49 protein-coding genes and 1 riboswitch (1 of these 50 running past the window's edge) are annotated in these 57,671 nt (G+C 50.5%); of the genes, 42 read left to right on the plus strand and 7 right to left on the minus strand.

Annotated elements, in window-relative coordinates; all coding sequences use genetic code 11:
* The first annotated feature begins 436 nt into the window (after positions 1 to 436).
* The 23 genes from AAIG11_RS15295 to AAIG11_RS15405 all read left to right on the plus strand — a co-directional run bounded on the left by AAIG11_RS15295 (position 437) and on the right by AAIG11_RS15405 (position 27,001).
* The gene (locus AAIG11_RS15295; protein WP_343187103.1) at positions 437 to 1,504 is read left to right on the plus strand and encodes an ABC transporter substrate-binding protein; all 1,068 of its coding nucleotides are present in this window, start codon (positions 437 to 439) and stop codon (positions 1,502 to 1,504) included.
* Between the two features lie 99 nt (positions 1,505 to 1,603).
* Positions 1,604 to 3,292, plus strand: coding sequence for an ABC transporter permease (locus AAIG11_RS15300; protein ID WP_343187152.1), 1,689 nt, complete (start codon positions 1,604 to 1,606; stop codon positions 3,290 to 3,292).
* A 39-nt stretch (positions 3,293 to 3,331) separates the two neighbouring features.
* Entirely contained in the window at positions 3,332 to 4,477 is a 1,146-nt protein-coding gene (locus AAIG11_RS15305) for an ABC transporter ATP-binding protein (protein WP_343187104.1), read from the plus strand.
* 35 nt (positions 4,478 to 4,512) lie between these two features.
* Entirely contained in the window at positions 4,513 to 5,334 is an 822-nt protein-coding gene (locus tag AAIG11_RS15310) for an HAD family hydrolase (RefSeq protein ID WP_343187105.1), read from the plus strand.
* Positions 5,335 to 5,353: 19 nt separating this feature from the next.
* Entirely contained in the window at positions 5,354 to 6,238 is an 885-nt protein-coding gene (locus AAIG11_RS15315) for a PfkB family carbohydrate kinase (protein WP_343187106.1), read from the plus strand.
* A gap of 118 nt (positions 6,239 to 6,356) precedes the next feature.
* Positions 6,357 to 7,130, plus strand: coding sequence for an MgtC/SapB family protein (locus tag AAIG11_RS15320; RefSeq protein WP_343187107.1), 774 nt, complete (start codon positions 6,357 to 6,359; stop codon positions 7,128 to 7,130).
* 89 nt (positions 7,131 to 7,219) lie between these two features.
* Positions 7,220 to 8,719, plus strand: coding sequence for a glycerol kinase GlpK (gene glpK / locus AAIG11_RS15325; RefSeq protein ID WP_343187108.1), 1,500 nt, complete (start codon positions 7,220 to 7,222; stop codon positions 8,717 to 8,719).
* 538 nt (positions 8,720 to 9,257) lie between these two features.
* Positions 9,258 to 9,995, plus strand: a complete 738-nt coding sequence (locus tag AAIG11_RS15330) for a glycerophosphodiester phosphodiesterase (protein ID WP_343187109.1) — start codon at positions 9,258 to 9,260, stop codon at positions 9,993 to 9,995.
* Positions 9,996 to 10,126: 131 nt separating this feature from the next.
* Entirely contained in the window at positions 10,127 to 11,212 is a 1,086-nt protein-coding gene (locus AAIG11_RS15335) for an ABC transporter ATP-binding protein (RefSeq protein ID WP_343187110.1), read from the plus strand.
* Entirely contained in the window at positions 11,193 to 12,056 is an 864-nt protein-coding gene (locus AAIG11_RS15340; RefSeq protein WP_283410376.1) for an ABC transporter permease, read from the plus strand. Before AAIG11_RS15335 ends, AAIG11_RS15340 begins: the two co-directional genes overlap by 20 nt.
* The gene (locus AAIG11_RS15345) at positions 12,056 to 12,979 is read left to right on the plus strand and encodes an ABC transporter permease (RefSeq protein ID WP_343187111.1); all 924 of its coding nucleotides are present in this window, start codon (positions 12,056 to 12,058) and stop codon (positions 12,977 to 12,979) included. The genes AAIG11_RS15340 and AAIG11_RS15345 overlap by 1 nt, the downstream gene beginning before the upstream one ends.
* Positions 12,980 to 13,005: 26 nt before the next feature.
* Positions 13,006 to 14,319: an extracellular solute-binding protein gene (locus AAIG11_RS15350; RefSeq protein ID WP_343187112.1), complete on the plus strand. Its 1,314-nt coding sequence runs from the start codon at positions 13,006 to 13,008 to the stop codon at positions 14,317 to 14,319.
* 258 nt (positions 14,320 to 14,577) lie between these two features.
* Positions 14,578 to 15,975: a sigma-54 interaction domain-containing protein gene (locus AAIG11_RS15355; RefSeq protein ID WP_343187113.1), complete on the plus strand. Its 1,398-nt coding sequence runs from the start codon at positions 14,578 to 14,580 to the stop codon at positions 15,973 to 15,975.
* Between the two features lie 81 nt (positions 15,976 to 16,056).
* Entirely contained in the window at positions 16,057 to 16,623 is a 567-nt protein-coding gene (locus AAIG11_RS15360; RefSeq protein WP_343187114.1) for a glycerol-3-phosphate responsive antiterminator, read from the plus strand.
* A gap of 142 nt (positions 16,624 to 16,765) precedes the next feature.
* Complete coding sequence (locus AAIG11_RS15365) at positions 16,766 to 18,226, plus strand: NAD(P)/FAD-dependent oxidoreductase (RefSeq protein WP_343187115.1); 1,461 nt, start codon at positions 16,766 to 16,768, stop codon at positions 18,224 to 18,226.
* Positions 18,223 to 19,548 carry an NAD(P)/FAD-dependent oxidoreductase gene (locus AAIG11_RS15370; protein WP_343187116.1) on the plus strand — a complete coding sequence of 442 codons (1,326 nt, stop codon included), beginning with the start codon at positions 18,223 to 18,225 and terminating at the stop codon, positions 19,546 to 19,548. The genes AAIG11_RS15365 and AAIG11_RS15370 overlap by 4 nt, the downstream gene beginning before the upstream one ends.
* A complete protein-coding gene (locus tag AAIG11_RS15375) occupies positions 19,541 to 19,915 on the plus strand; it encodes a DUF1667 domain-containing protein (protein WP_343187117.1) in 375 nt (124 codons plus the stop codon). Before AAIG11_RS15370 ends, AAIG11_RS15375 begins: the two co-directional genes overlap by 8 nt.
* Before the next feature lie 210 nt (positions 19,916 to 20,125).
* Positions 20,126 to 20,875 (plus strand): MgtC/SapB family protein, encoded by a 750-nt coding sequence (locus AAIG11_RS15380; protein ID WP_343187118.1) that lies wholly within the window; start codon positions 20,126 to 20,128, stop codon positions 20,873 to 20,875.
* Between the two features lie 557 nt (positions 20,876 to 21,432).
* A complete protein-coding gene (gene hpf, locus AAIG11_RS15385) occupies positions 21,433 to 21,969 on the plus strand; it encodes a ribosome hibernation-promoting factor, HPF/YfiA family (protein ID WP_343187119.1) in 537 nt (178 codons plus the stop codon).
* A 191-nt stretch (positions 21,970 to 22,160) separates the two neighbouring features.
* Positions 22,161 to 22,766, plus strand: coding sequence for a DUF5317 domain-containing protein (locus tag AAIG11_RS15390; RefSeq protein WP_343187120.1), 606 nt, complete (start codon positions 22,161 to 22,163; stop codon positions 22,764 to 22,766).
* A 35-nt stretch (positions 22,767 to 22,801) separates the two neighbouring features.
* On the plus strand, positions 22,802 to 25,480 hold the full coding sequence (gene secA / locus AAIG11_RS15395; RefSeq protein WP_343187121.1) for a preprotein translocase subunit SecA: 2,679 nt from the start codon (positions 22,802 to 22,804) through the stop codon (positions 25,478 to 25,480).
* A gap of 33 nt (positions 25,481 to 25,513) precedes the next feature.
* Positions 25,514 to 26,618 (plus strand): peptide chain release factor 2 gene (gene prfB / locus AAIG11_RS15400; RefSeq protein WP_343187122.1). Its coding sequence is split into 2 segments (ribosomal slippage): positions 25,514 to 25,588 and positions 25,590 to 26,618, totalling 1,104 coding nucleotides; the frame shifts between segments, so codons are not numbered across the junction.
* Between the two features lie 110 nt (positions 26,619 to 26,728).
* Complete coding sequence (locus AAIG11_RS15405) at positions 26,729 to 27,001, plus strand: hypothetical protein (protein ID WP_343187123.1); 273 nt, start codon at positions 26,729 to 26,731, stop codon at positions 26,999 to 27,001.
* A 193-nt stretch (positions 27,002 to 27,194) separates the two neighbouring features.
* Here AAIG11_RS15405 and AAIG11_RS15410 read toward each other — a convergent pair whose 3' ends face one another.
* Entirely contained in the window at positions 27,195 to 27,647 is a 453-nt protein-coding gene (locus tag AAIG11_RS15410; RefSeq protein ID WP_343187124.1) for a YaaR family protein, read from the minus strand.
* 377 nt (positions 27,648 to 28,024) lie between these two features.
* Here AAIG11_RS15410 and AAIG11_RS15415 point away from each other — a divergent pair, with 377 nt between their 5' ends.
* The 4 genes from AAIG11_RS15415 to AAIG11_RS15435 all read left to right on the plus strand — a co-directional run bounded on the left by AAIG11_RS15415 (position 28,025) and on the right by AAIG11_RS15435 (position 35,116).
* Positions 28,025 to 31,444, plus strand: a complete 3,420-nt coding sequence (locus tag AAIG11_RS15415; protein ID WP_343187125.1) for a DUF6240 domain-containing protein — start codon at positions 28,025 to 28,027, stop codon at positions 31,442 to 31,444.
* 11 nt (positions 31,445 to 31,455) lie between these two features.
* The gene (locus AAIG11_RS15420) at positions 31,456 to 31,770 is read left to right on the plus strand and encodes an EscU/YscU/HrcU family type III secretion system export apparatus switch protein (protein ID WP_343187126.1); all 315 of its coding nucleotides are present in this window, start codon (positions 31,456 to 31,458) and stop codon (positions 31,768 to 31,770) included.
* Positions 31,771 to 31,973: 203 nt separating this feature from the next.
* Complete coding sequence (locus AAIG11_RS18200) at positions 31,974 to 34,520, plus strand: flagellin N-terminal helical domain-containing protein (protein ID WP_425499429.1); 2,547 nt, start codon at positions 31,974 to 31,976, stop codon at positions 34,518 to 34,520.
* 122 nt (positions 34,521 to 34,642) lie between these two features.
* Positions 34,643 to 35,116: a flagellar export chaperone FliS gene (locus AAIG11_RS15435; protein ID WP_343187127.1), complete on the plus strand. Its 474-nt coding sequence runs from the start codon at positions 34,643 to 34,645 to the stop codon at positions 35,114 to 35,116.
* A 232-nt stretch (positions 35,117 to 35,348) separates the two neighbouring features.
* On the opposite strand, the gene AAIG11_RS15440 is transcribed toward AAIG11_RS15435, so the two are convergent.
* Positions 35,349 to 37,502 carry a methyl-accepting chemotaxis protein gene (locus AAIG11_RS15440; RefSeq protein WP_343187128.1) on the minus strand — a complete coding sequence of 718 codons (2,154 nt, stop codon included), beginning with the start codon at positions 37,500 to 37,502 and terminating at the stop codon, positions 35,349 to 35,351.
* Positions 37,503 to 37,967: 465 nt separating this feature from the next.
* Between AAIG11_RS15440 and AAIG11_RS15445 the strand changes: the two genes are divergently transcribed.
* The 9 genes from AAIG11_RS15445 (at position 37,968) to tsaD (ending at position 46,177) form a co-directional block, all read left to right on the plus strand.
* On the plus strand, positions 37,968 to 40,124 hold the full coding sequence (locus AAIG11_RS15445; RefSeq protein ID WP_343187154.1) for a Tex family protein: 2,157 nt from the start codon (positions 37,968 to 37,970) through the stop codon (positions 40,122 to 40,124).
* 58 nt (positions 40,125 to 40,182) lie between these two features.
* Positions 40,183 to 40,300, plus strand: a riboswitch (FMN riboswitch).
* 79 nt (positions 40,301 to 40,379) lie between these two features.
* The gene (locus AAIG11_RS15450) at positions 40,380 to 40,994 is read left to right on the plus strand and encodes an ECF transporter S component (protein ID WP_343187129.1); all 615 of its coding nucleotides are present in this window, start codon (positions 40,380 to 40,382) and stop codon (positions 40,992 to 40,994) included.
* 130 nt (positions 40,995 to 41,124) lie between these two features.
* Complete coding sequence (gene tsaE / locus AAIG11_RS15455; RefSeq protein ID WP_343187130.1) at positions 41,125 to 41,586, plus strand: tRNA (adenosine(37)-N6)-threonylcarbamoyltransferase complex ATPase subunit type 1 TsaE; 462 nt, start codon at positions 41,125 to 41,127, stop codon at positions 41,584 to 41,586.
* Entirely contained in the window at positions 41,583 to 42,326 is a 744-nt protein-coding gene (gene tsaB / locus AAIG11_RS15460) for a tRNA (adenosine(37)-N6)-threonylcarbamoyltransferase complex dimerization subunit type 1 TsaB (RefSeq protein ID WP_343187131.1), read from the plus strand. Before tsaE ends, tsaB begins: the two co-directional genes overlap by 4 nt.
* Before the next feature lie 2 nt (positions 42,327 to 42,328).
* A complete protein-coding gene (gene rimI / locus AAIG11_RS15465) occupies positions 42,329 to 42,808 on the plus strand; it encodes a ribosomal protein S18-alanine N-acetyltransferase (protein WP_343187132.1) in 480 nt (159 codons plus the stop codon).
* A gap of 151 nt (positions 42,809 to 42,959) precedes the next feature.
* The gene (locus AAIG11_RS15470) at positions 42,960 to 43,538 is read left to right on the plus strand and encodes an RNA polymerase sigma factor (protein WP_343187133.1); all 579 of its coding nucleotides are present in this window, start codon (positions 42,960 to 42,962) and stop codon (positions 43,536 to 43,538) included.
* Positions 43,508 to 44,092: an anti-sigma factor family protein gene (locus AAIG11_RS15475; RefSeq protein WP_343187134.1), complete on the plus strand. Its 585-nt coding sequence runs from the start codon at positions 43,508 to 43,510 to the stop codon at positions 44,090 to 44,092. Before AAIG11_RS15470 ends, AAIG11_RS15475 begins: the two co-directional genes overlap by 31 nt.
* The gene (locus tag AAIG11_RS15480; RefSeq protein WP_343187135.1) at positions 44,089 to 45,072 is read left to right on the plus strand and encodes a hypothetical protein; all 984 of its coding nucleotides are present in this window, start codon (positions 44,089 to 44,091) and stop codon (positions 45,070 to 45,072) included. The genes AAIG11_RS15475 and AAIG11_RS15480 overlap by 4 nt, the downstream gene beginning before the upstream one ends.
* Positions 45,073 to 45,103: 31 nt before the next feature.
* Positions 45,104 to 46,177 carry a tRNA (adenosine(37)-N6)-threonylcarbamoyltransferase complex transferase subunit TsaD gene (gene tsaD, locus AAIG11_RS15485; RefSeq protein ID WP_343187155.1) on the plus strand — a complete coding sequence of 358 codons (1,074 nt, stop codon included), beginning with the start codon at positions 45,104 to 45,106 and terminating at the stop codon, positions 46,175 to 46,177.
* A gap of 355 nt (positions 46,178 to 46,532) precedes the next feature.
* Here the strand turns inward: tsaD and AAIG11_RS15490 are convergent, their stop codons facing one another.
* Complete coding sequence (locus AAIG11_RS15490) at positions 46,533 to 48,476, minus strand: ABC-F family ATP-binding cassette domain-containing protein (protein ID WP_343187136.1); 1,944 nt, start codon at positions 48,474 to 48,476, stop codon at positions 46,533 to 46,535.
* A 126-nt stretch (positions 48,477 to 48,602) separates the two neighbouring features.
* Here AAIG11_RS15490 and AAIG11_RS15495 point away from each other — a divergent pair, with 126 nt between their 5' ends.
* From AAIG11_RS15495 to AAIG11_RS15505, 3 genes are all read left to right on the plus strand, one after another.
* Positions 48,603 to 49,244, plus strand: a complete 642-nt coding sequence (locus AAIG11_RS15495) for a redox-sensing transcriptional repressor Rex (protein ID WP_343187137.1) — start codon at positions 48,603 to 48,605, stop codon at positions 49,242 to 49,244.
* Between the two features lie 280 nt (positions 49,245 to 49,524).
* Positions 49,525 to 50,847, plus strand: coding sequence for a stalk domain-containing protein (locus AAIG11_RS15500; RefSeq protein ID WP_343187138.1), 1,323 nt, complete (start codon positions 49,525 to 49,527; stop codon positions 50,845 to 50,847).
* A gap of 47 nt (positions 50,848 to 50,894) precedes the next feature.
* Complete coding sequence (locus tag AAIG11_RS15505; protein ID WP_343187139.1) at positions 50,895 to 51,374, plus strand: MarR family winged helix-turn-helix transcriptional regulator; 480 nt, start codon at positions 50,895 to 50,897, stop codon at positions 51,372 to 51,374.
* 25 nt (positions 51,375 to 51,399) lie between these two features.
* On the opposite strand, the gene AAIG11_RS15510 is transcribed toward AAIG11_RS15505, so the two are convergent.
* Positions 51,400 to 51,570 (minus strand): DUF362 domain-containing protein, encoded by a 171-nt coding sequence (locus AAIG11_RS15510; protein ID WP_283410345.1) that lies wholly within the window; start codon positions 51,568 to 51,570, stop codon positions 51,400 to 51,402.
* A 160-nt stretch (positions 51,571 to 51,730) separates the two neighbouring features.
* On the opposite strand from AAIG11_RS15510, the gene AAIG11_RS15515 reads away from it, so the two are divergent.
* A complete protein-coding gene (locus AAIG11_RS15515) occupies positions 51,731 to 52,540 on the plus strand; it encodes an AAA family ATPase (protein ID WP_343187140.1) in 810 nt (269 codons plus the stop codon).
* 259 nt (positions 52,541 to 52,799) lie between these two features.
* Here AAIG11_RS15515 and AAIG11_RS15520 read toward each other — a convergent pair whose 3' ends face one another.
* On the minus strand, positions 52,800 to 53,327 hold the full coding sequence (locus AAIG11_RS15520; RefSeq protein WP_343187141.1) for a type 1 glutamine amidotransferase domain-containing protein: 528 nt from the start codon (positions 53,325 to 53,327) through the stop codon (positions 52,800 to 52,802).
* A 378-nt stretch (positions 53,328 to 53,705) separates the two neighbouring features.
* Between AAIG11_RS15520 and AAIG11_RS15525 the strand changes: the two genes are divergently transcribed.
* Both AAIG11_RS15525 and preA read left to right on the plus strand, forming a co-directional pair.
* Positions 53,706 to 54,977, plus strand: a complete 1,272-nt coding sequence (locus AAIG11_RS15525; protein WP_343187142.1) for an FAD-dependent oxidoreductase — start codon at positions 53,706 to 53,708, stop codon at positions 54,975 to 54,977.
* 30 nt (positions 54,978 to 55,007) lie between these two features.
* Entirely contained in the window at positions 55,008 to 56,267 is a 1,260-nt protein-coding gene (preA, locus tag AAIG11_RS15530) for an NAD-dependent dihydropyrimidine dehydrogenase subunit PreA (RefSeq protein ID WP_343187143.1), read from the plus strand.
* Between the two features lie 131 nt (positions 56,268 to 56,398).
* Here preA and proC read toward each other — a convergent pair whose 3' ends face one another.
* Both proC and hydA read right to left on the minus strand, forming a co-directional pair.
* Positions 56,399 to 57,274 (minus strand): pyrroline-5-carboxylate reductase, encoded by an 876-nt coding sequence (proC, locus tag AAIG11_RS15535; RefSeq protein ID WP_343187144.1) that lies wholly within the window; start codon positions 57,272 to 57,274, stop codon positions 56,399 to 56,401.
* Positions 57,275 to 57,391: 117 nt separating this feature from the next.
* Positions 57,392 to 57,671, minus strand: partial view of a dihydropyrimidinase gene (gene hydA / locus AAIG11_RS15540; RefSeq protein ID WP_343187156.1) — the 3' end only. The gene runs 1,091 nt beyond the window's last position; the window shows 280 of its 1,371 coding nt (coding positions 1,092–1,371); the start codon falls outside the window, past its right edge — the gene reads right to left on this strand; the stop codon is at positions 57,392 to 57,394.

Consider the following 57,671-nt stretch of genomic DNA (forward strand, 5'->3'; position numbering starts at 1 on the left):
AGATCAGATTATGAATGTATTCTTAAATGCAGTTCCCGATACGCTAAGATGTAGGTTATTTGCAAGTACATAACTTTCAGCCGATTTCGGACGGATTATCTGTCAAAAACTGGTGGGAAAGTTGAGTACTTTATAAATGATTTTTGCCGATATCTTCACCCTGGCTTGTACATCACAAAAGCCTCCAGCCGGAGGCTTTTGTGATGTCTATACTCAGATGAAGTTGTCAGCGAATAAAAAGTTTGCAATTAGTTTGAAAATTATGTTATAATAGCCAAAAGATATAGATGTCTATACATCATTTGCAGATATTGGAAAGAGTGCAAATGATTCCATCAAAGGAAAACATACAATTAAGAAGGGGGGGTGCGCTTTAAGTGTCAGTAATAAGCATGTGACCATGAGCTGCAGGAGACCTGATGAAGGAGGAGAAGCGATGAATGGCAAGAAACAAAGGGGAAGAGTGCTACTGGTTTTGATGATTGTTTTAGCAATGATGACAACGATTGCCTGCTCTGGTTCGGAAAGCGGTGGGGCAGCAGGTGACTCATCTTCCGGAGAGCTTACCATCTATACTGCATTGCCTGACACAGAAGTACCTGTTTACTTGAATGCCTTTGAAGCAGAAACGGGGATTAAGGTGAATTACATTCGCTTATCAGCTGGTGAAATTTTGACCAAGCTGCAAGTGGAGCGGAACAATCCTCAGGCAAGTGTCTGGCATGGTGGGCCGATAGATACATTTATAGCAGCGGCAAATGAAGATTTACTGGAGCCTTACACATCAACAGAAGTGGAAAATGTGCCGGAAGAGTATGTTGATCCTACAGGCCACTGGTCACCCTTCTATGTGGGAGCTTTGGGATTTGCTGTAAGTCGGGATTGGTTTGAAGAAAATGGTATGGAATACCCTCAAAGCTGGGATGATCTTTTGAAGCCCGAGTTTCAGGGGGAAATTTCCATGGCACATCCCGGATCTTCTGGTACGGCATACACAGTCCTTAGCACGATTCTTCAGTTAAAGGGCGAAGAAGCTGGGTGGGAATACTTACGTGCCTTCAACCAAAATATTCGACAATACACCAAGTCAGGTTCAGCTCCGGCTCAGAATGTGGCGTTGGGCGAAGCAGCCATAGGCATTGTATTTGCTCATGACGGTCTAAAACCTTCGGCCCAGGGATACCCTGTGGAAGTCACATTTCCCACGGATGGAACCGGGTACGAAGTGGGAGGCATGGCGCTGATAAAAAATGGGCCGGCTTCAGAAGTTGAAAACGCCAAACGTTTCATTGACTGGACCATGAGTAAGTCAGGTCAAGAACTATTTGAGGACTCGGAATCTTTTCGTCTGCCGGTGAATAAGCTGGCAGAGCCACCTGCTGGAGCCATTAGCATTGGTGAGTTACGGGTGATTGAATACGATTTTGACTGGGCAGGTGAAAACCGAACCAGATTACTGGAAGAATTCACAGCTCAGGTATCCGACGATTCAAATCTTCAGTAGAAGAGTGGCATAACCACTGACTACCGGAGCAATGGAGCGGCAGACTGATCCCATCAGGCTGCCATTCCATTACCCGGAAAAGGAGGGACACCTTTGAAGGTGGAAAACCCATCACCCATACGAGCGATAAATAAAACCAAACATGAAATGACGATGCTTTTGAAAGAACCATTGCTTTTGGCGGTGTTGATCCTTATTTTTGCATCTATTTTTATTTTTGTGCTCTTGCCCATATTTAAGGTGATCCAATTCAGTTTGTTGGATGCAGATCACCAGTTCAGTCTGGTGACCTTGCGGCGGATTATCTCCAACGCCGGCTATCGAAAGACCTTCTGGAACAGCATAAAACTCGGTGGTATCACAGCAGTGCTGGCAACTGTCATTGGCTATTTTTATGCTTTTGCGGTTACCCGCACCGAAATGCCTCTAAAGCGCTTCTTCAAAATAATGGCAATGCTGCCCATTGTATCGCCCCCTTTCATCCTTTCTTTATCTATAATCTTTCTTTTTGGACGACTGGGCCTCATCACCAATAACCTTCTGGGAATTCGCACCTTCAATGTCTATGGCCTTCATAGCTTGATTGTAGTGCAGACGCTGTCTTTTTTTCCCATTGCCTATCTCACCCTGACGGGGATTCTGGAGTCCATTGATCCATCAGTGGAAGATGCTGCGCTGAATATGGGAGCATCCCGGTGGTACATTTTCCGTACGGTGACGCTGCCCCTGTCCATGCCCGGTGTCGTCAGTGCCCTGCTCTTGGTCTTCATCCAGTCGCTGGAGGACTTCAGCAACCCTGCAGTGATTGCCGGTGATTACAGAACGCTGGCGGTGGAGGCGTATCGGGTCATTACGGGTATGTACGATCTTCGGAGTGGAGCAGTGCTGGCCCTATTTCTTCTGATGCCAACCATGATGGCTTTTTTGCTTCAAAAATATTGGATCAGTGGCAAATCTTTTGTGACTGTGACAGGCAAGCCCAGCCAAGAACGGCCGAGAATCAATGAACCCCATATCATGTGGCCGCTGTTTGCCATCTGCATGTTGTTGTCAGGAATCATTATCATGTTTTATGGAACAGTGTTGGTAGGCGCATTTGTTAACGTGTGGGGAATTGATTATACCTTCACCTTAAAGCATTTTTTGTATGTGTTTTCCACTGGCTTCCAACCATTGAAAAACTCAGTAACCCTGGCGTTAATAGCTACCCCCGTCACCGGTGTTTTGGGTATGATCATTGCTTTTCTGGTGGTGCGCAAACAGTTCATTGGCAAACGTGTCCTGGAGTTTTCTTCAATGCTCACATTTGCAGTGCCGGGCACGGTGGTGGGAATTGGATACATTTTGGCATTCAACCAGCGGCCACTGTTGTTGACAGGAACAGCATTCATACTGGTGGCAGCATTTGTCTTCAGAAATATGCCCGTAGGGATTGAAGCAGGCACTTCGGCGCTGCTACAAATTGATGGATCCATTGAAGAAGCTTCCACCAATTTGGGTGCTGGCAGCTTCTATACTTTTCGAAAAATCACATTACCTCTGATTAAGCAGGCTTTCTTCTCCGGACTTGTTTATTCCTTTGTCCGTTCTATGACAGCCGTCAGCACCATTATCTTCCTTATTTCAGCCAGGTGGAATCTGGTTACCGCCAGAATATTTTCCCTGTTTGAAGTGAGTCAATACAGTGCTGCTGCTGCGTACATTGTCATCATGATCATCGTAATCATGGTGGTGATCGGCATTCTGAATTTCCTGGTGAGCAAGATCGGGCGCAACAAAATGGCTTGACGAATGGCGAGACGATAAGAATGGTAAAAGGAGGATCCCATGAGCGAAACCGTAAGTTCTCTGACGAAAGAAGCAACGGGATATGAAAAAGAGTTTAGTTCAAAGAGCAGTCGTGTACTGCTCAAACAGCTGATGAAACGTTTTCCTTCCCATGAAGGTGGCGATCCCGTGGTGGCGGTGAATAACATTGACCTGGAAATAAAAACGGGGGAACTAACCACTCTCCTCGGCCCTTCCGGTTGTGGAAAAACCACCACCCTTCGAATGGTGGCAGGCTTTGAAATTCCCACTTCAGGCGAAATTTATCTGGGCGATGAAAATGTGGTGACAAAAGCACCCAATAAACGGGATATTGCCATGGTGTTTCAGAGCTATGCCCTGTTTCCTCACCTGAGTGTGTATGAAAACATCCTTTATGGACTGAAGTTAAAGAGAATGACTAAAGAGCAAATGCATGACAAGGCATCAAAAGTAGTGGAGCTGATGCAGCTGGAGCCCATGAAAAATCGTTTCCCCAACCAGATTTCGGGCGGACAGCAACAACGGGTGGCCTTGGCACGGGCCATTGTCATAGAGCCACGTGTACTGCTCTTTGATGAGCCCCTGTCTAATCTTGATGCCAAGCTTCGTGAATATATGCGCGATGAGCTGCGAAAATTGCAGCGACGACTAGGCATCACCAGTCTCTATGTCACTCATGACCAGGGGGAAGCCATGGCCATATCGGACAAAGTGGTTATTATGAACAGTGGATACATTGAACAAATGGGAACACCTCAGGAAATTTACGAATACCCAGCCTCGCGATTTGTGGCCAACTTCATTGGTAAATCAAACTTCATGACAGGCAACATTGCAGCCCGGGAAGAAGAAGCGTATGTGGTGAATGTCAAAAATGAAAGCATGAAGATTCCCAATCCTGGGAAGCAACGCTTCCAGGTGGGCGATCAGGTTTATCTGGCGGTACGGCCAGAATCAATCCATTTAACCTCTTGCGATGGTCAGATGGCGGGAGAAGTAACGAAAGCAGTATACTTTGGCGCCAGAATGGAATATGAAGTGCTGGTTAATTCAGAAACGTTGTTCGTAGAAGATTATAATCCCCAGAAAAACGGCATGTTTCATGAAGGTGATAGGGTGAATGTTCAGTTTGATTTGCCCAGTGTACGTCTGCTACAAGATTAATGACATTTTGAAACTAAATCAAATGAGGTGGTTTTGTGCACTATCGCCTGGTGGCCTCTGATGTTGACGGCACATTGATTGATGAAGATGGGACGGTGAACCGGAACACCCTGGAACTCATGAAACGGTTTCGAGAGCAGGGGGGGTACCTGACGATTGCAACAGGGCGCATGAAAGAAGCAGTTGTTCCTCTGGCTCGGACAATCGGCGTCAATGCTCCCCTTATTCTTTACAATGGAGGGGTTATCACCGAACTGGAAGGTTCTCGTCATTTGGTGGAAAGCTTTCTTGACTCAAAAGAAGCCATGGCCTCCATCATGCTGGCGGAAGCCATGGGAGTGGGGATATTGTTATATCACCAGGGAAATGCCTACACCCAACAGAAAACGACACTCATATGCCAGCATAACGAAAAAGAGAAGGTATCCTGTCAAGTTGTTGATATGATTGAACCATTGGTGAAAAAAGGATTGACTAAAATTCTCTATATCGCAGATGAACACATTATTGACAAGCTCCATGAAGCTCATTGTTCAATAAAGGCGGATTCGTGGAATCTGATACGTTCTGAAACCACATACCTGGAACTGCTGCCCCAAGGAGTATCCAAAGGGAATGCCCTTAGAATGCTGGGAGAGATGCTGCAGGTTTCCATGAAAGAAACGGTTGCCTTGGGTGATGAGAGGAATGATCTTTCTATGATTCAGGTTGCGGGAGTTGGTGTGGCCGTTCAGAATGCCAATCCGAAGTTGAAAGCATGCGCTGATGTGGTGACCAGAGAACAACGAAGCAGTGGTGTTGGAGAGATTCTACAACGGATTCTGCAGGGTGAATTATTGATCAACAATGAGGAATAGCAGTCGGAAGGAGGATTCGATGAATCATACAGTAAAATTTGACACATTTGTGATTGGACATGTGTCTTTGGACTGCAATATTTATCAGGGCCAGGAAAGGCGAAGTTTTGGCGGAGCTGTGGTTTACAGTTCTCATGCTGCTGTGGCTGGTGGATGGCGGGTGGGGGTGCTGACAAAAACGTCAGAAGAAGATCGAAAGATGTTGGAAAACATTTTCAATGTCCCCCAAGAAAATTTGTTTCACACGGCATCACCGGTGACCACCTCCATCCGAAACGAATACCTGACAGAAGACCGGGAGAGGAGAATTTGCACAGCTTTGCGGGTAGCGGCACCTTTTACAGTGGCAGATCTGCCGCCGGTGACCTCCAGCATCTACCATTTAGGGGGTCTCATTGCCGGTGACTTTGATCAGGAGCTGTTGCCGGAGCTGGCATCAAGGGGAAAACTGGCGGTGGACGTACAGGCATTCCTTCGCCGAAATGAGGGAGGCAGCATGGTGTTTCGCGACTGGGAAGAGAAACGCAAATGGCTGCCATACATTGACTATCTTAAAACAGATGCGGCAGAGGCTGAAATCATGACTGGGGAAGCGGATCGTTCAAAAGCGGCGAAAATGCTCCTGGAATGGGGCGCCAAAGAAGTGATGATCACCCATAACACAGAAGTGTTGGTGCAGAACCGTGACGAAAGGGCGGTGGTTCCATTGAAACCCCGCAACCTGACTGGAAGAACCGGTAGAGGCGACAGTTGTTTTAGTGCCTATATCACAGAAAGGCTGGAAAAGCAAATGGAAAGAGCAGCTCGTTATGCTGCAGCACTGGTGTCACTGAAAATGGAAAAACCGGAGCCTTTTAGTGGGAACAGGAACGATGTGGAAGACTACCTCGAGCACTTCTATTAATTAGTTTTATGCTTCTTCCCCCATTGGCACTCCATGATAACGGGCAGTTACCGTTAACATTGGAGTGCCGTTCTTTCATAATGAGAAAGAGGGTGATGAGTTGTATACAGGAGAATTAATGGTCAGATTGTTGCTGTCAGCATTTATGGGAGGACTCATCGGAATGGAGCGGGAAGCCAACAATCGGCCGGCGGGTCTACGTACCCATGTATTGGTAACACTGGGATCCTCTTTAATTATGATGTTATCCATGTTTGGGTTTAATGGAGCACAAGTCGTGCAGGCTCAAGGAGACCCTGCACGGCTTGCGGCTCAAGTAGTCAGTGGTATTGGATTTCTTGGAGCGGGAACGATTCTGAGAACAGAGAATAAAGTGAGCGGGCTCACCACTGCTGCCAGCCTCTGGGTGTGTGGTGGAATAGGTCTGGCCATTGGTAATGGATTTTATGCAGGTGGATTGGCAACAGCTATGATTGTTCTTTTTACCTTGAGGGGACTGGGGTTCGTTGAAAAAAAAGTTTTCAGGAAAAAATATCGGGTGTTGATCATTCAGTTCCGTGAAAGGCCCGGAATCATTGGAGATGTAGGTCAGGTACTTGGACATCATCGAATTCTCATAAAAGATATTCGGCTTTTAGGAGACGACGAGACGGACGATGAGGATTCAATAGGAGTTTGTTTGACGGAAGCATACTTCACTGTCAAGCTGCCTGCAGATTATACTGGCAAGAAATTCTTTCATGAGCTGCTGAATATTTCCCACTTGATCTGTGCCCAGTGGGAGGATGGCAAAAAAAGATATCCACCAGAAAAAAACCACCAGTCATATAAAGTGCTGGGAGATGAAGATGTTGAAATCGGTGCTCACAATTCCACTCATCAGCAACATTAACTAAAAGGAGCTACAGTAAAAAGCCAACGAGAATAGATCAGCTCGTGGGTATTGGTATATAATGAGAGGGTGAAAGGGGTGACGAATGGATGAAGCAATACATCATGGCACTGGACCAGGGAACCACCAGTTCACGAGCCCTTCTGTTTAACCGCCAGGGAGACGTGTGCGGTATGGCCCAAAAGGAGTTCCTGCAACGCTATCCCCAACCCGGGTGGGTGGAACATGATCCCATGGAAATATGGGGAACACAGAGCGGCGTGGCTCGGGAAGTGTTGGAAAAAACCGGGATTCGCCCCGAAGAAATTGCCGCCATTGGCATCACCAACCAACGGGAAACCACCGTGGTATGGCATCGGGAAACAGGCCGGCCGGTGCACCACGCCATTGTATGGCAATGCCGACGCACGGCAGAAATGTGCGACAGACTCAAAGAACAGGGACTGGAAGAAACCATCAAAAGGAAAACCGGTCTGGTGGTGGATGCCTACTTTTCAGGCACCAAGATCAAATGGATTTTGGATCATGTGCCCGGAGCCCGGGAAATGGCCGTAAAAGGAGACCTTCTCTTTGGCACCATCGACACCTGGCTTATCTGGAACCTGACCCGGGGAGAAGTGCATGCCACTGATTACTCCAATGCTTCCCGCACCATGCTCTTCAATATTCACACCGGAGAATGGGATGAAGAGCTGCTGACTTTGCTGGAAATCCCGCCGGCCATGATGCCGGAGGTGAAGGACTCCAGTGGGATCTACGGCTATACTGATCCCCGCACCTTCGGCGGCGCCCGCATCCCCATTAGCGGTGTGGCAGGGGATCAGCAGGCGGCTCTTTTTGGGCAAACCTGCTTCCGGCAGGGCATGGTGAAGAACACCTATGGCACCGGCTGTTTTCTGTTAATGAATACGGGTGAAACACCCATCCCCTCCTCCCACGGGCTGTTGACCACCATCGCCTGGGGAATCGACGGGCAGCTCACCTATGCCCTGGAGGGCAGTATTTTTGTGGCAGGTGCTGTCATTCAGTGGCTTCGTGATGAACTGCGCCTGATTCGGGATGCGGCAGAAACAGAAGCCATGGCACTGAAAGTGCCTGACAATGGCGGTGTGTACCTGGTGCCTGCTTTTGTCGGTCTGGGAGCTCCCCACTGGGACATGTACGCCCGGGGCACCATGGTGGGCCTTACCCGGGGCACCAAAGCCGAACATTTGGTGAGAGCAGCGCTGGAATCCATTGCCTACCAGACCTGCGACATACTGGAAGCCATGGCAGATGACGCAGGTATCAGCATTCCTGCCCTGAAGGTGGATGGGGGTGCGGCTCAGAATGATTTCCTGATGCAATTTCAGGCAGATATGCTGCAGGTCCCGGTGTGGCGTCCCTTAAAAGTGGAGAGCACTGCACAAGGTGCTGCTTTTCTGGCGGGGCTGGCCGTTGACTTCTGGCAAAACCAGCAGGAACTGTCTCTATTGCAGCAGGAAGATCACGTCTTTGAACCCGCGATGGAACCGGCTGAAAGGAAACGGCAACTCAGCCAGTGGCGTCGGGCGGTTCAGCGCTCTTTTCAGTGGGAACAAGGGGAATAAAAGACCCTTGCACCATGAAAATGCGGGGACGACTACTCAGATGGATGAAAATTTGATATAATAAAAGGGCAATAGAAGGTCTGTGGTTGAAAGTCCATGCCAGTCGCAGGCGAAAGGACCCACGTAACGCAGCCACATGTGCTGCTGATCATGGTGCGGCTTAGGAGTAAGCCCTGCCGGGATCAAACCCGAGAGAAGCGGCGTGACGGCAAACCCGGAGCAAGGCTTCCAGCAGGCGAGTGTGGGGTCAAAGACCAGGTCAGCTTCTATTGTTCTTTTTTTTTGCCTTTTTCCATGGAATGACAGCATACTGCTGACAGGTGCCTGTGACATCCCCCCCCCTTGTTGGGAAATTTTACCAGCCTGTCGTTGATGAAGGTGGTGGTTTTGGTAAAAAAAACCAGACGATGCAGGGAAAAAAGACTGAAAATGCTGATTAAGCAACTGATTCCAACATTGGCACAGTCTTTGCAGTAGATACATGATGACCATCTGCTGTCAGCAGGGAAAGAAGAAACAGTAATGGAGGTGCGGGGTTTTGGAGAATGAGCTGGTGATATTTGGGCATCGGGGTTACTCGGGAGTGGCTCCGGAAAATACCATGGCTGCCTTTGAAAAAGCACTAAAAGCCGGTGCAGATGGGTTTGAGCTTGATGTTCACTTAACCAAAGAGGGTGAACTGGTGGTGTGCCACGATGAACTGCTGGATCGAACCACCAATGGAACCGGACTCATCATGGACAAGACCCTGACAGAACTGAAACAGCTGGATGCAGGGGGATGGTATGGTGAGGCTTACCGAAATCAATCGATACCGACACTTCGGGAAGCACTGCAATTGATTGTGGGAAAAAAGTCGCTGGTGAACATTGAGCTGAAAAACAGCCTGATCTGGTATGAGGGCATTGAAGAGAGCGTGATTCAGCTGATTCATGAAATGAATGTGCAAAATCAAATCATCCTTTCCTCTTTCAATCACAATTCCATTCTCAGAGTGAAGCAGCTGGATAACACTCTTCAGACCGGCGTCCTGTATTCATGTGTCCTGGTGGAGCCCTGGGAGTATGTGAGTCGAATAGGTGCCTCCTCAGTTCATCCCAGTCTGCTTTCCATTAATCGGGAAATCGTTGACAAATGCCACGAGAAAGGTCTGAAAGTCTACCCCTTCTTCGACGGCGGTTACGAGGAAATGAGTCATGTCACGAAAGAAGAGCTGATGACGCTGGGAGTCGACGGTATTTTCACCAACTACATTCATCGCTATGTATCTGAGTAATAGAGCGGCATGGCCCCCTTTTCAGAGGATAAACGGCAGAGATAACAATCATCACAGGGGGTTGCCGCTGTCGGAACACAGCCAGTCTTGCAGAAAAAAACAGAACTGATCAGTTAACTGGAGGGAACGATATGGCACGATTAACCATCAACAACCTGGTGAAACGGTTTGGGGATTTCACCGCCATCGACAATTTGAGTCTGGATATCGCAGACGGTGAGTTTATAACGCTGCTGGGCCCGTCAGGGTGCGGTAAAACCACCACACTGAGAAGTATTGCCGGCTTCATTGAGCCTGATGAAGGTGACATTCTCTTTGATCAAAAGCGGGTCAACGACATTCCGCCCAACAAGCGGTCCACCGCCATGGTGTTTCAAAGTTATGCCCTTTTTCCCCATATGACGGTGAAAAAGAACATTGCTTTCGGGTTGAAAATGAAAAAAGTGAATAAGACAGAAGCTGAGAAGCGAATTTCGGAAGCCATTGAACTGGTAGGGCTCACAGGGCTTGAAGGGCGTTTTCCAAAAGAGCTCAGCGGCGGGCAGCAGCAGCGGGTGGCAGTGGCCAGAGCGCTGGTGATGCAACCCGACATTCTCTTGTTTGATGAACCACTCAGCAATCTGGATGCCAAGCTTCGGGAGAAGATGAGGGTGGAAATACGGGAGCTTCAGCGCAAGCTGAAGATCACGGCCATCTATGTCACCCATGACCAGGCAGAAGCGCTGGTGATTTCAGACAGAGTGGTCATCATGAACAAGGGCGTGATTCAGCAAATTGGCAAACCCACAGATGTCTACAACCGGCCCAATTCAGCTTTTGTGGCAGATTTCATTGGTACGGCCAACTTCATTGACGGCACGGTGAAGGAAAAGCTGGAGGCAGATGCCTGGCTTTTGGAGACAGAAATTGGAAACATCAAAACCGTGACAGAATACCAGTTGGCACTGGGTGATCAAGTGCTGCTGAGTGTTCGACCGGAAGATCTGTTAATGGAAAAAGGCAGCGAAAATACCTTTCAGGGTGTGATCACCACGCAAACTTACATGGGGAACTTTGTGGATTACCATGTGGAGGTGGCTGGAAAATCCCTGCGGATTCAGTCAAATGGCAAGCAACTTTTCGAAGAGGGAGACAGTGTTCAGGTACATTTCAGACCTGAGGACTGCACAATTGTTGAAATGAAGGATGTGAATCAGCATGAAACTGCCCATCAGTAAAAAGAACCGCGAACGGTTAAACATTTTCCTGCTGCTGCTTCCCGGTGTGGGGTTCATTGCCTTTTTTTTCATCTCTTCCCTGATGACCACCGTGATTCGCAGTTTTCAGATGGATGGCATCGATGGTTACACCATTGCCAACTATAGCAAAGTGTTACAGCCCTATTTTCTGGATTCCATCCTCTATTCCATTTGGATTGGAATCTCATCAGCTTTTGGGTCCTTGCTGTTTGCCTTGCCCCTCTGTTTTCTCATGCGCAATCATTTTCGCGGCAAGAACCTGCTCAACAGCCTCATCAAGATTCCCCTGTTTATACCGGCACTGGTGGCCACGTTTCTCATTGTCAACTTTCTGGCACCCCATGGCATGCTGAACCTGATCCTCATGCGGTTGAATCTCATCCGGGAGCCGTTGAAACTGGTGCAGGACAAATACGGGATAGGCATCATGATCATCCAGATTTGGAAAAACATTCCCTTTCAGATGCTGATTATCATGGCAGTCATGGAAAGCATCAACCCGGCACTGGTGGATGCAGCCCGCAATCTGGGAGCCAACCGCTGGCAGGTGGCCCGCCATGTGCTGATTCCCCTTTCCATGCCCGGCATTCTGGTATCGGTGATTCTGGTATTCATCAGGGCTTACGGCGGATTCGAAATACCCAAACTGGCAGGTCCGGTGTATCCCATTGCACTGCCGGTGCTGATGCATACCTCCATTACAGAAATGTTTGACTGGGACACAGGTTCGGTGGTGGGTACCGTCATCATTATTTCGGCTATGATCATGGTGGCCATTTACACCAAACTGGCCAAAAAAATTCAGGGAGGTGACATTGTCTGATGAATCCTGAAAAGAACAATCAACTTCCAGTGGAAAACCCTGATAACGAGCATCGGCCAGATGATGACAAAGCAGGCGGTCTGTTCTGGTTTTTAAAAGGAAAACCCTTCAAGTTCAGCAAAATCCTGATTGTACTGGTCTTTATTCTGGTATTGACCTCGGTGTTCATTCCGATTTTGGTGGCAGTTCTCTGGTCTTTTGTGGATCCGTCGGTGCCATGGTCTTACCCGGATATTTTTCCCAAGAGCTTTTCCCTCTACCACTGGCAGCATGTGCTGAAATATGGTGAAGTGATGCGGGCCATCACCACCAGCTTCATTGCTGCACCCATTACCACGGCGGTCTGTATTGTGCTGGCACTTCCCACATCCTATGTGCTTGGTCGCAAAAAGTTTCGGGGAAAAGGGCTGGCAAAACTCATTGTGCTGCTGCCCATCATCATGCCGGGGATTGTGGTGGCCATGAGCCTGGGACGCCTGCTGAATAACCTGCATTTGTCTCAGACATTTATTGGTCTGATCATCGCCCATACCCTCATTGGTATTCCCTACATGATTCGCACGGTGACCACCACCTTTGAGGCAATTCCCCAGGAGGTCATTGATGCAGCCTATGATCTGGGTGCCAGTCATTTTGATGTGGTGAAGGAAATTTACATCCCCCTGGTTTTGCCCGGCATCTTTGCAGGAGGGGTATTTACCTTTATTTACAGCCTGGAAGAATTTATTCTCACATTTATTGTGGCCACACCCACTTACCGAACAATCCCAACCCTGCTGTACTCCTATTTGGGGTATTTCTTTCAGCGCACAAATGCGTCAGTGGTGAGCATCATTCTGGTGGTGCCTGGAATTGTGATTCTAATGGTGGCAGAGCGTTTCCTGAAAAAAGAATACCTCTCTTCAGGATTCGGAAAAATCTAACACCATCTCACTGAAGGATGGAGGTGATGCATCAGCAGGCACAGTCTAAAGGAGTGACAGGAAGTGCAGGGAAAGCAGCTTCAGTGAATGATATGGAAAAGATGAAGGGGCTTTTGAAAATGAACATCAATCAAGAAGGGGGAACAGAAATGACAAGAAAAACCAAGGTAATGGCAATAATGCTCGTACTGATGATGGCGGCAGGTCTTTTGGCAGGCTGCGGGCAGCAGGCAGCACCGGCACCGGTACCAGAAGGTGAACTGAGTGCAGCAGTGATGCTCATGGACTACGAGGCCAAGTGGGACCTCATCGTGGAACAGGCCAAACGGGAAGGAAAAGTCACGTTCTATTCCTATTCTGAAGAACCATTCTTTAAAGAAATGGCAGATCAGTTTCAGGCAGAGTACGGCATTTCTGTCGAGGTGATCATGGGCGATCAGAACGCCATTTTTGACAAGGTGGCGGCAGAAGGCAACCGTCCCCAGGGAACCGTGGATGCCATCCTCATGGGCGGCCAGAACCTGGGCAAGATGATCGATGAAGGCATGTTCTATGGGCCTTTTGCAGAAATGGTCCCCAACCACAAGTACCTGGATACAGTGGCTGCCTATTTTACAGAAGGAATTGCCATTCGCGGCATGCTGGTTCCCTTCCGACGGAATCAAACCGGCTTTGTCTTTAACCCTGAGCATGTTTCCAATCCACCCCAAACCGTTGCAGAACTGGAAAGCTGGATTGAAGCAAATCCCGGCCGGTTTGGCTATGCCCCTCCCAACTCAGGCGGTTCTGGTCAGGCATTTGTAACTGCCCTGATTTATGAACTGACAGGTGGTGCGGCCCAGTACAGCGGCGATTACGATGAGTCAAAAACAGCAGCGTGGAGTGACGTGTGGGACTGGCTGAACAAAATTGAACCCAACATCACCTACGGGAACTCCAACGCCGATATTCTTGATAAAATCAACCAGGGCGAAATCTGGCTGGCCCCCAACTGGGAAGACATGACGTTCAAATATATGGAAGCCGGAAATCTTTTCCAGCATGCTGAAATTTACATTCCGGAAGGCATTGCCATGCTGGGTGGATCCGATGATTTTGCGGTGATTAAAAATGCTCCCAACAAGGCAGCAGCATTGGTGTGGATCAACTATCTCATCAGTGAAGGTGCTCAGGAGCAAATGAATGACATGATTGGTGCCAAACCTGCCAGACAAAACGTGGTGGCAGAGAAAAACCTCATCAGCGATGCAGAGATTTCTGCAAAAGGGTCCACCTGGTTCAATGGTGACTATAAAACCTACATGATCAACACCTGGATCGAGGAAGTGGGCCGGCAGTAACAGCTGGCAAGAAGGCATCTCTTTCAAGGAGCACCGGGCAGATCGCTGCTGAAAGAAAGCAGTTCATGAACCATTTCGAAACAAACATTTACAAAGTCTTCTGTTAATGCTATAATGACTGCAAAGCACATTACTGGCTGAGATGCGGAGAGCCATACAGACCGACCTGGGAAAACAGGTCGGCACTGTATGGCTTTTTTGTGAAACGATATGCGGCGGCATGGCATTTTTAGGCGAGAGAGGGTGACGGAGATGACCGTGGGAAAAGTGACACACATTCAACGACTTCACATGGAAACAGGTGATCACAGTACGTATCAGCGGCTGTTTCAGCTGCTGCCCGAAGGGGTTTGTGTGGTAAATGGCAGTGGGCGTGTGGACTACGTCAATGAGGCCTTCATCACCCTTTTTCAACCGGAAGTGCAGCAGGTAATAGGAAAGAGTGTTTTTCAGGTGGCAAGGGATGAGTTAATGCTGGAAGCCTTTAAAAAAAAGAAACGTATGGTGGGAACGGTGCTTGAGAAAACAAGGGGAACCCGCTTGAAGGCAACAGTGGTGCCCATGTGGGAAGCAGACAGTTTTTGCGGGATCCTGGCGTTCTATCAAAGAGAGGGACCTGCGCTGGGTTCACCAACGGGTGACGTGGTGCCACTGAAACAGGGCCAGTCATGGGAAATCGAGCTGAACCCTCATTTTTCAACTATTATCGGGAGCAATCAGCGTTTTAAAAGAGTACTGGCAAAAGCTCAAAAGGCTGCCGGCGTGTCATCTACTGTGCTGCTGCGGGGAGAGAGTGGTACCGGAAAAGAACTGGTGGCAAAAGCCATTCACCGCTCCAGTGAACGAAAAGGACAACCCTTTGTTAAAATCAACTGTGGAGCAATTCCCCCTAATCTACTGGAATCAGAGCTTTTCGGCCATGAACAGGGAGCTTTTACCGGTGCCCTGCGACGGCGTATTGGAAAATTTGAAGAAGTGGGAAAAGGGACCCTCTTTCTGGACGAGATTGGCGATTTACCCCTGGAGATGCAGGTGAAATTGTTGAGAGCCCTTCAGGAAAAAGAATTTGAACGGGTGGGAGGAAATGAAGTCCTGACCTGTGAAGCCCGCATCATTGCAGCGACGCACCGTGATCTTGAGACAATGGTGGCCCAAGGCCTGTTCCGGGAAGATCTGTTTTACCGGCTACAGGTGATTCCGGTGGAAATACCACCCCTGCGGGAGCGAAGGGAAGACATTCTTCTCCTAAGCACCTACTTCATGGAACGAATGAGCAGGCAGCTGGAGAGTGCGGTGACAAGCATGGAAAAAGAAGTGCAGGATGCTTTTGAAGCTTACCATTGGCCGGGCAATATTCGGGAACTGGAAAATCTCATGGAGCGTATGCTGGTATTGGCAGAAGGGGATCAATTAACCCTGGCAGATGTGCCTCCCCATATTTCAGACATCTATGAACTGCAGCTGCCCGTAGCCACTATACCGTCTCTCATCAATCTAACCGCGGCAGGACAAATCGCCACTTTGGAAGAATACGAAAAGCATATTATTCAGCAGGCCATGCGCACCTTTGGAAGTTTCAATGCTGCCGGCAAAGCGCTGGGAGTCACCCACAAGACCATTGCCGCCAAAGCACGGAAATATTGTCTGGTGGAGTAAATACTTTGCTATGGCAAACGACACCGGGTATAATGGACTTGTAAGATTTGGAACGAAAGAGCTATTTCAGGAGGGGAAAGATTGAAAGATACTTTTTTTCAGCGCATCCAGAACAATCCCATTATTGCGGCGGTCAATGATGTGAACTGCCTTGACGAAGCCATTGATTCTCCCGCAGATATGGTCTTTATGCTGACTGGCAATATCTTCAACCTGCCAGAGATGGTGGAACGGGTGAAGGCAGCCGACATGCAGATTTACATCCATCTGGACCTGATGGAGGGCTTTTCAAGAGACGCCATGGCCATGCGCTACATTGGTGAACGCATACAACCCCATGGCATCATTACCACCAAAAGCAACCTGATCAAAATTGCCAGGGAAATGAACATTTTTGCCATACAGCGCCTGTTCATATTAGACTCCCTGTCGCTTGAGACGGGCATTAAATCCATTCATGCCAATCGTCCTGACGCAGTGGAAGTATTGCCAGGCATTATGCCCAAGGTGATTCGCCAGGTACGGGCAGAAACCAAAGCGGCAGTAATCGCCGGCGGACTGATCAACGACAAGGAAGATGTCATTGAGAGCCTTAAGGCAGGAGCCATTGGTGTTTCATCCAGCAATCAAGCCATCTGGAGTCTTTAAAGCAGCAAAAAAGCTGGGGTGATCAGCAGTCATAATTTGATATAGATGGTTGAGAAATGGAGAACCATGCCCGATAAAGCCGCTGCAGTGCAACGGCTCTGTCGGGCATGGCTTTTTGATAAATCAGCAGGGAGGAGACCCCATGAACGATTCGTATGATATTGCCATCATTGGCGCCGGCATCATCGGGACAGCCATTGCCAGAGAACTGAGCCGTTACCAACTGAACACTGTACTGATTGAAAAAGAGAATGATGTGGCCAATGGCACCACCAAGGCAAACAGTGCCATTGTGCACGCAGGCTATGATGCTGCCCCAGGTTCCCTGAAAGCCCGGTTTAATGTGGCGGGAAATCAGATGTATGAAGCCCTCTGCCAGGATTTGCAGGTACCCTTTCAAAGGGTGGGATCCCTGGTGGTGGCCTACGACGAGACTGAAATGAAAACACTGGAGGGGCTATATCAGCGGGGAACTGCCAATGGTGTCCCCCGGCTGACGATGATTGACGGCAAAACCCTTCTCGCCTGGGAGCCCCATCTATCACCCCGGGCAGTTGGCGCACTCCATGCGCCCACTGCCGGTATCGTAGGCCCCTGGGAACTGGCCATTGCGTTAGCAGAAAATGCAGTGGAAAATGGGGTGCATGTGTGGCTGCAGCGGCCGGTAACTGATATTAAGAAACTGGAAAAAGGATATTTGCTGACCACCCCGGAGGGAACACTGAACGCCCGCATGGTGATCAACGCAGCTGGAGTTGAGGCAGATCGCGTGTGTGCCATGGTGGCGGCATCTCCCTTCACCATCACCCCCAGTCGGGGAGAATACCAGCTTTTTGACAAGGCTGCCGGTCATTACGTAAAGCGTGTGATTTTTCAGTGCCCCACCCCTCAGGGAAAAAATGTGGTGGTACTTCCCACGGTGCATGGCAACTTGCTGGTGGGCCCCACAGCAGCCTTTGTCAATGACAGAAACGGAGTGGAAACCACCCGGGAAGGTTTGGCGGAGTTGGAAGAAAGAACCAGAGATCGATTTGTAAAGCTGCCCTGGCATCAGGTCATCACCAGCTTTTCAGGGCTGCGGGCCAAAACTCCGGCCAATGACTTTATCATTGGAGAACTCAGTCAGGCTCCCGGTTTCTTCAATGTGGCAGCCATCGATTCTCCTGGCCTGACAGCAGCACCGGCCATTGGAGAATATGTGGCAACACTGGTAACAAAGTCGTGGGGAAGGGTGCCGGTTCGCGAAGGTTTTCAGCCGAAGCGGCGCTCTGGGGTTCACTTTGATCAACTCTCTGCTGAAGAGAAAGCCGACTTAGTGAAGCAGGCTCCCAGTTATGGGCGAGTCATCTGTCGCTGTGAAACCATTACAGAGGGTGAAATAGTGGACGCCATTCATCGGCCGGTGGGCGCGGTGAGCCTGGACGGTGTCAAGCGACGGGTGCGCGCCGGCGGCGGACGGTGTCAGGGAGGTTTTTGCGGCCCCCGGGTGATGGAAATCATTGCCCGGGAGAAAAAGATCCCCCTGACAGCCGTCGTGAAAGACGGTCCCGCATCATGGATCCTTTCGGGTCAAACCAAAAGCCGGAAGGAGGAAGGCCGATGAAGCACTGGGATCTGGTGGTGATTGGCGGCGGACCGGCGGGTCTGGCAGCGGCTATTGAAGCCAACGAAGCAGGCGTTTCCTCCATTCTCATATTAGAACGGGACCAGGAGCTGGGGGGCATTTTACAGCAGTGCATTCACAATGGATTTGGACTTCATGTCTTTCAAGAAGAGCTCACCGGGCCAGAATATGCGGAGCGCTTTATCGATGCCCTGAAAGGGCGCAGCATTGATGTCATGCTGGATACCATGGTGTTGTCGCTGACACCTGAAAAACAGGTTACCGCTGTCAATACCCGTGAAGGCCTTCTCCAGATCCAGGCAGGGGCTGTCATTCTGGCCATGGGATGCCGGGAAAGAACCCGGGGTGCCGTCAGAATACCCGGCACCCGGCCGGCCGGTATTCTCACTGCAGGAGCAGCCCAGCGGTTTGTCAACATGGAAGGGTACATGGTGGGCCGTGAAGTGGTGGTTCTGGGGAGTGGCGACATTGGCCTCATCATGGCCCGGCGGATGACCCTGGAAGGGGCCTCGGTAAAAGCGGTGGTGGAACTCATGCCCTACTCCGGCGGACTGACCCGCAACATTGTCCAGTGCCTGGAAGATTTCCACATTCCCCTGCTGCTGGGGCACACCATTATTCAAATTGAAGGAAAGCAGCGTCTTGAAAGTGTAACCATTGCCCGGGTGGACGAAGAAAGGCGGCCTGTTGAGGGGACGCAGCAGCGCATTTCCTGCGATACGCTGTTACTCTCTGTGGGGCTGATTCCAGAAAATGAGCTTTCTCAGCAGGCAGGCATTGAACTGGACAGCATTACCGGAGGCGCGGTGGTGAATCAAACCATGGAAACCTCGACGCCGGGTATTTTTGCCTGCGGCAATGTCCTTCATGTCCACGATCTGGTGGATTGGGTGACAGAAGAGAGTCGCAGGGCAGGCCGTTATGCAGCAGCCTACCTTAAGAATCAGGAAACACAGGGAAAAACACTTCTCCAGATGACTCCCGGCCGGGGCATTCGCTACCTGATTCCTCAGCAGGTAAGCTGTCCCCACGAAGAACAGGATTTGAAAGTTTATTTCAGAGTTGCCCAGCCTTGCGCCAAAGGTGAACTGCAAGTGTGGAGCGGCGAAGAAGTCTTGATGAGTCGGAAGAAGACATATATGACCCCGGGAGAGATGGAATGGATACAGATTCCTGCCGCCATGCTCCATCAGGCAGCGGATAACTCCCGGGAAATCACCCTTACTCTGGAATCCCACCCATCAGCAGAGTCTTCCATTATGAAGCACCATGAAAAGAACAGGAGATATGGAAATGAATAAAATTGACAACCAACACAGTACCATGACATGCATCGTATGCCCCATGGGCTGTCATCTCACTATTGAACACTCCACAAAAGAAGGGAACCACCAGGTGACGGGAAATCAGTGTTCCCGGGGAGAGCAGTACGCCATTGAAGAAATCACCCATCCCACCCGGATGCTCACCACCACCGTGAAGCTGAATCATGGAAACGTCACCCGGCTGCCGGTGAAAACCGCTCAACCTGTTCCCAAAGCATTGCTGTATCAGTGTATGCAGCAGTTGAACCAACTGGAGGTGGAGGCACCTGTGAAACGGGGGCAGGTATTGATGAAAAACCTGCTGAATACCGGTGTGGATGTGGTCGCCACCAGAAGTGCTTAAATCGCTTCCCCAATTGACCCGGCAACTGTCAACCCTTCATCACTGGTATGGCTACTCGAACTGACAGTTGCCGGGCTTTTTTTAAGGTAAAGCAAGCAAAAGGCTCAAAAGAAACTGCGAACAGAAGATGATGGCAGACGGTTTTTTTGAGCAAAGAGATTCATTTCGGCCAGATCTGTTATAGTATACTTAATGAAGGGGGGACTGACCTTGATTGCCACAACTGAACTGATACTTCGCCTGGTGCTCTCAGCCGTCATCGGAGGTTTTATTGGCATGGAAAGGGAAGCTAATAACCGGCCGGCAGGTCTTAGAACCCATGTGCTTGTCACTGTTGGCGCTGCTTTGATTATGCTGCTTTCCATGTATGGTTTCACCCACCTCACCGCCGCCGACAGGGGCGATCCCGCCCGTTTGGCAGCGCAAGTGGTCAGCGGGATCGGTTTTCTGGGTGCGGGAACCATTCTGAGAACAGAGAATAAAGTCAGTGGACTCACCACTGCTGCAAGTCTTTGGGTTTGTGGCGGCATTGGTCTGGCCATCGGCAACGGCTTTTATCTTGGTGGATTGGTGACAGCAGTGGTGGTTCTTTTTACCCTGCGCAGCCTTGGCCTTCTGGAAAAAAAGTTCTTTAAGAAGAAATACCGCGTCTTAATCATACAGTTCTACGAACGGCCCGGCCTGATAGGTGATATTGGTCAGATCATGGGTAATAACAGTATTCTCATTAAAGACATTCGCATGGTGTCGGAGGAAGAACTGGAATCTGATGATGAAGAAGAAGGTGTTGGCATTGTGACAGAAGCTTACTTTGCCGTTAAACTGCCGGCAAAATATACCGGCAAAAAATTCTTCGGTGAGCTGATGGCTGTTTCGGGAGTGATCAGTGCCCAGTGGGAAGGCGGCAAAAAACGTTTCCCGGCAAAATCCTTCGAACCCGTTGAAAAAGAAGAGCTATAGGACCTGAGGAACTTATTTGTGACCCGCGGCGGATGGTCTTTTTTTCATCATGACTTTGGGGATGATTTCACACAGCCTGCAGATATAAGAATGCACTGTTTTCAACTTATCAACAGACTTACCCACATTATCCACAGGGCGGGGTGAGCTTTATCCACAATTCTTAAGAGTTATCCACAGAAAAGGCTGTTTTTTGTTAAGAATGTGTAAAATCAATGCTTTCCATGTCAAGAGGGAACATACTTTTCTTTTTTTATCCACAGTCTTATTGCTAAGTTGTGACATGCTTCGGGAAAAAAGTTCCTGCAAGAATTTTTCGGTAGTTGACTGGGGATATAACCATGGGATTGGCAGGTTATTCGACTTAATTGTGCGGTGATCAGTTTTCCGGTTGTTTTGCCCATGAGGAATCGGGTATATAGAATCATACCATCCTCCCCATCAATTAACACCATTCCGACCTCGCAACTGGGGCGGATGCGTCAGTTACCGGCATCGCCGGACACTTGAGAAAAGACAGCCGGCATGAGAAATTAATAGGGAAAGGGGCTGGAGTGATGAAAGTAACGGTTACCGGAAAAAACATCAATGTGACAGATGCTTTGCGAGATACCATTGTGGCTAAAATGGAGAAGCTGGACAAATATTTCAGTAAGGAGGCTGAGGCGAAAGTCACCCTCTCGGTACAAAAGGAACGGCAGATCATGGAGGCAACCATTCCCATCAGCGGATCAGTGCTGCGGGCTGAGGAAGCCACCATCGACATGTACAACACCATGGATAAAGTGGTGGATAAGCTGGCTGCCCAGCTGAGAAAGCACAAGACCAAACTGGAGCGTAACCGGATCAATCATTATGAAACCATCCGGTTTGAAAATATCCCCATGGATGAAGCGGATGACAGCTTTGAGGCTCGCATTGTCAAGACCAAACGATTCCCGGTGAAGCCAATGAATCATGAGGAAGCCATTCTTCAAATGGAGTTGGTGGGTCACAGCTTCTTTGTATTTGCCAATGATGAGACCAATGAAGTGAATGTGATTTATAAACGGCGTGACGGTAACTATGGGCTGATTGAACCCAATGTGGAATAAGCACCCTCAGTTTTCGTCGCCGATGATGAATAAATAGACAATCCCCGCCCTTTTTCCGGCGGGGATTGTTTTTTTCTGTGACAATAACTGATATAATGGTACTCGCAGACAAAGATGGGTTTCATCCGTCTATCTGATTAAGGTAAATATCAGTGAAACATTGTTGGAATCACATCGAAGGAAGTGATTGAATGTTCATCGAAGCCCTCTTGCTGGGCATTGCCATCGGCCTGTTCCGCGGCGGCAATCTGAAAAGTTTGCGCAGCGCCCACATACGTATGTCGGCACTACTGGTACTGGCTTTTCTGATTCAGGCTGCCCTGTCGTTTATGATGCTGGCAGGAAGCCGGCTGTTTCTGGACTTCAGGCTGGTGTTTTATGCCGTCAGCTATGGTCTTCTATTCATTGCATTGTTTTTTAATTTGAATAACAAGGCGGTGTGGCTGCTGATTCTGGGGAGCCTGCTGAATTTTGCCGTGATCTTTCTCAATGACGGCACAGTGCCCATTGCAGTTGAGGCCCTTGAAAGAGCCGGCTTCGCCAACCGGTTAGAACTGATTCAGTCAGGACGGCTGGTGCAATATCAACTGACAGAGGGCCCCGGCGGATGGCTGGCATTTTTGGGTAAGCGCCTCACGCCGCCTGCCGCCTATCCCATTCGCCAGGTGTTTTCCATCGGTGATCTGGTGATATCGATGGGTCTTTTCGTGTGGATTCAAAGCCTGCTCATGGGAGACGGCCATTATCAAAAAGCCCGGGTCATTCGGATTGACCACAAGGGAAAAATCTGGCGATAGCAAGCGCCACCAATTCATAAACGAGGTGAAAGAATTTGAAAGCATTATTTGAAAAAGTGTTCGGATCTTACAGCGAGCGGGAGTTAAAACGCATGGATCCGCTGGTGAAAAAAATTGAAGCCCTTGACAGCACCTTTACAGCCATGAGCAACGAAACCCTCAGGGCAAAAACCATTGAGTTTAAAGCACGGCTGGCCCAGGGAGAGACCCTGGACGACCTTTTACCTGAAGCCTTTGCCACTGTTCGCGAAGCCGCCTGGCGGGTGCTGGGGCTGAAGCATTACCCGGTACAGCTGTATGGTGGTATAGTGCTTCATCAGGGACGCATCTCAGAAATGAAAACCGGTGAAGGGAAAACCCTGATGGCCACCCTGCCGGTATATCTCAATGCCCTGTCAGGCAAAGGGGTTCACGTGGTGACAGTGAATGATTATCTGGCCCGCCGTGACTGCGAATGGATGGGTAAGGTTTATGAATTTCTTGGAATGACCACGGGAGTCAACGTGCACGGTCTGTCTCCGGCAGAAAAAAAAGCCATCTACGAAGCCGATATCACCTACGGTACCAACAATGAGTTTGGGTTCGACTACCTAAGAGATAACATGGTGATCCAGAAGGACAACATGGTGCAGCGGGAGCTCAACTATGTCATTGTGGATGAGGTGGACAGCATCCTCATTGATGAAGCCCGCACCCCCCTCATCATCTCAGGGGAAGGCGAAAAGTCCACTCAGCTTTATGCCCTGGTGGACCATTTTGTGCGGGGGTTAAAAAACGAAACCCACTATAATGTGGATGAAAAAGCAAATTCGGTGGCCCTGACAGAAGAAGGGGTTGAAGTTGCTGAAAAGCATTTTTCCCTTGAAAACTTGTCAGATCCGGAAAACATGGAAATTTCCCACCACATCAACCAGGCATTGAAAGCCAATAATTTGATGAAACGTGACAAAGACTATGTGGTGAAAGACGGCGAAGTGATCATTGTGGATGACTTCACCGGACGCCTCATGTTTGGCCGCCGGTACAGTGACGGGCTGCACCAGGCCATTGAAGCCAAAGAGAGTCTGGATGTCCGCCGGGAATCCCGCACCCTGGCCACCATCACTTTCCAGAATTATTTCCGTATGTACCAGAAAATTGCCGGTATGACAGGTACTGCCAAAACGGAAGAAGAAGAATTCAAGGCCATCTACGGCATGGATGTGGTGGAGATTCCCACCAATGAACCGGTGGTGCGGGAAGACCATGCCGATGCCATTTACAAGAATGAACCGGGAAAATACGCGGCGGTGGTGGAAGAAATCATTGAACACCATGCCACGGGTCAGCCGGTGCTGGTGGGTACCATTTCCATTGAGCGGTCTGAGCTTATTTCCCGCATGCTGCAGAAGAAAGGCGTGAAGCACGAAGTGCTTAATGCCAAACAGCACGAGCGTGAAGCCGAAATTGTGGCCCAGGCAGGCCGCAAAGGTGCGGTGACCATCGCCACCAACATGGCTGGCCGCGGTACAGACATTCTGCTTGGGGGTAACCCGGAATTTCTGGCAAAGCGGGATCTGAAGGCGAAAGGCATTGACGATGAAGTATTGGCGGCTGTCACAGCCCTCACCATCCCCGACGATCCTGAAATACAGGCCGTTGCCCGGGAGTATGAGCGGCTTTATCAGCAGTATAAACAGGAAACCGATACAGAGCACCAGGCAGTCATTGCCGCCGGCGGCCTGCATATTATCGGAACCGAACGTCATGAATCCCGGCGTATTGACAACCAGCTGCGGGGCCGTGCCGGCCGGCAGGGAGACCCGGGTTCTTCCCGCTTCTTCATCTCTCTTGAAGATGATCTCATGCGTCTTTTCGGGGGTGAGCGGATGCAGGGACTGGTGGAAAAACTGGGACTGGAAGACGACATGGCCATTGAACACGGCATGTTGTCCAGATCCATTGAAAATGCACAGAAAAAAGTGGAAGGCCGCAACTTTGGCATTCGAAAGCATGTGCTCCAGTATGATGACGTGATGAACAAACAGCGTGAAGTCATCTACAACGAACGTCGCAAGGTGCTGGATGGGGAAGACATGCGGGATCAAATCCTGGCCATGGTGGAAACCATCGTCGACAACGCTCTGGATCTGTATACCGCCAACAGCGAATACCCGGAAGAGTGGCAGTTGGAGGATCTGAACCGGCATCTCCAAGCCCAGTTCGGCCTGGAAACCTTCTACAATGCTTCAGACGTGGAATCCCTGACTAAGCAGGGGCTGCGGGAAGAAATTCTGCAGCACTGCCTGGCTCATTATGAGGTGAAAGAGCAGGAAATCAGTTCCGAACGCCTTCGTGAAATTGAGCGAATCCTGATGCTCCGGGTGGTGGACACCAAGTGGATGGACCATATCGACGCCATGGATCAGCTGAAACAGGGGATTGGTCTCCGGGCCATCGGGCAGGAAGACCCGGTGCGGGCTTACCAGAAGGAAGGCTTTGACATGTTCCAGGAGATGATCCGCAACATTCAGGAAGAGACGGTGAAAGTGCTCTTTCATCTCCAAAAAGATGCGGTGGTGCAGCGAAAAGCAGTGGTCAAGGTGAATCCTGTTCCCGGTGGTGACGGCAGCGTTTCCGGCACTGGTACCGTGGTGAATAAAGAGAAAGTGGGTCGCAACGATCCCTGCCCCTGCGGCAGCGGTAAAAAATACAAAAAGTGTTGCGGTGCTTAACAATAGAAGCGTAACAATAAGGAAGGTGAAATGATGCTGAATTTGGAAAATCTCCGGGCAGAGGTGCAGGAGCTGAAAGAAAACATCACTGAAATGGGGGCTTCTCTTTGACGTCCCAGGTCTGCAGCAGCGAATGGAAGAACTGGAACTGAAAATGGCATCCCCTGGCTTTTGGGATGATCCCGACATTGCCCAGGAGGTGCTGAAAACCAGCAAGAACCTCCAGAACAAGGTGGCGGAATACCAGGGATTGGAAAAGGCCCACGATGATCTGATGACCCTGCTGTACTTTTTGGAAGAAGGGGAGTCGGAGTTTGAAAAAGATTTTGTGAAAGGGCTGGAAGGCCTTAAAAAAAAGGTGGAAACCATCCAGCTGAAAACCCTCCTTAGCGGTGAGTACGATCACTTGAACGCCATTGTCTCCATTCATGCCGGCACTGGCGGACTGGACGCCCAGGACTGGGCAGAAATGCTGTACCGCATGTACACCCGGTGGGCAGATGCCAGCGGCTACGGGCTGGATGTCTACGACCTTCAGAATGACCCGGAAGCCGGCATTAAGAGCGTTACTTTTACCGTTAAGGGAGAAAATGCTTATGGCTATATGAAGGCGGAAAAGGGGGTTCACCGGCTGGTACGGCTGTCTCCTTTTGACACTGCCGGCAAACGACACACCTCCTTTGCTTCGGTGGATGTCATGCCTGAGTTGGACGATACGGTGGAAGTGGACATTCAGGTGTCAGACCTGCGTATCGACACCTACCGTTCCAGTGGTGCCGGAGGCCAGCACGTGAATAAAACGGATTCGGCGGTGCGGATCACCCATATCCCCACGGGAATTGTGGTGCAGTGCCAGAACCAGCGTTCACAGCATTCCAATAAGGAAACAGCTCTGAAAGTGCTGAAAGGCAAGCTTATTGAGCTGAAAATAGAAGAGAACAAAGAAAAAATCGAGGAGCTTCAGGGAGACTACAGCCAGATTGCCTGGGGAAGTCAAATTCGTTCCTATGTGTTCCATCCCTACAGCATGGTGAAAGATCACCGCACCAATGTGGAAGTGGGGAATGTGTACGGTGTCATGGATGGGGATCTGGATCCCTTTATATACGGTTACTTGCGGGAACAGATGAAGGCCTGATGCTATGTGCATTATCATCAAAGGATTTCATTGCAGGATACTCTCTAAAAGCGGGGTGTTCAGCAGTTGTTCACTAAATGAATGAATAAATGAATGAGGAGGCGCAATTGATGTCAATGGAACAGTTGTTGGAAAAGTTCACTGAAGCGCAACAAGAACAGTTGGCCAAGTGTCAGACAATTGAAGAGGTTGAAAAACTGGCGGAAGACCAGGGAATCCAATTGACTGCCGAGGAAATGGCCTTGGTGGAGGAAGTATTCAACCAGATGGGAGAATTGAATGAAGAGGAGCTGGATCATGTTGCCGGCGGCTGGTTTTTTTTAAACAAAAAGATAAAAGAAACTCCCTTGCCCAGCAGTGCACGCATGTTCTCCAAAGAATAAACCGCTGCTTCAATCATTTGGTGCATCTCATTTCCAAACTAATAATAAGCGGGTGGCTGTCCAAGCTCTTGGACAGCCACCCGCTTATTGCATGGTTTCATAACCAATGAAAGAGCATGTCATAAAACCTGTGGACAAAGATATGTCACAGAAAACCCGCCAGGAGATTCGGCGGGTTTTATCGATAGGATGTTTACATCATGATATCCAGCAGGAGCCCTCGTATGTCATCCAGACGCTTTAAAACTTTGATACGGTCTGTTTCCTGATCCAGAAATTCCTTAGTGAGTTCGTCCAGCTCCCGGTCCACATTTTTCACAATACAATAAACCCGGTGCCGCCCCCGGCGGTCGAGAAAATTCTGCTTTGAAAACTGGTGAGAATTCTTGGAAGCCACATCCAGAAACTCTTTCACCAGTTTCTTGTAGTGAAGCACGTCGTTCAAATAAAGGCGCTCGCCGATTTTTTCCGCCTGGGCGGTGATTTTTCCGTAGAGGTCTTGCAAGTGCTCCCGTACATGCTCAGATTTCACATGATCCAGCTTTTCCATAAAGACCCGCTGGGCAGGTTTCAGATGTTCCTGCTCAAGGACTTCCGGCCGTGAGATTACTTCTTTGGGCATGGCTTGTTCAATGCGTGATACCATGGGAATCGCTCCATCTCTATTAACTCACCACAATGGTGACATGGTGGGGTATGCGTCATGAATCTCTTCAACATATCAATCGGCGTAATGGCCATAAATCTTAAGAGGTGGGGCAGTTCTTTTCATGGTAATGAATGAGAGGGATTGTCGCTGTCCCATCAGAGGAATCACCGGTTGCCGGTTAAGAGAAGACGAACCCGTGTCGATAACCTTATAGAAACTTAATCATGAAGATTTCTTTATGGCAACTTATTCATGAAACTTCTTCGAAATGGATGAAGAACAACAGGATATCACTGCAATCGATGGGTGCATCCATCAATGCTTCATGAACCAACCAATGAACCAACTGATAAACTGACAAAGGAGAAAAGCCCATGATCAGCTCTTTTTTTGATAAAATCAATGTGCCTGTGCGACAACCCACTTATGGTCGTCCTGACAACCGGCAAGCCCTCACCGGCGTGCTGCTGGAAAAAAACGGCCGGGAAGTCAGCGTGATGGTTTCTGAGTCCCGGGTGGTAAAAGCCTTGCTGAAAGAACCTCTTCAACAGGAGCCAGGTGAAAAAGTGGTCATCGACCGGCGCCAGATCCAGCAGATGGAAACCCAGGAAAAGAAAGCCGATGAAAAAATGCCTCAGGAAAAGACGGTTGAGGAAAAAACAGCGGCCAACCCTGCAGATAAACTACTGGAACGCCTTCAGGTGCCGGTGAATGAGGATACCCGAAAAGCACTTGAAAACCTGGAAAAGTTTGGGCTGGAAGTGAACCGCGGCAATCTCATGGCCCTGACCACCGCCAAAAGTTTACTGGAGCAAGTGACAGGTCAGCTGACCCATGAAAAAGCCCTGAAGCTTTTGGAACAGCAGATCGATCTTGAACGCACCTCCTTACAGGAGTTGGCTCAGCGCCTTCGTGAAATGCCAGAGGAAAAAGAAACATTTTCTTTTCTGAAATTTCTCGGGTTGAAAAAAGAGATGACCACCAGTGAGGCGGAAAAACAAGCCCAAAAAATCTACGGACAGAAGATGGGAAAAGACGTGGCAGATGCCATCAAAGCACTGGATAAGCAGGGAATCACCATCAGCCGTCAACAGGTGGACCGGCTCATTAACCTGCAGGAAAAAATCTTCGGGCTGAAAGACCTGAAAGATGAAACCCTGACAGAAGTACTCAAGGGAAAAATTGAACCCAGTCTTGAAAATATCTATAAACTTCATCGCGGCGTTCGTCAGGGCATGGTGGCCCCTCCGGCTGCCCCTGGTTCAGGAATGGGATATGGCGACCCAGTGAGCGTGCCCCCTGCGGCGCTTCACCCCGCTGAACTGGCCAGAATGGCGGATGAGATCGGCCGGCACTTGCAGGCAGAGGGGATGGAAGTCACTGAAGAACGCATCCATCTAGCGGGCGTCCTCCTCACCGGTGGAGTGGCTGTCACCGGAGACACCTTGGAACAGATGGAATCACTGAAAGCTGCCGTACAGCTGGTGGCAGAAAAACTGGACGGTCATTTGCTGGCGGCCCTTGAAAAAGCCGGGATACAGGTTGAGAAAGAAGACATTCGCCAGCTGGCGGAATGGATTCGAGAGCATGAAGCCTTACAGGGAACCGGCAAAGAAGCCGTCTTACAGTCATCGGATACACCTACAGGGAGCACGGCAACTAACACCGAGGCTCTGAAAGCTACCCTGGAACAGCTGGAAAAGCAACTGGAAAAACTGTCGCAACTGGATGAAAAACAGCTGGCACAGCTGATTCGTCAGGGGGGAGCCCTTCGGTTGGAGCAGCTGGGCCCTGTGGCGGAACGCATCACCCTCACCGGTTTGTCTGAAACAGACCAGCAGGCACTGCGGCTGGCGCAGACACTGGGGAGGCTCTCGGAAATGAACCTGGATACGGCTGCCCTGCATCTGCGGCGCCAGGCGCCCATGACCCTGCAGCAACTGGTTGCCACCCAGGAAATGTGGAAGACTCAACAGCTGGAAGGAACAGTTTCCGGTGATGCAGGCAAAGAAGAAGCCCTTCCCATGGCAGAACCCTCCCGGGTAGACCAGGTGGTGGCCCAGTACCTGGCACAGCAGGGGATGTCCCCGGCCGCCGGCGGTGCCCACGAAGATATGGAAGCTCTGCGGGCCCTTGGCCGGCAACACCTTCCTCTGGATGAAACCCGGGTGAGTCAGCTGTACGCTTTGCGAGGTGCGGTGGAAAACCTGCAACAAATGACCCTTGACGAAGCCCGGCAGTTGGTGACATCAGCTGACCCAACATCAACAGGAACACCGCTGGAAGAAAAGCCTCTCCTGGAACTGGTGCCCCAGGCCCTCCAACAGGCAGAAGGTGGTGGCAGCCTGGAGGCCGGATTTCAAAAAATAGAACTCTTACAGCTCTTGCAGCAACTCACTCCCGATGTGTTGGCTCTGCATATGAAGCATGAGCTGCCCCTGACACCGGAAGCCCTCAAACTGACGCTGCAGCTTCTGGGCGGACAGATGGATCTGGAAAATTACCGGCAGGAGATGACACTTCTGATGGGGCGATCCTCCAATGAAAATCTTCTGGCTGATAAAGAAAACGTGGGGCAGCCAGGAGATAAACTCCAGCAACTTGAGAACATCACCATGCCCCGGGAAATGGATGGGCGCATGGAAATGCTCCTGAACCGTCATGTCACCGAACAGTTTCCCCACGCCTCTTCAGACCCGGAGACGGGAGCACTTCTAAAGGCAGCGGCCCACGCCCTCATGGCACAGCAAATGCCCGTGAACCGGGAAAGTCTTCAGGAAATGATGCAGTTGATGCGGCTGGCAGACGATGTGGAACAGCGCCTTAATCAGCAAGGTATGCTTCCTCCTGAGAGGGGCGGCGCGCCGGTGATGCAACAATCCCTGGAAGAGCTGATGAACAGCCTGAAAGCCACAACAAAAGAAGAAACGGTGCTGCCAACAGCTCCCACCACATACCAGCTGGAGAAGATGGCGACAACCCTCAGCAGCCTTCAGGCACTGGCAGGTGAGACGGATCGGAAAGAAAGCCTGTTGTCTCTTTTGATTAAAAACGCCACCCCTCTCACCCTGCAGGAAGTGAAGCAAATGGATCTTTTTTTGCAAAACCGCCATCAAACAGGCCAGCTGCTGGGTCAAATAATGGATTTACTGAAAGAAGAGGGCAATAACGGCAACCGATATGCCCAGGAGGCAGTCCAACAGCTTTCCCGCTTGATGGAACAGGCCACTGGCCAGCTTCGCAGCGGACAGGGCGCCGATGAGCAGCTTTACCGGGATGCTGCCCGCATTCTCCGCGAACTGGAGCCGGCACTTCAGCAAATGAATCCGGAGGCCAGGGAAAGCCTGGGTCAGGCAGGGGAGCGTCTCCTCAACTCCCTTGAGCTGCAGCAGCAGCTGAACCGGGAAGATACGGTGTTTCAGTTGCCCTTCATGCTGGGGGGGCAGTTGCAGAACCTGCAGGTTTATTTCATGAATCAGCGAAAGAACAAAAAAATTGACCCTCAGGACATGACAGTGCTGTTAAACTTCGACACCCGGCACATGGGAAATCTCAATGTGTTTGTGGGTGTGAAGTACAAAAAGATCGTCATGAAAATTGGTGTGGCCAGACAGGAAGATAAAGAATGGATCGACGCCCGCCGGGAAAAACTGGAAGAGATGATGGCGGCTCTGGACCTTGAAATCAAAGACCTGAGCTACCGGGTGGAAGAAGAGCAGCATCTTATGAGCCTGGCCGAAGACCTGCAGGCATTCCGGGGCGTGCGTCATGGCCGGCTTGATCTGCGGATTTAGGGGGCGCTTCCATGAAAAAGGAATCCAAGTCATCGCCAAAATTGAAAAGTGCTGTAGCCCTGCGCTATGATTTGCAGAAAGACTTTGCCCCCCGCATCACCGCAAAGGGAAAGGGCATTGTGGCTGAGAATATTCTCCGCCAGGCAGAAGATCACCAGGTGGCAGTGGTGGAAAACGAAAGGCTGGTGAAGGAATTGCTTCAGTTTGAGCTGGGAACAGAAATTCCCCCAGAGCTGTATGATATTGTGGCTCAGATTCTGGTGTTTGTGGAGTCGGTGGATGAAGAAAAAGGGCTTGCAGCCCTAAAACAGCAGAAACATTTATAAAGAATGCTTCAACCTCTAAAGTTGGTGGAATTTCCAGTCGATATAGGTGTTGAAACCAATCATCATCACCCCATCGACTGTGAACAACTGTCACATACAAAGCACTTCAGGATCATCGGCAAAGTGCCACGGAGGGCATCACCGCCGCGTCAGTACCATGGAGGGTTCAGACATCAAATTAAATTGAGTGGAGGGAATCACCCATGAGAATCAATCACAACATACCGGCACTGAATGCTCACCGAATTTTAAACCGTAACAATACCAGCGCAGCAGGCACCATGGAACGCCTGTCTTCAGGCCGCCGCATCAACCGTGCCAAAGACGATGCCGCCGGCATGGCCATCAGTGAAAAAATGAAAACCCAGATTCGTGGACTTCGAAAAGCCAGCCAGAACACCCTTGACGGCATTTCATTGATTCAGACGGCAGAAGGTGCCATGAACGAAGTGCATGCCATGCTGCAGCGAATGCGGGAATTGGCAGTGCAATCGGCCAACGGCACCACCACCGATGATGACCGGGCTGCCATTCAGGCAGAAGTGAACCAGTTGACCTCTGAAGTAAACCGGATTGCCAATGGCACCGAGTTCAATACACGAAATCTATTGAGAGGCAATGAAGCTCCAGATTCAAATACAATAACACATAGAATGAGCACTGGTGCACCAGCTAGTGTTCAAGGTATGATGAAGCCTGATGTTGACATTCAATCAGAATCACTGAGTATTATCATTGACGGCCAGACGAGAACAGTACGATTGAATAGCGTAGATGAGGAAGCCGGTTTCGATCAAAGATTGGAAGTTATTAATAATGCACTTGGTGATTTAGGGTCAGCTGTGTGGCTAGATCAGAATAGAGGAATATTTGAGATTCGAACTACAACAGTTGGTGGAAACAGTAGTGTTTCCATTGAAGGATCCACTAAGGCTTTAGAAGCATATGGACTCCAGGCAGGAAGATTTCCTGGAACAGCAGAGATTGACGCAGGAAAAGCAACTGGATCCATTTATTTCAATGGTCTTCCTGAAGCAGGCTCTACCATAACGATTGGAGAGAATAGAATTGAGTTTTACGATAGTAACGTTGCTCCTTATACAGGTTCCAACAGACCAATTGATATTTTCAATAAGGCGGCAGGGGCATATAGAACTGAACAAGAAATCATTGATATCATCACAGACATGGATTTTGTAGGTGTTGGGGAAGTGAGACAAGACACCATTCCCGGGTTGTTCTTGAATATAGAGACTGCAAGCATAAAAAAAGGGACCGGCGGGGTTGCTAATTTCGATGAAGATGTCGAAAGACAAGCTGGAGAATACGAGGTTCGTCTCCTCACCAACCCACAACCTGGAGATACGATCACCATAGCCGGAGTTGAATTTGTGTTTGGTGGAGATGACATAATAATTGGTGCTAATCTAGGCGAAACTGCTGAAAACCTTCGTTTAGCCATCGATTCATCTTCTTTAGGAGAGAGATTCACTAGCTCACCTGGAGGAGTCGGTGTTATTGAGCTTGAAGAAGTTAGAATTGCAGGCACTGGAGCCACCCCGCTTGAGGTAATCCCAACAGGCACATTGAATGCTACAACAAGCATAACCGAAGATAGCAATCTTGGTGTTTATAGTTTTGATATAGATGACGCTTTTTCTGACTGGGACAGAATAAACATCGGAGGAAAGGTGTACTTGTACAAATCTGATGGGAGTGGCGATTTTACCGGAGGAACTATTGCGCAGCAAGCAGCTTCTCTTGCTGCTATCATTGAAGAAAGAGATGGCAGATTTTCCGTAACTTCAACTGGAGGCATAATTACAATCACTGAAAACAGTATGACACAAGTTTCTAGTCCTGATCTTGCGGCACCTATGGTGTTTCAAGCTATTGAAGTCCCAGGAGTGTACTCGTTTGAGTTGCAAGATATTCCTGAACCTGGAGATAGAGTAACAATTAGCGGTCAGGTATTTGTCTTTGGAAGTGATCCCGGACAAGTGGAGATTGGATCGACGATTGTAGAAACTGCTGCCAACTTGAGAAATGCCATAACACTAAATACGGATCTTATGGCACGATTTGAAACTGCTGGCGGGACAGGCGCAACGATCAGACTGAGAGAGCAAGTAGGAGAAGCTACTGGTGAAAAACCTGTATTCACTACAACGATGAGTACTAAAGTGAATAGAGTTATTCTCGAAGCCGAAGTCGATGGTTTTGCAGGACAAGCTGTATTCATCGAAGGAACTCCAAAGGAATTTGTGGCAAACTTGCAAATAGGTCCTAACCAGGGGCAGGGATTCCGACTGTCGGTGGGCGATATTCGTGCGGACAAGTTATTAATTAGCTCAAATTCTCCGGACGGAAATACTGGTGTTACTGGGGCTGCGTTTATTGAAATTGCAGGTGTGACTGATGGCTTATCAGAACGCACAATTCAATATGCAGTGAATGTGTCAACAGAGGAGTATGCGACTTCGGCCATCACGGTTTACAACAACGCCATTGTCAAAGTGGCCCAGCTGCGTGGTGAGCTGGGTGCCATTCAGAACCGGCTGGAGTACACCTCTGCCAACCTGGACAACACTCAGGAAAACATGACAGCGGCCCTTTCCCGTATTGAAGATACCGACATGGCCCTTGAAATGAGTGAATACACCAAAATGAACATCATGATGCAGGCTGGTACCAGCATGCTGGCCCAGGCTAATCAGATGCCCCAGATGGTGCTGCAGCTGCTGGGATAATCAGTGGCTGATGATGACTTAAAACGATGGAGCCGATCATCAGAAGAGATGATCGGCTCTTATGTGAATTGTTGATAACGTCGATAGACGTGAACTGATGGGAAAGCAGGGGAGGTTTAACGATGACAGAGCAAGAACAGTTGGAGCAGCAGGTAGCCCAAGCCAGTGACATCGATCTGGTGGTCATGCTGCTGGAGGGAATCAATATTCGTCTGGGTGAAGGCATTGAAGCTGTGACTTCCGGTGATCATGAACGACTGACAACGGCTGTGGAAAAGGTGCGTGCCATTTTGGGAGAACTGCTGGCAACCCTCTGGGGTGACTCAGAGGTGGCCATTCAATCACGGCAGATCTATCTCTACATGAACAAACTGGTGACAGATGCGGCTAATCGGCAGGCAAATGAACCGCTGGAAGAAGCTAAGAAGGTACTGAAGCCGTTGCTGGATGGCTGGCAGCATCTGGCAAAGCACCCAGAGCTGGCAGAAGCACCGACAGCCACCCAAGGCCCCTCAGTGGTGGCAGGCATGACCTATGGCAAGGGAACTCTGAATGAAAGCGTGATGAACAGCGGGAACCGGCTGGGCAAAGGCTGAAGCGCTTCAATAAAACTGACGACTTTTCACCAACTAAAAGACCGGAGAAGCGGCCCACGCTTACTCCGGTCTTTTGGTTATACTCCCTGCTGACTGCCAATTAACATTGTCACTTTTGAAGTTAACAAATCACTATTCCCTGTTAACGAGCCACTTTAGCTCAGTGGTATAATGATCTTTGCCGCTTTTGAAGTTAACAATTCACTATTCCCTGTTAACTATCCACTGCCATTTATTGGAACTTGTCTGACGCTTCTTTGTCCAAAGAACTGTCGGAAGCTGTCTCATCGTAACGAGCCGGGTCATATTGGTCATCCTGGTTGATGGAGTCATCCTGGTAAGCCGGATAAGCATCGCTTTTGTCATATGCCGCTGCAGGACTTATGACCTGCTCTGTCTTTTCTTCATAAGTGGTGGGTCTTTCCAGCAGCTGCTCACGGGTCACGAACTGATCCAACAACTCGGTGGTTTCCCGGGTCATTTGGTTCAGCACCTGAGCGGTTGATGCAATTTCTTCCACCGAAGCCGAAGACTCCTGAGAAGCGGCTGCGATTTGCTGGGCGATGGCTGACTGATCCATGGCAACGGAAGAAATATGGTCAATTTTGGATAGAATGGAGTCTTTGCTGCGGTTGACCGAACTGATGGAGGAACTTGCCTGACTGATTTTTGGCGGCATTTTGGTAATGTCGTTGAGGATGGCTTTGAAGGAATCAATGGAGTTGTGAACCACGTCCTCCTGCTTTTTCAGTTGCTGAATGTTATCCGCGGTGGTTTTGACGATGGTATGGCTTTCGTGAACGATGCCTTCCAACAACTGGTTGATATGAGCCGAAGACTGGCTGGATTGCTCTGCCAGTTTTCGCACCTCGTCAGCCACAACAGCGAAGCCTCTGCCGGCATCGCCTGCCCGGGCGGCTTCAATGGCAGCATTCAGTGCCAGTAGATTGGTCTGGGCAGAAATTTGATTGATGGAATTGGTGATGTCTCCAATTTCCCGCAAACGCTTATCCAACTGCTGCACCTGCTGGCCAATGTCATTGAAGGCCTGGCCGATGATGGCGGTGGAGCTCACCAGCTCATTCAGTTGACTGCTGCCTACAGAAACCAGCTCGCCGGTCTTTTCGGCATCTGACTGGACAGATTCAATGACCTGCACGGTGCCCTCCAGTTCCCGTCCAAAATCACCGAGAATCTGGCTGATGGCTGCCAGTTCCTCTGCCTGGGAATTGGAGCCGGAGGCAACTTCCTGAATGGAGGTGGCCACTTCCTGAGAAGCCAGTGACATATCATCGCAGATTTTTGCCAGGGAGTGGGCACTTTCATCAGTATACCCCATGTTCTGCTTGGTTTGCTGAAGGGTTTCAGAAACCCGGGTTAAGGTGATGGCCAGCGCTTTTTTGATGGAGCCAAACTCATTTTTCTGGTTCTCATCCAGCTCTGGAGTAAAGTCGCCGGTGGCAACCACTTCAAAAACCTTGCTAATTTCTTTGGTAGAAGAACGGATAATCAACATGACGACAAGGGAAATAAAGAACAGCAACAGTGCGGCAATGAAGGTAATACTGATGATTTTGCGCACATTCGCCTGATGAATGGCCAGACTGTCCTCATAAAGAACGCCGGCCATTTCACGGTCTTGGTCCATGATGATGGAGAGGTTGTTGATCATGGAACGGCCCATGGTTTCCAGAGAGCCGGAAAGCTGGGCAACGGATGATTGAAGCTCGAACAGCTCCAGTTCCTGCTCGGAGGCACCTTCTTCAGGCGCGGCAGCAGGTGAAGCCTCTGTCTGCCGGGGTGGTTCGGCAGCTGTATCAACCTCAGGAGGGGAAGTTTCAGCAATGCCTTCCAACGGTTCACCCTCAGTCTGGGTGTCTCCCGGCACTTCGGCGGTTGGCGCTTCGCCGGCTGTGGCGGCTCGTGCCTGGGCACTTTGGGCTACCCGAACCTCCCGGCTGAGACGCGAGTGCTGTTCCAGGCTTGCTGCGAAAGTCGCCCAGGTATTGAGAAAATCACCGTGAGTTCGCTTGGCTGTGTCAAAAAGAACTTGTTGGTTGGAATCTGGTCGAATACCTTCACCGTAAGCTGTGAAAAGGGCAGTGGTGGACTCGTTTAACTTCTCCACTTCATCAGCCACGCTGGGGAAGTAACCATAGGCCGTCAGACGACCGATTTCCAGCCGGGCAACCATCAGCTGATTGGTCAGCTCCATGGCCAGTTGTGTGCGGAGAACCGCCTCTTCATTGATTCGCTCCACATTCTGGTTGATGGCGTTCATTCCCTGAAGCCCGCTGTAGCCAATCCAGGCAGTGGACAGGATCGCCAGCAAAACAATCACGGCGATGCTGTGGGTGATACGCAGGTTGTTGAATAGCTTATGCATAGTCTTCCTCCTTCAGTCATCTAAAAATATCACAAGCATTATGTAAGGGGCCCAATAAGGGCGCGAACAACAAGAACAACAAGAATGACAGGACTTAGGGAAACATGATGGATTTAAATAATGAGGAATGGGAAACTGAAAAAGAAAAGCAGCCTCAGCAGTGGCGGTTCACCTGATGGTAAGTATAAATGATAACGTTGCTGTTATTTTTATACTAACATCCATTTTACCATAGTCGAAAGAGGGAAACCAGTCTTGAATACGTTTTCTTTGACAGTCTTCTTTTCGGCGTGATCATCGTCAGGGCCGGAGCTTTCAGCAGTGGATACCGGCATGGATATATCAACAGCTGAGTCAAAGGCTGATTTCTATTGGAAGTCAAAAAGGCCAGCCCGGCTGCGTTCTTCGAAAAATATGCTATACTGAAATCATTCTATCCAAACAAATACAAGGGGGAACACCATGATGGATTTTGTTCAAATACTGGCAGGCGAATTTCATCTAAAAACGTCGCAGGTGGCACAAACACTGGCGCTTTTGGAGGAAGGCAACACCATACCGTTTATTGCCCGTTACCGGAAAGAAATGACCGGAGGCATCAGTGATGAAGTGCTGCGGGACCTTCATCAGCGGTTAACATACCTGCAAAACCTGCAGCAGCGGCGGGAAGAAGTGCACAGGCATATCACCCAGCTGGAAGAAATGACCCCTGAGCTGGAAGAAAAGCTGGCAAAAGCCACCACACTGACAGAAATCGAAGACCTTTACCGGCCTTACCGGCCCAAGCGGCGCACCCGGGCCACCATTGCAAGGGAAAAAGGGCTGGAAGTCCTGGCAGGCTGGCTGCAAAGCCGGGATGTTCCCGGCCACGACCCCCTCACAGAAGCCGCAGCGCATCTTAACCCTGAACAGGAGGTCAACACACCTGAGGAAGCCCTTCAGGGTGCCATGGATATTGTGGCGGAAGATCTGGCTGATGAAGCGGAGCTGCGGAAAAAACTGCGGCGGCTCTTATGGCAGCAGGGAGAACTGGCGGTGAAAGCCAAGGATGAAACGGCAGAGTCAGTCTATGAAATGTACTATGACCACCGGGAACCGGTGAAAAAAATACCGGATCATCGGGTGTTGGCAGTCAACCGGGGCGAAAAAGAAGCGTTTCTGAAAGTGGCGCTGGTGATTCCGGAAACAGTGGCAGTGACGCAGCTGGAAAAAGCGCTTCTGGTGTCAGAAACCGATCCGCGCAATGAAACCCTGCGGGAGGTTGCTGTTGATACATGGAAACGGCTGCTGCTTCCCTCCCTTGAAAGAGAAGTGCGTAACGAACTCACCGAAAGGGCGGAAGCCGCCGCCATCGTTCTTTTTGGCAAAAACATGACCGGCCTGCTGATGCAGCCACCGGTAACTGGGAAACGGGTGCTGGGCATTGACCCTGCCTATCGGACCGGCTGTAAACTGGCGGTGGTGGATGAAACCGGCCGGGTGCTGGAGACCACCACCATTTACCCCGTGCCTCCTCAGAATGAAATGGTCAACTCTGCCGCCACAGTGAAGCGCATGGTGGCCGGCCATGGCATCACCGCCATGGCCATCGGCAACGGCACCGGATCCCGGGAAACAGAGCAGTTCATTGCTTCCCTCATCCCCTCTTTCCCCCACCCGGTGGCCTATGCCATTGTCAGCGAGGCAGGCGCCTCTGTTTATTCGGCCTCTAAGCTGGCAACAAAGGAGTTTCCTGATATGGATGTTTCCCTGCGGGGAGCAGTTTCCATCGCCCGGCGTTTGCAGGACCCCCTGGCAGAGCTGGTAAAGATCGACCCCAAGGCCATCGGCGTGGGCCAGTACCAGCACGATGTGAACCAGAAGCAACTGGAAGAACGGCTCTCAGGTGTTGTGGAAGACAGTGTGAATCGGGTAGGGGTGGATGTGAACACCGCATCGCCCTCCCTCTTACAGTATGTGGCGGGCATCAGCAAAACAGTGGCTGAGAACATTGTGGCCCATCGGGAAGCCAATGGAGGATACACTGACCGAAAAGAACTGCTGAAGGTTCCCCGCCTGGGTCCGGCTGCCTTTACCCAGTGTGCCGGTTTTCTTCGGATTCGCCAGGGAAAAAACCCCCTGGACAACACGGCGGTGCATCCGGAATCCTATCCCCAGGCACAGGCGCTGCTGAATAAAGTGGGCCTCACCCCCGCTGATCTGGCAGCAGATCGAAGCAGTCTGCTGGAAGAAAAATTGGCAGACCTGAAACTGGAAGCGCTGGCAAAAGAACTGGACATGGGGCTGCCCACCCTCCGTGATATGGTGGCAGAGCTGAAAAAGCCGGGACGTGACCCCCGGGAAGAACTGCCGAAACCGGTGTTTCGAACCGATGTCATGAAAATGGAAGACCTGGAACCGGAAATGGAGCTCACCGGTACGGTGCGCAATGTCATCGACTTTGGTGCCTTTGTGGATATCGGCGTCAAGCAGGACGGCCTGGTGCACATCTCTGAGTTGCGGAATGGCTTTGTGAAACACCCCCTTGATGTGGTGGCGGTGGGTGATGTGGTGACAGTTCGGGTGCTCAGTGTGGATCTCAAGCGCCAACGCATTGCACTCACCATGAAAAAAGAAAAATAGTTGCACGAAAGGCCGCCTTGCCTTATAATGAAAGCAAAGGCGGCCTGTGCTGCTTCATACAAGTCTTCAGGGCAGGGTGAAATTCCCGACCGGCGGTAAAGTCCGCGAGTCGCTGTGGCGATTGAACTGGTGAGATTCCGGTACCGACAGTATAGTCTGGATGGGAGAAGATGAACGTGTTTTTGTTAATCTTGTCATGCATCGGCGCCTGAAGACCAGGCGCTCTTTTTATGAAAACAATCAGGAGGGACAACAATGGAAAAAGTGGAAAAAGCAACCCCTGTCACCCGTTCCCGGCTGACCACCAGCCAGTTGACCAAAATATCGGCCCTGGCGGTCATGGCCTATGTGTTAATGTTTCTGGAGTTTGGGCTTCCTTTCTTCCCAGGATTTCTAAAAGTGGATTTCAGTGATTTGCCAGCCCTCATCGGCGCATTTGCCATGGGGCCTGTGGCAGGTATTCTGATTCAGCTGGTGAAAAACCTGATTCACTTTATCACCAAAAGCTGGTCTGGCGGTGTGGGAGAATTGGCCAATTTTATTGTGGGCGTCTTTTATGTGGTGCCGGCAGCCTTGATTTATCATTACAAAAAAGATCAAAAACATGCCCTGCTGGGTATGTTGGTGGGCACTGTTTGCATGACTGTTCTGGGATCTTCTGCCAACTATTTTGTGCTGATTCCCATGTACTCCCAGTTTATGCCCCTGGAAGCCATTATTGAAATGGGTGCGGTGATCAACCCCCGCATTGTCGATGTGAAAACCCTGGTTCTTTACGGCATCGCCCCCTTCAATTTTTTTAAGGGGCTTATGATCGCCGGAATGACCCTGGTACTCTACAAGCGCATTTCACCCCTTCTGAAAAAATGAGTTTCCCTGGCCGGATCCTCTTGTCAAAATGCGCCAGTGTGCTATACTGAAAAAAGTAATGATCCAAACCATCAGGGCTTCCGGAAATACGGGAGCCCTCGCCTTGGTTTTTTGGAAGGAGAAGCAGTTCATGAGCATGTGTCGAAAAGTTGTGAAGCAGAGCCAGACCGAAGCCATTGCGGCAAAGCTGGCAACCCTTTTGAAGCCGGGAGACGTGGTCTGTCTTTCCGGTGATCTGGGAGCAGGAAAAACCACTTTCACCAAAGCCCTGGGAAAGGCCATGGGAATCAGGGAAAACATCACAAGCCCCACCTTTAACCTGGTGCAGGAATACGAGGGTGATATGCCTCTTTATCATTTTGATGTCTACCGGTTATTGAAACCAAGTGAGTTCAGAGACCTTGGAGCAGAAGAATATTTTTCGGGGGCGGGTGTCTGTGTCATCGAATGGGCCAACCTGGTAAAGGAGTACCTGCCTGAGCGACACCTGTGGATCGAAATCAAGTGGCTGGATGCCAGACGTCGCGAAATTTGCATCACCCCTTCGGAGACCTTTGGAAACGCGCTGGTGAAGGAGCTGGGAATCACATGAAACTTCTCGCTGTGGAAAGTACTTCCATGGCTGCGGGTGCAGCCCTCATAGAAGAAGGCCGGCTGCTGGGTGAAATTCGGCTAAATCACCGTAAAACCCATTCGGAACAGCTGCTTCCCATGGTGGACCAACTCCTGACCCTCTGTCAGTGTTCCATGGAGTCCCTGGAAGGGCTGGCGGTTTCTGTAGGGCCCGGCTCTTTCACGGGAATTCGTATCGGTGTGGCCACTGTCAAAGGACTGGCGCAGGCGCTGAATCTTCCCGTTGCAGGGGTGTCCACACTGGAGACACTGGCCTGGCAGGTGGCGCCCTTTCAGGGGCGGGTGGTGCCACTGATGGACGCCCAGCGGAATCTGGTTTATACGGCGGGTTATCACTTTCACCGGTGTGGTGAAGCACCGCCGGAAATCATCACGCCGCCGGATGTGTTGCATATTCAGGAACTGTTGGAAACACTTGTTTCAGAATCAATGGTTTCTCAAGAGAAGCCAATTCTCTTTACCGGTGATGCCCTGCCACTCCACCGGGAGCGCCTGAAAGGGGTGCTGGGAGACAGGGCGGTTTTTGCCCTGTCCATCCACGCCATGCCTTCTGCTGCGGCCCTGGCCCAGTGCGGTCTTTTCAAAATGAAGGCGGGTGAAGGAGTTGACCCGGCAAAGGTACAGCCGGTTTATCTGCGCACTTCCCAGGCGGAAAAAGTCCATCACCAAAAGGAACTTCTGAAAAAGGCGGGAAAATGAAGATGAAGACAGAACAGGGAGAAATTCGAGCCATGACAGCGACAGACATTCCCGGTGTCATTGACATTGAAAAAGCATCCTTCACCACCCCCTGGACTCATCACGCTTTTCGTCTGGAGTTGAAAAACCAGCTGGCAGTTTACCGGGTGGCTGTGGCGGCGGGTAAAATCGCTGCCTACGGAGGCATGTGGCTCATCATTGATGAAGCCCATGTCACCAATGTGGCCGTTCACCCTGATCACCGGGGGCAGCATTGGGGAGAAAACATCATGCGTGTCCTCATGGCAGATGCCTGCAGCCGGGGGCTGCTGCGCATGACACTGGAAGTCAGAAAAAGCAATGATCCTGCCATTGCCCTATATCGAAAACTGGGTTTTCGAATGAGTGGGATTCGTCCCGGTTACTACCAGGATACGGGTGAAGATGCTCTGATTATGTGGGCTGAACTGGATCAAGGCATTTCCTGTAAAGAGACACTTTAGCGCTGCAGCCATTCCCAAGGGGGTCGCTGCAGTTTTTTACAATTCGCTGAAATGCCGCTGCTGGAGATTTTGTTCAGTCCATGGATTGGTTGTCAGACTTTTGATGAAAGGTTCCGTCATATAGAGTAACGTAAGAGTAGGGGTGGTTTCAGTGCAGTTGACAGATGCCCAGCTTGTAACAAAGATCCTGCGTGGAGACCCCACCGGCTTTCAGGAGCTGGTTTCCCGTTACCAAAAACCAGTTTTTGGCATCTGTTATCGCATGATGCGGCAACGGGAGGAGGCAGAAGACCTTTCTCAGGAAGTGTTCATCAAAGCCTACCGTTACCTGGGTCAATACAATCATGAACATAAATTTGCCTCGTGGATTCTGAAGATTGCCACCAACACCTGTATCGATGCCATACGAAAAAAACGAGTGGACACCCTGCCCCTTGATGAGGAGATCAAAACCAACCAAGAGGACGTGAGTGCTGAAAGAGCCTTTTTACAGGAGGAAGCCCATCGGGAAATTGAAGCCGCCATCGGCTCGCTTCCCCCGGATTACCGGATTGTGGTGTTGCTCTATCATCACCAGGGCCAAAGCTATCAGCAGATTGCCGACCAATTGGAAATTCCCATGTCAATGGTCAAGAACCGATTGTTCCGTGCCCGCAAAATGTTAAAAGAATCCCTGAAAAAGTTGAAGGAGGAAACCCTATGGACTGCCGAACAAGTTCAGAAATCATGATCAAACAAATGGACGGTCCACTGGCCGAAGCTGAATGGCAAGGATGGCAGCAGCACTTGTCAGCCTGCGCAAAATGCCGAAAAGAAGCGGCTGAGTGGCAGCAGCTTTCAGTGATGCTGGCGCGGCTTCCTGATCTTGACCCTTCGCCGGGATTTGAACACCGGGTCATGGCCGCCATTGACCCGATGCGCTATACCGTCCGTCAACCACATCACGCCATGAACCTGGGTATGCTGTTCATCTGGATAGGGATCATGGGAGGCGCTTCGCTGCTGGTGGTGGAAGCTGCTGCCCGCATGCAGCAATGGATGATGATATGGTTTCAGGGAACCCCCCTTTACCGCCTCTTGGCATTTGTGTATGAGTTTGTGGTGATTCGGGGAATTTTCTACTTTCTCATGCCTCAAAAGGGACTGTGGGACTGGCTGTCTCGATGGGAAACGGTTGACAGCTGGTGGGTGACCATGGGAACCTTGAACCTGGTCATGGTATTAGTGCTCATCAAAGTGATCCTGGACAGAATTCTGGCCGGCGGAAGGGGAGAAGTACGATGAATTGCTTAAATAAGAGACTGGGGTGTGCTTTTCTGATCATACTGCTGTCGGGAATGGTGGTGGAAGCGGCGCCATCGACGCAGGTTCGGGGACAACTGGTGCAGTTCCACCGCCCTGTGGAGGTGGAAGCCGGTGAGACTGTTGCCGGTGACGTGGTCAGTTTTTTCAGTACGGTCACCATTCGAGGCCATGTGGAAGGCGATGTGGTGGGTGTTTTCAGCCAGGTTACGGTGGAAGGCGGCACCGTTGAAGGTGATGCTGTGGCTGTATTTGCTCCCCTGTCTCTTCGCCGGGCTGCCGTTGAGGGAGATGCCATTTCTGTCTTTGGTGGTGTCACCGCCGATGCCCATACCGGCATCAGCGGCAGTGCTATTGGTGTGATGGGATCTGGGCTTGATGCCCGGGATGCCCAGGTACAGGGAGATCGCATTGATGTGGCTGGATTTTTGCCGGGGAACCTGAGCGGATTGCCGGTACTGGCAGTGCTCCTGGCGATTTTTCTGGGATTAAAGCAGTTGGTGGCCTTTGTGGTGGGTGTCATTGCCATTGTGGTTTTTCCGGAACGATTTGAACGCATGGCAGACAACGGCTTCGACGAAGTGGGGAAAAAAACCCTGGTGGGCATCCTGTTGAGCATGGGCGTTCTGGTGCTCATGGTGATTCTGGCCGTATCAGTGGTGGGCAGTCCGTTGGTACCCCTGGTGTTCCCGGCTTTTATGCTGCTGGAGTTTGCAGGGAATACCACCATGAAAATCGCCCTTGGACGACGAATCGGTCAGGGATTGGGGCGACAATGGGGAGCCATTCTGGAACTTTTCATTGGTTCACTGATCTACCTGTTATTGGAGATCACGTTGGTTGGCAAGCTCTTCACTTTCATTTTCAAACTCATTGGAATGGGAGAAGTCATGGACAGCCGGTTTGGAGACAGGCCGAACCACCGACAAATAGGAGGGTTGGCAGATGCCCCATCGAAATGACCGGCAGGTTGCTGAAAGGCCCGATCTGAAAATGCCGCCGCCGGGTTGGCTGACCCTGGGCATTGAAACCAGTTGCGACGAAACGGCAGTAAGTGTGGTGCGGGACGGGCGTCAGGTGCTTTCCAGCATCGTGGCCTCGCAAATTCCCGAACACCAGAAATTTGGCGGTGTGGTGCCTGAGGTGGCTTCCCGGCAGCATGTGGAAACCATTACCCAGGTAATTGATGAGGCCTTGCGAGAAGCTGAAGTCACCCTTGAGCAGATCCATCAGGTGGCTGTTACCTACGGGCCTGGACTGGTGGGGGCCCTGCTGGTGGGAGTGGCTGCTGCCAAGGCTCTGGCCTATGGAAGGCGGTTGCCCCTCAATGGCGTGAACCATATTGAAGGCCATCTTTTTGCCAATTTTATCCAATCCCCATCATTGGAGCCGCCTCTCTTGGCCCTGATTGTTTCGGGCGGGCACACGCATTTGGTGCATATGAAACATTATGGCGTTTATGAAGTTCTGGGCAAAACAAGGGATGATGCGGCGGGAGAAGCCTTTGACAAAGTGGCTCGTGTGCTGGGGCTGGGTTATCCCGGCGGCCCCCTCATTGATGCAGCGGCCCGCCAGGGTGATCCCCGGGCCATTGATTTTCCCAGGGCGGTTGTGACAGATCACCCCTGGGATTTCAGCTTTAGCGGCTTGAAGTCGGCGGTGCTGAACCACGTCAATACAGAGAGAATGAAGGGCCGTGACGTGCAGGTGGCCGATGTGGCTGCCAGTTTTCAGCAGGCGGTGGTGGATGTGCTGGTGAATAAAACGCTGGACTGTTCAGTGACAAACGGCATTAAACAGGTGGTGCTTTCCGGCGGAGTGGCCGCCAACAGCCTGCTGCGCCAGACGCTGGCTGACCGGTGCCGGGAACAGGGTATTGCCTTCTGCGCCCCTGAGCTTGCCCTTTGCACCGATAACGGCGCTATGATTGCCTGTGTGGGGTATTATGATTACTGCATGGGAGTTCGTTCCCGGTGGAACCTGAATGCAGTGGCCGGTTTGTCCATCGGGGAGCGGAACGAACAATGGTTCTTTAGAGATGAATTATTTCCTTCAGGGGAATGTTGACATAAAACAGCATCCATAACAGGATCAAAAACCGAAAGGGCAGGCAAATGCCTGTCTTTTGCCGTTTAAAATAAAAAAAGTCCAACAGATAAGTTGATTGAACATTATCTTTTTCAACTGATTCTCACCTGCAGTAACTGAGAAGATCTCTCCAGAAAAGACAGTTCATGGGGATGAAACAGGTGTGGATATTGTGGATATCTTTGAAAAGAAGTGTTAGCAAGGACTAAAACTGTGGATAACTTTGTGGAAAACATTGAAAAACTGTGGAAAAATAATGAAACCCTGCCGTCAATTGATTGAGGGCAGGGTTTTGTCAGAAATGGTGTTAACATAACTCGGATGAACCTCGTCATCACTCCTCCGCCTGCTCCAGCAAAACTTCCCATTCGCTGTACAGCGCTTCCAGTGAGGCTTTCAGATCGGTGGATTCTTCATGAATGCGGCGGCTTTCTGCTGCATCTGAATAGACTTCAGGTAAACACATGAGGGCTTCCAGTTCTTTGACCTTTGCTTCGAGCTGATGCATCTCTTTCTCCAGATTGGAGAGGTTTTTTTTCAGAGTGTTGGAGGCGTCACGTTGGCGCCGCTCCTTTTGACGTTCCTGTTTCTGGCGGGTACGGTTGTCAATCACCGGTTCCACCAGGGCCTGCTGTTCCTGGAGGAGTTGTTTTTTCTTGGCCATATAATCATCGTAATTACCGAGGTGGTGGGTCAGTCCATGGGGAGAAAACTCCAACACACCGGTGGCAATACGATTGATGAAATAGCGGTCATGGGAAATAAAGAAAAGTGTGCCATCATAAGTCTGCAGTGACTCCTCCAGGTTTTCTCTGGCGGGAATGTCCAGGTGGTTGGTGGGTTCGTCCAGCAGCAGCAGATTGTGATGGGAAAGCATGAGCTTCAGCAGCGACAATCGGGCTTTTTCGCCGCCGCTGAGATGAGCAATGGGAGTAAAAACCTCCTCGCCAACAAAGAGAAAGGCACCCAGCCAGGTGCGCAGCTGTGTTTCGTTGAACCTGGGATACGCATTGTGAAGCTCTTCCATGACGGTACAGGTTTCATCCAGATTCTTCAGTTCCTGATGGTAGTAACCTAAAGATACCTGGTGACCCAATGTCAGGGTTCCTGCGTCGGGAGAGAGTTCTCCCGCCACCATGCGAAAAAGGGTGGTTTTTCCGATGCCATTGGGACCCACCAGGGCAATCCGATCACCTCGCTGCAGGGTGAAGCTCACTGATTCGAAGAGAGGTGGCTGAGTCTCCCAGCTTTTGGACACATTTTCGACAGCCAGCACCTGCCGACCGCTGCTCTGGCCAATTTGAAAATGGAGAGAGGAAAGCACGGCCTGGTGAACCCGTTGTTGAGGCCGCTCCATTTTCTCCAGTTTTTTCTCCCGGCTCTTGGCCCGGTTTGCCAGTTTTTCAGTGCCGTGCTGCTTCATGCGCCGCACCAGCTCTTCCTGGCGCTGCATTTCCTTTTCCTGCTTCTTGGCGCTGCGCTCTTCCGCTTCAAGCATGGCTGCCTTTTTTTTCAGGGCTTCGGTATAGCCGCCGCGAAAACTGGTGACAGCTTGTTGAGCCACTTCCAGCGTCCGGTCGGTGACCTGATCAAGAAAGTAACGGTCGTGGGAAATAACTAAAATTGTTCCGGAATAGGAACGCAAAAAGCTCTCCAGCCATTCCACCGATTCGATGTCCAAATGATTGGTGGGTTCATCCAGCAGTAACAGATCGGGTTTGCTCAGCAAGAGGCGCCCCAGAGTGAGGCGGGTTTTTTGGCCGCCTGACAAAGTGTTTACCTGCCGCTGAAAATCATCTCCGTAAAAACCAAGCCCGTTCAGCACTCCCCGCACCTCGCTGCGAAAGGCATATCCGTTCTGAGCTTCAAAGCTCTCGGTGAGTCGGGCGTACGCAGCCATGACTTCTTCCAGGCGTTCATGATTGTCGGTAGAAGCGGAAGCGCCGGTCTGGGCAATGATGGTTTCCAGACGACGCAGTTCTTCCTCCATATGAAGCAGGGTTTGAAACACCACCAGCACATAATCATGGACGGTTTGATCCGTCGTCATTTCCGGCATCTGATGTTGGATGCCCATGCGCAGCGTACCGGGTATGAACAATTGCCCTTCGTCATGGGGCAGCTCTCGGGTGAGGAGTTGAAAGAGAGTGGTTTTTCCGGCACCGTTGGGTCCCACCACCCCCACTTTCTCGCCGGCATTGATGGAGAAAGAGATGCGGTCAAAAAGACAGCGGGTACCAAAATATTTAGATAATTGACTGACAGAAAGAATGACCATGTGAAAACTCCTTAAAAAACGTTATTTTATGAACAAACAGCAGACGAAAGCGTTTTTTTTTTCTTCTATTTATATTATAATGAACAGTGACCATCCTGTCATCCCGAGAAAATGAGGTGAATTGCAGTGAAAAAAGATGTGAAAAATGTATCCATGGCGGTCATCCGTCGACTTCCCAAGTATCACAGGCGCTTAAAAGAACTCATGGACAAGGATGTTACCCGAATTTCATCCAAGGAACTCAGTGTAATGATTGGGTTCACCGCCTCGCAAATTCGTCAGGACCTTAACTGCTTTGGCGGTTTCGGCCAGCAGGGCTATGGGTACGACGTGGCTGAGCTATATGGTGAAATCAGTCGGATTCTGGGGCTGACGGGGGAGTACAACACCATCATTATAGGGGCCGGAAACCTGGGTCAGGCCATTGCCAACTACTCCAACTTTGAAAAGAAAGGCTTCCACATGCTGGCGCTGTTTGAAAAAAACCCGCGTCTCATTGGCCTGCAGATCCGGGATGTTCCGGTGCTGGACATCGATGAACTGGAAAGCTTCTGCGCCGACAAAAAGATCGACATCGGTGTTATCTGTACCAACAAGGAAAGTGCTCAGGATGTGGCCGACACACTCATCAAGCTGCCTGTGAAAGCCATCTGGAATTTTGCCCCGGCAGACATACAGGTTCCGGAATCCATTACCTTGGAGAATGTGCATCTTAGTGACAGTCTCTATATCATTTCTTATCTGCTTAAAATGAATGAAATGGAGTAATCCGGAGCGCAACCAGACAGTACGGTTCGCTGGCTGACCCGGCACCACAGGTGCCGGGTTGTTTTTTTGCCATGCGTTCGGTTCTTGTCAGAGGGCATGCCAGTTTTGCTGTTGATGGCTGCGAAGGCATGTATCAACAAATGCTGGATGTTAGAGGGGCACTGTTTTATGGTAGAATAGAAAAGAACACACAAACGCAATGGAGATTGATCCCGCGGTACAGGTCATGGGATACAGATATCTGGACTAACAAATTCCAAAAGAGAATGGAGAATGAGGCATGATGAAGCGCGGTGTGGTGATGGGACTCATCTTCAGCCTGGTGTTGGCGGCGGTGATGCTGACAGCAGAGCCGGCTATGGCAGTGTCATCTCCGGAAATTGTGGTGGATGGGCAGCGGTTACTGCTGCCTGCCGGAGAGCCGGGTCCGGTGATCAGTTCGGAGGGGCGGGTGTTGGTGCCGGCCAGGTGGATTGCCGAAGCTCTGGGGCTGCGTGTCAGCTGGCAGGAGACCACCCGTCAGGCCATTTTCGAAGACGCCCACCAGCGAACGGTGCTCACCATCGGATCTTCCACTGCTCAGATGGGGCAGGATACTGTGAAACTGGATTCGCCGGCCGCGGTGCTTCAGGGGCGCACCTATGTCCCCCTGCGATTTGTCACCGAGGCTTTTGGAGCCCGGGTGGCCTGGGACCCTCAGGCCCGCCAAGTGAACATTGAAAGCTTTCAGTCACTGGCAGCACAGCTGAAGCAACTTTTTCAGATTCGGGGAATCGGCCTGGGAGACCCGGCTGCGCTGGTGGTAACTCTTTGGGGTGAACCGTTGGAAAAACTGCCCAGTGAGTATGCTTTTGAGTGGTGGATCTACCACGACCACTATCGAAACTACGTGCAGGTGGGGGTGGAGAAAGAACGGGTGACTGCCCTCTATACCAATGGCATTCACTGGGAGTCTGACAGCGGTCTCGTTGCCGGCAGTCTTCAGACGGCGGTGCGCCAGGTTCTCGGAAAACCCCTGGACTGGATCGAAAAAGGTCAGAACCGTTACCTGCGAGACGGCAAAAAGCATAGCGACCTGTTTCTGATGCAAGACATTGCCTATGGAGAGTTCTACTATGACATTCATGAGAACCATCAGGTAACGGCAGTTCAGGTGACTTTAAAACAGACGGAAGAAAGCATGAGCGGCTTTCTGGGAAATCAGCGACCTGAGCTGGAAGAAAGCTACAGCCGACAGCTTTTCCTGCTGGCGAACTCACTCCGCACCCGAATGGGACTACCTGCCTTTCAGTGGAATGAACAAGCGGCTCAAGCAGCAGAAAAACACAGCCGTGATATGGGCGCGAAAGATTATTTTTCCCATGAAACACCTGAGGGCAGAACCTTTGTACAGCGGCTGACAGCAGAAGGGCTTCGGTTCACAAAGGCCGGTGAAAACATTGCAGCCAACCTCAATGCCATTAATGCCCATGAGGCTCTGATGAACTCACCGGGACACCGGGCAAATCTGCTCTCAGACATGACACACCTGGGAACCGGCTCTTCACAGGGGCACCAGGGAACCTTCGAGTTATTGCATACCCAGAAATTCCTGTCATTCTAAGGAAAAATGATGATTCAAAATATGTATGAAAGTGCAGGGGATGAAGCTTGCGCCACTATTACACACAAATACACCAATACATGGAGCGGCTCATTAGTCAGGTGATTCTGACAGACCGCCGGGAACTGGAAGTGAACGGTGGGCGGATGAATCTGCAGGAGTACCTTTTACTGAAAAAGGTGCGCCGGGATGAGGGGCAAACCTTTCAGCAGATGATGGAAGAAACAGGTTGCAGCCGCAATGAAGTGACAGCGATGGTTCGGAGGTTGCTGAAGCAGCAATTGATTCAGAAAGGCCCGGCTTCCCGGGACCGGCGAATCAGGCGTCTGGTCTTAACAGAAGAGGGAAAAGGCTGGTTGCTTCGCATGGAGGGCATGGAACAGGAACTGCTGTATGGGTTACTCAATGAGTTTACCTTCAATGAAGAAAAAGCCATCCTGAAGTTTCTGGTGAAACTGGAAATGCAGCTGAAAGAAAAAGACAGTGCCGCAGCACTGCCTTCATGTCAAATCGATGAAACTAACTAAAACAGACTGTTAAGACTGACCTGGCCTATTCGGGCTGAGGAGAGTCAACAGGGCACACATTGGCACAGGCACCACAGTCGATGCAAGCTTCAGCGTCAATGACATAAATATCGTCGCCGGCAGTGATGGCATCTACTGGGCATTCGGGTTCACAGGCACCACAACTGATACAGGAATCATGAATAACATAAGCCATTACAAATACCTCCTTCAAAGTCATTCGTTTTGTTTGGTTACAACGTCATTATAGCAGGCAGCGAAAGGCAAGGGCAAGAAGAAACAGCCTAATTTCGCAGAAAACAGAATCAATATAATGAAAATCATTTTTAATAAATGGGCAAAAAGGGGACTAAATGATGGAAGTAACCCTGTTCATCGGTGGCAGTGGCACCGGTAAAAGCTACCAGGCAATGCAGCTTGCAAAATCGCTGGGAATTCGCTATATCATAGACGATGGGCTGCTGATCCGTGACAACCGGGTACTGGGAGGACGCTCCGCCAAACGGGAATCCTCTCGTCTGGGAGCTGTGCGAAGAGCCATATTCAATGATAAAGAGCACTGCCGGCAGGTGCGTGACCTGATTGAATCAGAAAATCCAACGAAACTGCTGATTCTGGGAACCTCGGAAAAAATGGTACACACCATTGTACAGCAACTCCAACTGCCGTCACCCGCTTCCACCGTCTGGATTGATGAGGTGGCAGCGCCTTCTGAAATACAGATGGCCCGACGAATCCGCATGAAAGAAGGCAAGCACATCATTCCAGTGCCTGCCTTCCAACTAAAAAAAGATTTTTCCGGGTTTTTTCTCAATCCCCTGCAAGTGCTAAAGGGACTCGGGAAAGATGCTGCCGGACAGGAAGGCGAAAAATCGGTGGTGCGGCCCACCTTCAGCTATCTGGGAAAATACACCATCTCCGACGGCGTCATTCGAAGTCTGGTGCATCACGCCCTTCTCCGACATACCCAGTTGATTCCCATGGGAACCACTTTTGTCCACAACACCCGAAACGGCCTGGTGGTAGAACTGGATGTGAAAGCCCCCTTCGGCATCCCGGTTACCCGCCAGCTTCGACTGGCCCAGGAGCGAATTGGCAGAGAAGTGGAAAACATGACGGCGCTTCACCTGGCATCGGTGAACATCACCATTAAAAAGTGGATGTAGGCACAGGCTGCCTGCCAAACAGGCCGTCACATGAATGCCTTCACCGAAAAGAGCATCTGACTAAAAGCGCTTGCCGCCACCTGGCGTTTTGTCCGACCTGGGAAGAAACTGTTGGCAGGGTGCACCGGTGGATTCATAAACCAGCTGTGAGGGCATCTTGGCAGTTTTAAAACCAAAAAAAGTGCAGGCTTTGGGATAACGTGGGTTCCAGGTGACCTTGAAAAACTGGCATCGATAACAGTTAATCCGCCTCATGACACTAGCAAAGGGCCATTAAGCTCAAAAGAGCCCGCATGTACTGGGGAAGATCGGCGGGGCCCTTGGCAGAGACCAGCGAGCCATGGGTGACCACCGGTTCATCAATCCAGTGCGCGCCGGCATTCACCAAGTCGTCCCGAATGGCTGGTGTACTGGTAACCTGTTTTCCCTTAAGCGTATTGGCAGAAACCAACACCCAGCCGGCATGGCAGATCTGTCCGATGATTTTGTTTTCCTGGTCCATATGGCGGGCCAGATCCAGCACCTCCGGGTACCGCCGCAGTTTATCCGGGGCCCAGCCGCCGGGAATCAGCAGGCCGTCGAAATCCTCCGGGTTCACATCGGCCAAGCGCAGGTCGGTCGTTGCAGGCACACCATATTTGCCATGGTAAACGCGATTGGCTTCTTTTCCTGCCAGCAGCACTTCGATACCGGCTTCCCGTAACCGGTATACCGGATACCACAACTCAAGGTCTTCAAAGGCTTCATCCACCAATTGGATAAAACGGATTTTTTTGGTTGTTGACATGAGAACACCTCCTTACGAAAACGAATACCCTCTTTTATGTCAAATATGCGATTCGTTTATAAATCAATGATATAATATTGTATCAAAGGAGGCGAAAAAAGCTCTTGTGAAACGGAACATCCAATGATAGAGCTGATTTTACAAAGGGGTGATGCATATGTGAATCAGAGGATGACGGGTTCATCAGCCTTCGATTGAAGGAACGCTTGAAATCTGGGAACTGCGTCATCGGTGCGGTGTGAATCTTTCTGGCACGGTCCTTGCATTAGATTACCATAGACATGAATAAGAATGACCGGGTTCATCGTGGTTCAATGGACATGGTTAACCGTGAGTCACAATGAGTCCGGATCAGTTAGCTAAAAGGAGGAAGAGGCATTGGAAGAAAAACGCAAAGCCTATTTAACAGAAGTGGTACCCCCGTTTACACCTCTGACAGCCATGGAGGAAGCCTCCCGCTGTCTCCTGTGTCATGATGCTCCCTGTAGTGCAGGATGTCCTGCGGGCACTGACCCAGGCAAGTTTATCCGGTCCATTCGTTTCCGTAATGTGAAGGGTGCCGTTGAAACCATTCGGGAGAACAACATTCTGGGAGCCACATGTGCCCGGGTATGCCCCTATGGCCGCACCTGTGAAGAAGCCTGCAGCCGTACCGGTATCGATGTGCCCATTCAAATCGGTCGATTACAGCGTTTTGCCACCGACTTTGAGCAGGCCCTCGGCATGAAGGTGCTGGAAGCGCCGGAAGCCACCCTTGAAAAAGTGGCTGTCATCGGCGGCGGCCCTGCCGGGCTGGCAGCAGCTGCCCGCTTGGCAATGAAAGGTTATCAAGTGACCATTTTTGAAAAGAACGAAAAAGCCGGCGGTGTCCTGACTTACGGCATTGTTCCCGGCAGACTTCCCCAGGAAATTGTTGACTGGGAAGTGCAGTATGTGAAAGACATGGGAGTTGAATTTGTTTACAATTGCTGCGTTGGGAAGGACATCACATGGGAGGCGCTGAAAGAGCAGGGCTTCAAGGCCTTCTTCCTGGCCATGGGACTTCAACAGTCAAAACCCATTGACATTCCCGGCATGGATCTGGAAAATGCCGACTATGCCCTTGATTTCCTGGCAGGTGCAAAGCCGAGCGAAGGAAAGCTGGCAGTGGGTGAACATGTGGTGGTGGTTGGCGGCGGAGACGTGGCCATGGATTGTGCCACCACTGCCAAAATGTTGGGAAATCGTGTGACTGTGGTTTACCGACGTCGCCAAATGGATATGCCGGCCTACCCGCCAGAAGTGGCTTATGTACAGTCGCTGGGGGTTGATTTCATCACTGAAACCCTGCCGGTGGAAGTGTTGGGAGAAAACGGAAAAGTCACGGCCCTGAAAGCCCAGGGCAAAGATGGTGTGTCTGAGTTTGTACTGAAAGCTGACCGTGTTGTCATGGCCATTGGCCAGGAAGTGGATGAAACGGGTTATGCTGAAGGGCTTAAAGTGAATGAGAAGCAGCTGGCTGTGGTGGATGAAGCCACCTGTGCCACCAGTGTCGAAGGCGTCTATGCGGCCGGTGATGTGGTCAATGGCGGCAAAACAGTGGTACAAGCAGTGGCAGAAGGTAAAGCGGCCGCCGATGGCATTGATGCCTGGCTGGCCTCCAAGCGATAACCAAGTCCAAGAAAGAAGGTGTGAATCAAGATGGCAAAACGCAAAGACCTGTCCATGGAGTTTTGTGGCGTCAAATGTGAAAATCCGTTTTTCCTGTCTTCCTCACCGGTGGGCAGTAACTACGATATGTGTAAAAAAGCGTTGGAAGGTGGTTGGGGCGGTATCGTCTACAAAACCATCGGTTACTGGATTCCCCAGGAATGTTCGCCCCGATTTGACCAGACCAGAAAAGAAGGTACTTCCTTTGTTGGTTTTAAGAATATGGAAATGATCTCCGATAAACCCACAGAGAAAAACCTGGAAATGATGTATCAGCTGAAAAAGGATTTCCCTGACAAGGTGTTGGTGGCTTCCATCATGGGCGAAAACACCGAAGAGTGGAAAAAGCTGGCGAAGGCAGTAACGGAGATTGGTGCAGATATCATTGAATGTAATTTCTCATGTCCTCAGATGACCACTCATGCCATGGGATCTGACGTGGGATGTAATTTCAACCTGGTGGCAGAGTATACCCGTGCAGTGGTGGAGTCCACCCATCTGCCGGTGATGCCCAAAATGACCCCCAACCTGACACTGATGGAGCTGCCGGCCCGTGCTGCCGTGAAGAATGGTGCCAAGGCCATTGCAGCCATTAACACGATCAAGAGCATCACAGAAGTAGATCTGGACAACTTCACTTGTTTGCCCATCATCAATGGTAAATCTTCCATTTCCGGTTATTCCGGTAAGGCAGTCAAGCCCATTGCCCTTCGCTTTATTGCGCAAATGGCTCAAGATGATGAACTGAAAAACATCCCCATCAGCGGCATGGGCGGTATTGAAACCTGGCAGGATGCCCTTGAGTTCCTGCTGTTGGGAGCCGGCAACCTGCAGGTAACCACTTCGGTGATGCAGTATGGCTATCGCATTGTGGAAGACCTGATCAGTGGGGTTTCCTACTGGATGGAAGAAAAAGGCATCACCGATTTGAGCACCATTGTGGGCCAGGCGCTTCCCAATATTGTACCTGCAGAAGAAATTGAACGTGACTTTAAGGTGTATCCCAAGTATGACCACGACAAATGCGTGGGCTGTGGCCGCTGCTATGTTTCCTGCTATGACGGCGGACACCAGGCCATCGACTGGAATGAAACAGAGCGACGCCCCTACCTGAACGAAGACAAATGCGTGGGCTGTGGACTCTGCTGGATCGTCTGTCCCGTTGAAAACTGCATTACTCCGGGAGAAGTGAAGTTCCATGATTTCGGAACTCCCCGGGATATCCACGTGATCCCCAAGCAATTTGTCTAACAGCCACTTTGTGGCAAAAGCCTGCGAGGATATCTAAGAAACTAAAAAACCTGCAGAAACGCAATAAGAAAGCTGTGACGGTCATTGGCTGTCACAGCTTTCTGTATTTCAAGTTTCAAATCTTTTATTTCCTATTTCCTGTTTCCTATGTCCTGTGCCCCCGTTACGTCTCCCTGCTCCCTGATATCGGCCTGTAGCTCCCGGCGCAGTTCCTCCGACCGCTGGGCAGAAGCCTGTATGGCCTCCATCACATGCTCCTGAAAATGGCGGGTTTCAAGAACTTTCATCCCGGCCAGGGTGGTACCGTTGGGTGAGCAGATCTGGCGAATCAGGGTATCCAGGTCATCTTCGCTGGCGGCAGCCATTTCCACGGCACCTCGAAGGGTTTGGATTGCCAGCTGTGAAGCAGTTTCACGGGATAACCCCAGTGAGACACCGCCCTCAATCATGGCCCGAAGAAAGGCATAGACATAGGCCGGGCCGCTGCCGCTGAGGCCGGTGACACCGGGCATTTGAGATTCTTCCACTTGAACAACGGCGCCGACACATTGAAAGATGCGTTCTGCCAGTGCCATGTCTTCAGTGGTGACAGCCGCGTTGCCCGTGAGGGCGGTGGCGGATGCCAAAACACGGGCAGAAGTGTTGGGCATGGCCCGTACCACCGGGTGACCGTCGGAAAGACGCTGGGTCAATCCGGCAAGGTCAATACCTGCAGCGATGGAAATAAACAGCTTTCGCTCTTTAGCAAGGGGATTTATTTCGCTGAGGAGGTTAAAAAGATCCTGAGGTTTGACGGCCAATACCAGCACATCACTCCAGGCCACGAGGCCTTCCTTGTCCATGGAAACAATGGACTGCCCGGCGATTTCCAAAGGGTGATGCTCGGACTGAAGCTTGTCATTGAAACGAATGTGGGCCGGGTCAAACTGACCTGATGTAACCATGCCCTGAATGAGTGCCTTTGCCATGTTACCGGCCCCGATAAAACCAATGTGTTTTTCTTGCATCACGGTTCCTCCTAAACTGATAAAGAAAAACCTTCACCTGTAAAAAGCGAAGGTTTTCTCTGAAATTGCTAACACTTTACCATTGAAAGACAAACTTGTCAACGGTTGCAGAAAACACTACGTCAGCGGGGTTCGCTTAACAAATTCGCCCCAGCCTTTTTCGCCCACGAAGTTTCCGTTGTCATAAACCAGCTTGCCCCGTGAGAAGGTCATGACGGGATAGCCCTTCAATTCCACGCCTTCCCAGATGGTGTAATCCACATCCGAGTGCATGTTGTCTTTGGAAATCACGTAGGTCTTCTCAGGATCATAGATGACCAGATCGGCGTCAGACCCGGGAGCGATGGTTCCCTTTTGAGGAGCGCAGCCAAAGAGCTGAGCCACGTTGGTGGAGCAT

It is taken from the genome of Anoxynatronum sibiricum (assembly GCF_039414295.1).
GTDB classification, from domain to species: domain Bacteria; phylum Bacillota; class Clostridia; order Peptostreptococcales; family Tindalliaceae; genus Anoxynatronum; species Anoxynatronum sibiricum.

What these genes read in the sequence shown, in the direction of transcription:
- AAIG11_RS15295 (WP_343187103.1), top strand. Translation starts at nt 437, where the DNA reads ATGAATGGCAAGAAACAAAGGGGAAGAGTGCTACTGGTTTTGATGATT.
- AAIG11_RS15305 (WP_343187104.1), top strand. Translation starts at nt 3,332, where the DNA reads ATGAGCGAAACCGTAAGTTCTCTGACGAAAGAAGCAACGGGATATGAA.
- AAIG11_RS15315 (WP_343187106.1), top strand. Translation starts at nt 5,354, where the DNA reads ATGAATCATACAGTAAAATTTGACACATTTGTGATTGGACATGTGTCT.
- AAIG11_RS15320 (WP_343187107.1), top strand. Translation starts at nt 6,357, where the DNA reads ATGGTCAGATTGTTGCTGTCAGCATTTATGGGAGGACTCATCGGAATG.
- glpK (WP_343187108.1), top strand. Translation starts at nt 7,220, where the DNA reads ATGAAGCAATACATCATGGCACTGGACCAGGGAACCACCAGTTCACGA.
- AAIG11_RS15335 (WP_343187110.1), top strand. Translation starts at nt 10,127, where the DNA reads ATGGCACGATTAACCATCAACAACCTGGTGAAACGGTTTGGGGATTTC.
- AAIG11_RS15340 (WP_283410376.1), top strand. Translation starts at nt 11,193, where the DNA reads ATGAAACTGCCCATCAGTAAAAAGAACCGCGAACGGTTAAACATTTTC.
- AAIG11_RS15345 (WP_343187111.1), top strand. Translation starts at nt 12,056, where the DNA reads ATGAATCCTGAAAAGAACAATCAACTTCCAGTGGAAAACCCTGATAAC.
- AAIG11_RS15350 (WP_343187112.1), top strand. Translation starts at nt 13,006, where the DNA reads ATGCATCAGCAGGCACAGTCTAAAGGAGTGACAGGAAGTGCAGGGAAA.
- AAIG11_RS15365 (WP_343187115.1), top strand. Translation starts at nt 16,766, where the DNA reads ATGAACGATTCGTATGATATTGCCATCATTGGCGCCGGCATCATCGGG.
- AAIG11_RS15370 (WP_343187116.1), top strand. Translation starts at nt 18,223, where the DNA reads ATGAAGCACTGGGATCTGGTGGTGATTGGCGGCGGACCGGCGGGTCTG.
- AAIG11_RS15375 (WP_343187117.1), top strand. Translation starts at nt 19,541, where the DNA reads ATGAATAAAATTGACAACCAACACAGTACCATGACATGCATCGTATGC.
- hpf (WP_343187119.1), top strand. Translation starts at nt 21,433, where the DNA reads ATGAAAGTAACGGTTACCGGAAAAAACATCAATGTGACAGATGCTTTG.
- AAIG11_RS15390 (WP_343187120.1), top strand. Translation starts at nt 22,161, where the DNA reads ATGTTCATCGAAGCCCTCTTGCTGGGCATTGCCATCGGCCTGTTCCGC.
- AAIG11_RS15405 (WP_343187123.1), top strand. Translation starts at nt 26,729, where the DNA reads ATGTCAATGGAACAGTTGTTGGAAAAGTTCACTGAAGCGCAACAAGAA.
- AAIG11_RS15410 (WP_343187124.1), bottom strand. Translation starts at nt 27,647, where the DNA reads ATGGTATCACGCATTGAACAAGCCATGCCCAAAGAAGTAATCTCACGG.
- AAIG11_RS15415 (WP_343187125.1), top strand. Translation starts at nt 28,025, where the DNA reads ATGATCAGCTCTTTTTTTGATAAAATCAATGTGCCTGTGCGACAACCC.
- AAIG11_RS15420 (WP_343187126.1), top strand. Translation starts at nt 31,456, where the DNA reads ATGAAAAAGGAATCCAAGTCATCGCCAAAATTGAAAAGTGCTGTAGCC.
- AAIG11_RS18200 (WP_425499429.1), top strand. Translation starts at nt 31,974, where the DNA reads ATGAGAATCAATCACAACATACCGGCACTGAATGCTCACCGAATTTTA.
- AAIG11_RS15435 (WP_343187127.1), top strand. Translation starts at nt 34,643, where the DNA reads ATGACAGAGCAAGAACAGTTGGAGCAGCAGGTAGCCCAAGCCAGTGAC.
- AAIG11_RS15440 (WP_343187128.1), bottom strand. Translation starts at nt 37,502, where the DNA reads ATGCATAAGCTATTCAACAACCTGCGTATCACCCACAGCATCGCCGTG.
- AAIG11_RS15445 (WP_343187154.1), top strand. Translation starts at nt 37,968, where the DNA reads ATGGATTTTGTTCAAATACTGGCAGGCGAATTTCATCTAAAAACGTCG.
- AAIG11_RS15450 (WP_343187129.1), top strand. Translation starts at nt 40,380, where the DNA reads ATGGAAAAAGTGGAAAAAGCAACCCCTGTCACCCGTTCCCGGCTGACC.
- tsaE (WP_343187130.1), top strand. Translation starts at nt 41,125, where the DNA reads ATGAGCATGTGTCGAAAAGTTGTGAAGCAGAGCCAGACCGAAGCCATT.
- tsaB (WP_343187131.1), top strand. Translation starts at nt 41,583, where the DNA reads ATGAAACTTCTCGCTGTGGAAAGTACTTCCATGGCTGCGGGTGCAGCC.
- rimI (WP_343187132.1), top strand. Translation starts at nt 42,329, where the DNA reads ATGAAGACAGAACAGGGAGAAATTCGAGCCATGACAGCGACAGACATT.
- AAIG11_RS15475 (WP_343187134.1), top strand. Translation starts at nt 43,508, where the DNA reads ATGGACTGCCGAACAAGTTCAGAAATCATGATCAAACAAATGGACGGT.
- AAIG11_RS15480 (WP_343187135.1), top strand. Translation starts at nt 44,089, where the DNA reads ATGAATTGCTTAAATAAGAGACTGGGGTGTGCTTTTCTGATCATACTG.
- tsaD (WP_343187155.1), top strand. Translation starts at nt 45,104, where the DNA reads ATGCCGCCGCCGGGTTGGCTGACCCTGGGCATTGAAACCAGTTGCGAC.
- AAIG11_RS15490 (WP_343187136.1), bottom strand. Translation starts at nt 48,476, where the DNA reads ATGGTCATTCTTTCTGTCAGTCAATTATCTAAATATTTTGGTACCCGC.
- AAIG11_RS15500 (WP_343187138.1), top strand. Translation starts at nt 49,525, where the DNA reads ATGATGAAGCGCGGTGTGGTGATGGGACTCATCTTCAGCCTGGTGTTG.
- AAIG11_RS15510 (WP_283410345.1), bottom strand. Translation starts at nt 51,570, where the DNA reads ATGGCTTATGTTATTCATGATTCCTGTATCAGTTGTGGTGCCTGTGAA.
- AAIG11_RS15515 (WP_343187140.1), top strand. Translation starts at nt 51,731, where the DNA reads ATGGAAGTAACCCTGTTCATCGGTGGCAGTGGCACCGGTAAAAGCTAC.
- AAIG11_RS15520 (WP_343187141.1), bottom strand. Translation starts at nt 53,327, where the DNA reads ATGTCAACAACCAAAAAAATCCGTTTTATCCAATTGGTGGATGAAGCC.
- preA (WP_343187143.1), top strand. Translation starts at nt 55,008, where the DNA reads ATGGCAAAACGCAAAGACCTGTCCATGGAGTTTTGTGGCGTCAAATGT.
- proC (WP_343187144.1), bottom strand. Translation starts at nt 57,274, where the DNA reads ATGCAAGAAAAACACATTGGTTTTATCGGGGCCGGTAACATGGCAAAG.